Consider the following 55746-nt stretch of genomic DNA (forward strand, 5'->3'; position numbering starts at 1 on the left):
CCCCCCCCCCCCCCCCCCCCCCCCCCCCCCCCCCCCCCCCCCCCCCCCCCCCCCCCCCCCCCGCCCCTCCGCCCTCAGTCCCCGGAGCTGCTGAAGGCGGAGTCGAAGGCGGCGTCGGGCCGCTCGAAGGCCAGCCGCCGCACGAACCCGACGGCCTCCGCGGCGCCGACGAGCCGGTCCATCCCGGCGTCCTCCCACTCGACCGAGATGGGGCCGTCGTAGCCGATCGCGCCGAGGGTGCGGAAGCAGTCCTCCCACGGCACGTCGCCGTGCCCCGTCGAGACGAAGTCCCAGCCGCGCCGGGGGTCGGCCCACGGCAGGTGCGACGAGAGACGACCGTTGCGCCCGTTGCCGACCCGCATCCGGACGTCCTTGCAGTCGACGTGGTAGATCCGGTCCTGGAAGTCCCAGATGAAGGCCGCGGGGTCGAGGTCCTGCCACACCATGTGCGACGGGTCCCAGTTGAGGCCGAACGCCGGCCGGTGGCCGATCGCCTCCAGGGTGCGCACGGTCGACCAGTGGTCGTAGGCGATCTCGCTCGGGTGCACCTCGTGGGCGAAGCGCACCCCGACCTCGTCGAAGACGTCGAGCACCGGGTTCCAGCGGTCGGCGAAGTCCCGGTACCCCGCCTCGATGGTCTCGGCGGAGACGGGCGGGAACATCGCGAGGTACTTCCAGATGGCCGAGCCGGTGAAGCCGATGACGACGTCCACCCCCAGCAGCGCCGCCGCCCGTGCCGTGTCCTTCATCCGCTCGGCGGCGCGCTGCCGCACGCCCTCCGGGTCACCGTCGCCCCACACGGCCGCCGGGAGGATGTCGCGGTGGCGCTGGTCGATGGGGTCGTCGCAGACGGCCTGCCCGACGAGGTGGTTCGAGACCGCCCAGACGCCGAGGCCGTGGCGCTCGAGGACCTCGCGGCGCCCGGCGACGTAGTCGGGTTCGGCCAGGGCCCGGTCGACCTCGAAGTGGTCACCCCAGCAAGCGATCTCGAGGCCGTCGTACCCCCATGAGGCCGCGAGCCGGCAGACCTCCTCGAACGGCAGGTCGGCCCACTGGCCCGTGAAGAGGGTGATCGGACGGGTCATCGCTTCGTCTCCTGGGGTCGTCGTCCTGAACATGGTCCCCGCCCACCGGGGGCGGCCCTACACTCCGTGCACGTCCTTCGTGAGTGTGGGGCGAGCCGGGCCCGGTGGCCCGCCGTCGCTGCAACGGCGGTGGGACCCACCGGACCCGGCGTCCGGCTCACCGGCGCAGCGAGGACATGGCGTCGTAGCTGAGCTCGGCGAGGGCCAGGGACTGACCCGGGTCGGTCGTGCTCGGTGCGGTGTCCTGCTCCCACATCGGGTGCGCGTACCCGCGGGGCGCACCGGTCCTGCTGAGGAAGGTCCGGAAGTCGATGTCCCCCAGCCCGAACGGCGTCATCTCGTAGCCGTTGGCGAGGTCGGGACGCTCGTCACCGTCCTTGGCGTGGAAGAGCGGGAAGCGGCGCGGCTGCTTCTGGACGACCTTCAGCGGGTTGAAGATCTTCTCGACCGTGCTGCCGTCGGCGGCGGTGTAGCTCGTGTGCTTGAACTTCGCGACGTGCGCCCAGTAGATGTCCATCTCCAGGAACACGTACTTGGCGTCCGTGCGCTCGAGGAAGTACTCGAGCCGGCGCTTGCCGGAGGAGCGGGTGAACAGGCCCGCCGCGTCCTTGGGCCCGCGGTCGAGCAGGAAGCTGTACGCGACGTCGTGGTTGTGCGTGTACAGCTTGAGCCCGTGCCGGGCGGCCCTGCGGCCGAGGAAGTTCCACCGGTCGGCGGCGAGGTCCCAGTCGGCGCGCTGCGCACTGTTCGTCGGGTCGCCACCGGTCCCGATGTGGCCGAGCCCGAGGACGTTGGCGTACTCGCAGGCCGCGTCGAACGCCGTGAGCGTCTCGGTGGTGATCGTCGAGGGGACGCTGCCGTGGTTGCCCTGGGCGCGCAGCCCGTTGTCGTCGAGCCAGCGCCGCAGGAGGCGCGCACCGGCCGGGGAGGCGGACACGTCGCCGCCCGGGGCGTTCGCGTGCTGGCGGTAGCCGGCGAACTCGACCTGCGCGTAGCCGATCCGGCCGAGCTCCTCGAGGACCGCCCGGAACCCGGAGGCGTACGGGGAGGTCGCGGGGTCCCGGGAGACGGCGTCGCGGACCGTGTAGAGGATGATGCCGCGCCGGTTGGCCGGGATGACGACCTGGCCGCGCGGGATGGCCTTCGCGGACGCCGCCGTGGGCGCTGCGAGGGTGGCCGCGGCAGCCAGCCCGGTGGTCGCCGCGAAGAGCTGGCGGCGGTTGAGGCCGAGCCCACGCACCAGCCCGCGGGCGGTGTCGTCGGCCTCGAGGAGGTCCTGCTGAGGGGTCATGGTTGCTCCTTCGTCACTGCAATGACAGGGGGTGAGCGGCGACCGGGGCGTCCTCTCCGGGTGTCGTCGTGGTGGTCGGCCACGGGGTGGGTGGGTGTGGGGCAGGGGGTTTCAGCCGTCGGAGGACGGCCCGGTCGGCGTCCAGCACGACCCGGAGGCCGCGCTCGTCTCGACGGCGGCCAGGACCTCCTGGACGGCCAGGCCGTCGGCGAAGGACGGCTCGGGGTCCACGCCGCGCGCGATCGCATCGAGCAGCTCGGCGGCCTGGTGGGTGAAGGCGTGCTCGTACCCGAGCCCGTGGCCGGCCGGCCACCAGTGCTCCACGTACGGGTGCGTCGGCTCGGTGACCACGACGCGGGTGAACCCCGACTCGCGGGCGTCGACCGACGCGTCGTGCACGTGGAGGACGTTCATGTCCTCGAAGTCGAAGGCCAGGCTGCCGGCGGACCCGTTGACCTCCAGCCGGATCGCGTTCTTGCGTCCGGTCGCGAAGCGGGTCGCCTCGAACGTGCCGAGCCCTCCCCCGGACAGCCGGGCGACGAAGACCGCGGCGTCGTCGACCGTCACCCGCCCGCGCCCTCCCCCGGCCTCGGCGCTCAGCCCCCGGGCCGCACCCGGCAGCGGGCGCTCCCGCACGAACGTCTCGGTCACCGCACTGACCCCGGTGATGGACTCCCCCGTCACGAAGTGCGCCAGGTCGATGACGTGCGCACCGATGTCGCCGAGCGCGCCCGAGCCGGCGCGCTCCTTCTCGAGCCGCCAGGTGAGCGGCGCCTCGGGGTCCACGAGCCAGTCCTGGAGGTACTGGGCGCGCACGTGCCGCACCTGGCCGATGCGACCCTGCTGCACCAGCTGGCGCGCGAGGGCGATCGCCGGAACGCGGCGGTAGGTGAAGCCCACCATCGAGCGCACCCCGTGGGCGGCGGCCCGGCGCGCGGCCTCGGCCATCGCCCGGGCCTCGGCGACCGTGTTGGCCAGCGGCTTCTCGCAGAGCACGTGCTTGCCGGCCTCGAGGGCCGCGATGGCGATCTCGGCGTGCGTGTCGCCCGGCGTGCAGATGTCGACGAGGTCGACGTCCGGGCGGGCGACGAGCGCCCGCCAGTCGGTCTCGACGTGCCCCCAGCCGAAGCGGCGGCCCATGTCGGCGGCGGCCCGGGCGTCACGCCCGCCGATCGCGACGAGGTCGGGGACGAGGGCGGGCTCGAAGAAGCTGCGGGCGTTGCGCCAGCCCTGTGAGTGGGCCAGGCCCATGAAGGCGTAGCCGACCATCCCGATGCCGAGGTGGCCGGGGACCGAGGAGGTGGGCGCCGCGACGGCGGTCTGCGCCGAGGGGGTGTCGATGGACATGGGGCACCTTCCGGCGGGCCGCGCGGGCCCGGGTGGTGGGTGGGGCGGTGGCCACCGGCCGGCCGGGCCGGCCGGTGGACACCGCGGGGGCCGGTGGCTCAGGACTCGAAGCCGAGCTCCATGTAGTCGTCGACGTTGTCCTTGGTGACGACCGGTGCGTCGAGGACGACACGCTTCGGCACGGCCGGCTGGACGAGGTCGGACATGCCCTTGTTCTGCGCGAGGAGGCGGGCCAGGCGGATGCCGTCGGCGGCCTGGGTCGGCGGGTAGAGGACCGTGGCGGCCATCTTGCCCTCCTTGATCCAGCGCATCGCGTTCGCGGAGCCGGCGCCGCCGATGAAGGCCATCTCGTTGCGCTTGGCGTTGTCGAGCGCGGCCATCACCCCGACCCCCTGGTCGTCGTCGTGGTTCCAGAGGATGTCGATCTTCGGGGCGGCCTGGAGGAGGTTGGAGGCCTCCTTCTCGCCGGACTCGACGGTGAACTGCGCCGCGACCCGGTTGTCGACGGTCTGGCCGCAGCCCTTGAGCGCGTCGGCGAAGCCCTTGCTGCGGTCCTGCGTCAGCGGGAGCGCGTCGATGCCGGCGATCTCGGCGATCACCGGGTTGCTGAGGTTCTTCTCCTTGACGAGCGAGCAGGCGTACGTGCCTGCGCTGACGCCCATCCCGTAGTTGTCGCCGAGGACCGTGGTGCGGGCGGCGAACGGGGTGGAGAACTCGCGGTCGACGTTGACGACGATGATGCCGGCGTTGGTCGCCTTGGTCGCGACCTCGGTGAGCGCGGCGCCGTCCGTCGGCAGCAGCACGATCGCGTCGACCTTGTCGTTGATGAAGGTCTCGATCTGGCTGATCTGGAGGCTGGCGTCGTTCGTGCCCTCGGCGGACCGGAACTCGACGTCGGAGTACTTCTTCGCCTCGGCCTGGGCCGAGCTGTTGATGGCGGCGAGCCAGCCGTGGTCGGCGGCCGGACCGGAGAAGCCGATGGTGACCTTCTCGCCGGGGGCGTCGTTGTCGCTCGACGCCCCGGCGGCGGCCTGGCCGGAGCCGGTGTCCTCCGGGGTGTTGCTCGTGCACCCCGTGGCCACGAGGCCGAGGATGCCGACGGCGGCGACGGCGGCGAGCCGGGCCGGACGGGCGGTGCGGGTGGTGCGGGACATCGGTTCTCCTCGGGATGGCGGTGCTGCGTGGGTGTGGGCGGTGGTGTGCGAGAGCGTCGTGCGACGGGTGCGGGTGGCTACGGTGACCGGCGGCGCGCCGCCACGCGCTGCTGCAGGAGCACGGCGGCGACGATGATGAGCCCCTTGGCGACGGCCTGGGTCGAGGTGTCGAGGTCGTTGAGGGTGAAGACGTTGGTCAGCGTCATGAAGATGAGGACGCCGAAGACGGTGCCGACGATGGTGGCCCGCCCGCCGCTCAGCAGCGTGCCGCCGATGACGACCGCGGCGATGGCGTCGAGCTCGAGCAGCTGGCCGTGGGTGGAGGTGCCCGTGGTCGTGCGGGCCATGAGGAGCACGGCGGCCAGGCCGCACGCGACACCGAGCAGCACGTAGAGCGCGGCGGTGTGGCGCTGCACCTTGATGCCGGCCAGCCGCGCCGCCTCGGGGTTGCCACCGACGGCGAGGGTGCGCCGGCCGAAGGTGGTGCGGTTCAGCAGGACCCATCCGGCGACGGCGACGAGCGCGAAGACGATGACGAGCACCGGGACGCCGAGGACGCTGGCCTGGAAGAAGTCGATGAAGTCGCGGTCCTGGACGATCTGGGTGCGGCGCTGGGCGATGATCTCCGCCAGCCCCCGGGCGCCGGCGAGCATCGCGAGGGTCGCGATGAACGGCGCGACCCTGCCGTACGCGACGAGCACCCCGTTGACCAGCCCGCACCCGGCGCCGACGGCGAGCGCGACGAGCACCATGACGATCCAGTGCACGTCGGCCGCCATCGCCTGGGTGGCGAGGGTGGTGGCCCAGACGCTGGCCAGGGCGACGATGGCGCCGACCGAGAGGTCGATGCCCCCGCCGCCGATGACGAAGGTCATCCCGACGCTGACGATGCCGGTGACCGCCGCCAGGCGGAGGATCGTCATCGCGTTGTCGATGCTCGTGAAGCGGTCGCCGGCGGTGAAAGCACCGACGAGACAGATGAGCAGCAGGGCGATGACCAGGCCGAGGTTGCGGCCGGCCGACCCGGCGAGCAGCGCTCCGGCGCCGGAGCGCCGGGGCGGCCCGTCCGGGGTGGTGCTCTGCTGATGGCCGGCCGCGGGATCGGCTGCGGCGGAGCCCGGCACGGACGGCGTGCCCTCCGGGTCGGGGGCCCTCGTGGTCGCGTCGACGCTCACGCCGCGTCTCCTCTCATGATGATGTCGAGCACGCGGTGCTCGTCGAGCTGGTCGGCCGGGGACTCGTGGAGCACGGCGCCGTCCGCGACGACGAGGACGCGGTCGGAGAGACCGAGCACCTCCTCGATCTCGCTGGAGACGACCACGACGGCCACCCCGTCCTCCGCGAGCCGGCGGACGAGGGCGTAGATCTCGGAGCGGGCGCCGACGTCGACGCCGCGGGTGGGCTCGTCGAGCAGCAACACGCGGCAGCCGCGCAGCAGCCACCGCGCGAGGACGACCTTCTGCTGGTTGCCCCCGGACAGGGTGCGCATCTCGCGGTCGACGCCGGCGGGCCGCACGTCGAGGCCGGTGGTCTGCTCGAGCGCGGCCGCGCGCTCGGCGCGGTGGTCGACGAACCCGCCGCGGGCGAAGCGGGCGAGGCTGGCCATCGAGACGTTCGTCGCGACGCTCTCGCCGAGGAGCAGCGCCTGGCTCTTGCGCTCCTCGGGGCACAGCCCGATGCCGGCGGCCACCGCGGCGGCGACCGAGCCGCCGCGGACCGGGCGGCCGTCGACGCTCACGGTGCCGGAGTCGGCGCGCCGCGCCCCGAAGACCGTCTCGACGACCTCGGAGCGGCCGGCGCCGACGAGCCCGGCCACGCCGAGCACCTCGCCGGGCCGCACGTCGAAGCTGATGTCGGTGAACTCCCCACGGCGGGTGAGGTTCTCGACCCGGAGCAGCGGCTCGCCGGTCGGCGGCTTCCGGCGCGGCGGGAAGACGTACTCGATGGCCCGGCCGGTCATCAGCCGGATCACCTCGGAGGTCGGCGTCTCCTTCGCGGACAGGCCGGTGGCCACGGTGCGCCCGTCCTTGAGCACGGTGACGCGGTCGCCGACGGCGCGGATCTCCTCGAGGCGGTGGGAGATGTAGACGACGGCCACGCCCTGCGCCGTGAGCTCGCGGATGACGTGGAACAGGCGCTGCACCTCACCGGCGTCGAGTACCGCGGACGGCTCGTCCATGACGATGAGCCGCGCGTCGTGCGAGAGGGCCCGGGCCATGGAGACGATCTGCTGGCCCGCGGCGGAGAGGTCGCCGACCTCGGTGCCGGGGTCGATCTCGCCGTGGCCGAGGCGCTCGAGCAGCGCGGACGCGGCGCGGGCGGTGCTGCGGCGCTGGGAGAACCCGAGGCGCGAGCGCTCGTGCCCGAGGAAGACGTTCTCGGCGACGGTCAGCCCCTCGACGAGGTCGAGCTCCTGGTAGATCGTCGCGATGCCGAGGTCCATCGCCGCCTGCGGGTGGGCGAAGGAGACCTCACGTCCCTCCCAGGTGATGCTGCCCTCGTCGGGCTGGTGCACCCCGGCGAGGACCTTGATGAGCGTCGACTTGCCGGCGCCGTTCTGGCCCAGGAGGCAGTGCACCTCACCCGCGCGGACGTCGAGGTCGACCCCGCCGAGCGCGACCACGCCGGGGAAGCGCTTGACGATGTCCGTCATGCCGAGGAGGGCCGTGGCGTCGTTGCCGTGCATGGTGGCGACCGTAGACGGTCTTTTGTCGGATGGTCAAGCAAAAGTTTTCCGAGCCGGTCGCCGTTCCGTCCGATGCGGGGCGACAAGCCTGTGGTTCACTACCCCCGTGGTGACCACGACACGGCCCGGACCGGGGGTCGCCGCACCCTCCGGGGCCGGCGAGCTCCTCCAGCTGATGCTCGACGGCACCCCGCGCACCCGCGCCGAGCTGATCCGCCTCACCGGCCTGGCCCGCTCGACCGTCGGCGCCCGTGTCGACGCGCTGCTCGCCGTCGGCCTGCTCGTCCCGTCGGGCGAGGCCGTGAGCACCGGCGGCCGCCCACCCGCCCAGCTGGCCTTCAACCCCGACGCCGGTGTCGTCGTGGGGGTGGACCTCGGCGCCACCCACGCCCTCGTCGCGCTGACCGACCTGCGCTGTCGCGTCCTCGCCGAGGAGGCGGTGGCCATCGACGTCGACGACGGTCCGGCGCCGGTGCTGGACCGCGTCGTCGAGGTCGCCCAGCGGCTCCTGGCCGCCGACGGCCGCTCCCCCGCGGTGCTCGGCGTCGGTGTCGGGCTGCCCGGCCCCGTCGAGCACTCCACCGGCCGGCCGGTGCTCCCGCCGATCATGCGCGGCTGGGACGGGTACGACGTGCCCGCGCACCTGTCCGCCTCGCTCGGCGGCCCGGTGCTCGTCGACAACGACGTCAACCTCATGGCCCTCGGCGAGCACGCCACCGTCTATCCCGACGTCGACCAGCTGCTCTTCGTCAAGGTCGCGACCGGCATCGGAGCCGGCATCATCAGCGGCGGGCGCCTCCACCGCGGAGCCCAGGGCGCCGCCGGCGACCTCGGGCACGTCGCCGCGCAGAACGGCGGCGACACCCCGTGCACCTGCGGCAACGTCGGGTGCCTCGAGGCGGTGGCCAGCGGCCCGGCCGTCACCCGTCGCCTGCGCGCCGCCGGGCTCGACGTCCGCGACAGCGCTGCGCTCGTGCGGCTCGCGAAGACCGGTGACCTGGAGGCGGTCTCGGCCCTACGCGAGGCCGGCCGCGAGATCGGGCGCGTCCTCGCGACCTGCGTCTCGCTCCTCAACCCGTCGATCATCTGCGTGGGTGGGAGCCTCGCGCAGGCGTCCGAGCAGCTGCTCGCCGGCATCCGCGAGGTCGTCTACGGGCGCTCGCTGCCGCTGGCCACCGGCGACCTGCAGATCGTCGCCTCCCGCACCGCGGGGCACGCCGGAGTCATCGGCGCCGCGAGCATGGTCATCCAGCAGGTCCTCTCGGCCGACCAGGTCGAGAGCCAGGTCGCCGCCCTCGCCGGCTGACGAGGACGGCGACCGGCCGGGCGGGTCGCGTCAGCCGAGAGGCGCGGTCCGCGGGGTGAGGCGGCTGCCGGCGGGCAGGGGGAACGGGATGCCGAGCACGGCGAGCCGTCCCTTCACCTGGTTCTGCGCCTGGCAGTCGCTCGTGCAGGTGGTCGGCGGGTTCGCGACCTCGGTGGAGTCCTCGCCGGTGACGAAGCCCATCCGGCCACCGCTCGCGACGTCCCAGACGGACATCCCGCCACAGTGCCGCACACTCGGGGTCACGGGAGTGGCTGTGTTGCAGGCGGACTGGGGAACACGAGTGGCGACCTGCGCGCTGTCACGCGCGACGAAGCGCGCGGAGAGGCCGTTGACGATGTTGACGCGCGGCGCGACCTGCACGCAGAACTGCCCGGGAGGGCCGGTGACGACGCTCGTGCAGCCGGAGCCGAGGAACTGGCCGGCGCGCTGCCGGAAGGTGGGGTTGTCGACGTAGGACGGGGTCAGGCCCGGGGTGCTCGACTGCGCGAGGGTGTGGGTGACGCGGGTGGCGGTGCCGTCGGTGCGCTGGGGCTCCATCTGGAAGATGCCGCCCTGGGCGCAGTCCTTGGCCTGGAGCTTCATCGAGAGCCCGGTCCCCGTGCGCTGCAGCGAGAGTCCCTCGTCGTCGAGCTCGACCGAGACGCCGCTCGTGAGGGTCAGACCGCGGTGGTCCGGGACCTTGCTCGCGAACACCGGCGTGAAGCGTCCACCGGTGATGTCGAGCTCGTTCGCCGCGCCGGTGAAGGCCTGGTCGAGCACGGCGAAGTCGGCGGCGCGGACGTCGAACTGGGTGTACTTGCCGCGCACGGCGAACCGGGCGCCGAGGGCGGCCGCCGGGACGGTGGTCCGGACGCGGTCGGCACCGGCCCGGGCCACGGTGGCCCCCGTCGTGAGGTTGACGAGGCGGTAGCCGCCGCCGTCGCACCCCTTCGAGGAGGCGGCCTGCGCCGCCGGGAGCACCGTGGCACCGGCCGCGAGGGTGGCGGTGACGACCGCGAGGGTGAGGGCGTTCGATCTGCGTGACATGGGGAGTGCTCCGTCCTGAGGGTGATCGTTCCGGGGCGTGCGGACCCACCGTCGGTGCCGAGGACGGACGGCGACAACTGACCGATGGTCGTAGGACCCCACTCGCGTCACCGCGGGTCAGCGCGGGTCCCGCGGGCTGCCGTGCGACCCGGCGCACGGCTCCGACCGGCGACGGCCGGGCGCCCACGGTGCCGCTCGGGCGACTTCGTCCGTAGGGTCCTGCCATGGAGCACCGGCCCGGCCACCGCGACACCGCGCGCCGCCCCGCGCCCGGCGACGGCCCGCGGGTCGCGCTGTTCGCCACCTGCTTCAACGACACGATGTGGCCCGACACGCTCAGGGCCACCGTCCGGCTCCTCGAGCGGCTCGGCTGCACGGTGGAGTTCCCCGAGGCCCAGACCTGCTGCGGCCAGATGCTCACCAACACCGGGTACGGGGCGAAGGCGCTCCCGCTGGTCCGCCGCTTCGTCGACGTCTTCGAGGGCTACGACGCCGTCGTCGCGCCGTCCGGCTCGTGCGTCGGGTCGGTCCGGCACCAGCACCGGGGCATCGTCGAGCTCGCCGGCGACGACCGGCTCGCGAGCCGGGTCGAGCACATCGTGCCGAAGGTGCTCGAGCTCTCGGAGCTGCTCGTCGACGTCCTCGGCGTCACCGACGTCGGGGCGTTCTTCCCGCACCGCGTCACCTACCACCCCACCTGCCACTCGCTGCGGATGCTGCGGGTCGGCGACCGGCCGCTGCAGCTGCTGCGGGCCGTCCGCGGCATCGACCTCGTCGAGCTGCCCGGCGCCGAGGAGTGCTGCGGCTTCGGCGGCACGTTCGCGATGAAGAACGCCGACGTCTCGGTCGCGATGGGCTCCGACAAGGCCCGGGCCGTCGTCGGCACCGGCGCCGAGGTGCTCGTCGCCGGCGACAACTCCTGCCTCGCCCACATCGGGGGCATCCTCGGCCGGCAGCGCGCCGGCGTCCGCCACCTGCACCTGGCCGAGGTCCTGGCCTCGACCGAGGAGGACCCGGCATGACCACCACGAACCCCGGCCCCGTGCAGGAGACCTCCCCGGTCTTCGTCGGGATGCCGACGTTCCCGACGGCCGCCCGCGAGGCGCTCGCGAACACCCAGCAGCGCCGCAACCTCAGGCACGCGACGCACACGATCCGCGACAAGCGGGCCCGCGTCGTCGCCGAGGTGCCGGAGTGGGAGGCGTTGCGGGTCGCCGGCGCCGAGGCCAAGGACGAGGCGCTCGCCCACCTCGGCGACCACCTCGAGCGGCTCGAGGCGAGCCTCCTCGCGAACGGCGCGACCGTGCACTGGGCGCGCGACGCCGCCGAGGCCAACGCGATCGTCCTGGGCATCGTGCGGGACAAGCAGGTCGACGAGGTCGTCAAGGTCAAGTCGATGGTCACCCAGGAGATCGAGCTCAACGAGGCCCTCGAGGCAGCGGGGGTGAACGCCTGGGAGACCGACCTCGCCGAGCTCATCGTGCAGCTCGGGCACGACCGGCCGAGCCACATCCTCGTGCCGGCCATCCACCGCAACCGCAGCGAGGTCCGCGACATCTTCCGGCGCGAGATGGCCGCCGTCGGCCGCCCCGCGCCGGAGGACCTCACCGACGACCCCGCCCGCCTCGCCGAGGCCGCCCGGCTGCACCTGCGTGAGAAATTCCTCCGCGCGAAGGTCGCTGTGTCCGGGGCCAACTTCGCGGTCGCCGAGACCGGCACGCTCGTCGTCGTCGAGTCCGAGGGCAACGGCCGGATGTGCCTGACGCTGCCCGAGACGCTCGTCTCCGTCGTCGGCATCGAGAAGGTCCTGCCTCGCTGGGACGACCTCGCGCCGATGCTCCAGCTGCTCCCCCGCTCGAGCACCGGCGAGCGCATGAACCCCTACACGACGATGTGGAGCGGGGCCCACGACGGCGACGGGCCGCAGGACGTGCACGTCGTGCTCCTCGACAACGGACGCAGCCACGTCCTCGCCGACCGCGTCGGCCGCCAGGCCTTGCGCTGCATCCGCTGCTCGGCCTGCCTCAACGTCTGCCCGGTCTACGAGCGCACCGGCGGGCACGCCTACGGCTCGGTCTACCCCGGCCCGATCGGCGCCGTGCTCAACCCGATGCTCCGCGGCACGAGCAGCGACGTCGACAAGTCGCTCCCCTACGCCTCCAGCCTCTGCGGCGCCTGCTTCGACGCGTGCCCGGTGCGCATCGACATCCCCGAGCTGCTCGTCGAGCTGCGCGGCCGGGTCGTCGAGCAGGAGGGCCGCACGGCCGAGTCGGCCGCGATGGCCGCCGCCGCGTGGGTGCTCTCGGACCCGAAGCGGCTCGCCGCGGCGCAGAGGGCCGCCACGACGGCCGGCCGGCTCCTCGGCGACCGGACCGTCCGCGCCGTGCCCGGGCTCGGCGCGTGGAGCGACGCCCGCGACGTGCCCACCCCACCGACCGAGACCTTCCGGCAGTGGTGGGCCCGCGAGCGCGGGGAGGGCACGCGATGAGCGCCCGCGACGAGATCCTCGCCCGGGTGCGTGCGGCAACCGCCGACGTGACGACGACCCCCGCCGACCGCGCGCCCACCACCGTCGTCGAGGAGCTCTCCCCCGGGCGGGCGCAGACGCTCGACCTCTTCGCCGAGAACGTCGCCGACTACCGGGCGCAGGTCGTCCGGATCGACGCCTCGGGCGTCGCGCACGCGGTGGCCGGCGCGCTGCGCGAGCACGGCTGCGCCAGTGTCGTGCTGCCCACCGGCCTCGACACCGCGTGGGCGGAGGCCGCCGCCGCGGTGGCCGAGGTGCACCGGGAGGCCGAGGTCACGGTCGACGCCGCGCTCGACGCCGTCGACGCCGTGGTCACCGCCTCGGCCGTCGGCATCGCCACCACCGGCACCGTCGTCCTCGACCACGGCCCCGACCAGGGGCGCCGGGCGCTGACCCTCGTCCCCGACCTCCACGTCTGCGTGGTCCGCGCCGACCAGGTCGTCCACGACGTCCCCGAGGCGGTCGGGCGGCTGCGCCCCGGGCCGGGCCACGCGCGCCCCCTCACCTGGGTCAGCGGGCCGAGCGCCACGAGCGACATCGAGCTCGAGCGGGTCGAGGGCGTCCACGGACCCCGTACCCTCGTCGTCGTGCTCGTCGACGAGGAGGTCTGACCGGATGGCTGCAGCCGACGACGACCAGGCCTCCCCCACACCGGTGTTCTTCCTCGCCGGCGGTACCGGTATCTCCGCGGAGACGCTCGGCAACCTCATCATCAACCAGTTCCCCACGGTCGACTTCGTGCGCCGGAAGATCCCGTTCATCACGACCGTCGAGCAGGCCCGGCGGGTCGTGGAGGAGCTCGACGCCGCGGTCACCGAGTCGACGACGCCGATCGTCTTCTCCAGCGTCGCCGACGAGGAGCTGCGCGACGTCCTGCGCGGCACGCAGTGCGCGTTCATCGACCTGTTCGGCAGCCACCTCGACATCGTCGAGCGGGTGCTCCACGTCAACGCGAGCCCCAAGGTGCCGGCGCTGCACGGGCTCGGGGACATCCACCGGTACGAGCGGCGGATGAAGGCCATCGACTTCTCGCTCGAGCACGACGACGGCGCGAGCCTGCGCAACCTCCAGCACGCCGAGCTGATCCTCCTCGCGCCGTCGCGCTGCGGGAAGACGCCCACCTCGCTCTACCTCGCGCTCCAGCACGGCGTGAAGGTCGCCAACTACCCGCTCGTCGACGAGGACCTGCGCGCCAGCGAGCTCCCCGAGCCGGTGCGCCCCTTCCTCGACCGCTGCGTGGCGCTGACCTCGACGCCCGCCCGGCTCAGCCAGGTCCGCAGCGAGCGCCGGCCGGACTCGCCGTACGCCTCGCTCCAGCAGTGCGGATGGGAGCTCAAGCGCGCCGAGGAGCTCTACCGCGCCCACCGGCTGCCGGTCATCAACTCCGCCGGGATGTCGGTGGAGGAGATGGCCGCCGTGATCATGCACACGCGGCAGCTGAAGGGCTCCGGCTGACACGGGCTGCCATCCTGTCCCACGCCGACACCCCGGCCGCCCGCACCACCGCCGCTCCACCCGCAGCGCGCCCCTCCCCCGGAAGGACCCCCGCCATGACCACCACCGTCCGCTGGTTCCGCGACCTCGGGCTCGACGACGTCGAGTCCGTGGGCGGCAAGAACGCCTCGCTCGGCGAGATGGTGCAGCACCTCTCGGCCGCCGGCGTCGCGGTGCCCGACGGGTTCGCCACGACCGCCGACGCCTACCGGGCCTTCCTCGGCGAGACCGGCCTCGCCGAGCGCATCTCCGGGCTGCTGCGCGACCTCGACGTCGACGACACCCGCCGCCTCGCCGAGGTCGGCCGCGAGATCCGCGAGGCGGTGGAGGCCCAGCCCTTCCCCGAGGACCTCGACCGCGACATCCGCGCCGCCTACGAGCGCCTGGCCGGCGAGGCCGGGGACGAGGCGAGCTTCGCCGTCCGCTCCAGCGCCACCGCCGAGGACCTCCCGGACGCCTCGTTCGCCGGGCAGCAGGAGACCTTCCTCAACGTCCGCGGCATCGACAACGTCCTGCACGCCATCCGCCTGGTCTTCGCCTCGCTCTACAACGACCGCGCGATCGCCTACCGGGTGCACAGCGACTTCGACCACGACGTCGTCGCGCTCTCCGCGGGTGTGCAGCGGATGGTCCGCTCCGACATCGGCGCCTCGGGCGTCATGTTCACGATCGACACCGAGTCGGGCTTCGAGGACGCCGTGTTCATCACCAGCGCGTACGGCCTCGGCGAGGGCGTCGTCCAGGGCGCGGTCAACCCCGACGAGTTCTACGTCCACAAGCCCGCGCTGCGCGCCGACCGACCGGCGATCCTCAAGCGCGGCGTCGGCGCCAAGGCCACGAAGATGGTCTACACGCAGGACGCGACCGTCGGGCGCACCACCGAGTTCGTGCCCGTCGACGATGCCGAGCAGCGCCGCCTCAGCCTCACCGACGACGAGGTCACCGAGCTCGCCCGCACGGCGGTCCGCATCGAGGAGCACTACGGCCGCCCGATGGACATCGAGTGGGGCCGCGACGGCGTCGACGGGAAGCTGTACGTCCTCCAGGCCCGACCCGAGACCGTCAAGTCCCGCGCGGCCGGCGGTGTCCAGCAGCGTTTCCGGATGGAGGAGCGCGGCCCGGTCGTCGTCGAGGGTCGGGCCATCGGCCAGAAGATCGGCGCCGGCTCGGTGCGCGTCCTCACCGACGTCGGGGCGATGCACGACTTCCAGCCGGGCGAGGTGCTCGTCGCCGACATGACCGACCCCGACTGGGAGCCGATCATGAAGCGCGCCAGCGCGATCGTCACCAACCGCGGCGGCCGCACCTGCCACGCGGCGATCATCGCCCGCGAGCTGGGCATCCCGGCCGTCGTCGGTACCGGCACCGCCACCCATGAGCTCGCCGACGGCCGCGAGGTCACCGTCTCGTGCGCCGAGGGCGACACCGGCTTCGTCTACGACGGCCTGCGCGAGTTCACCGTCTCCGAGACCAGCCTCGAGGAGATGCCCGAGATCCCGACGAAGATCATGATGAACGTCGGCACGCCCGAGCAGGCCTTCGAGTTCTCCCGCCTGCCGCACCGCGGGATCGGGCTGGCGCGCACCGAGTTCATCGTCAACCGGCAGATCGGCATCCACCCCCGCGCGCTGCTCGAGCTCGACGACCAGGAGTCGGCGGTCAAGCAGGAGATCGAGGAGCGCATCGCGGCCTACGCCGGCCCGCGCGAGTACTTCGTCCAGCGCCTCGCCGAGGGCGTCGCGATGCTCGCGGCCGCCTTCGCGCCCGAGCCCGTCATCGTGCGCCTCTCGGACTTCAAGTCCAACGAGTACGCCGGCCTGCTCGGCGGCGAGCGCTACGAGCCGCACGAGGAGAACCCGATGCTCGGGTACCGCGGTGCCGCGCGCTACCTCTCGGACGACTTCGCCGAGTGCTTCGCGATGGAGTGCGAGGCGCTGCGGCACGTCCGCGACGAGATGGGCCTGACCAACGTCAAGATCATGATCCCGTTCGTGCGCACCGTCGCCGAGGCCGAGGGAGTCATCGCGCTGCTGGCGAGCCACGGCCTCGAGCGCGGGAAGAACGACCTCCAGGTCGTCATGATGTGCGAGCTGCCCTCGAACGCGGTCAACGCGAACGCCTTCCTCGACCACGTCGACGGCTTCTCGATCGGCTCGAACGACCTCACCCAGCTGACTCTCGGCGTCGACCGCGACTCGGCCCTGGTGGCCGGCTCCTTCGACGAGCGCGACCCCGCGGTCAAGGCGATGCTCTCGATGGCCATCCGTGCCTGCCGCGAGCGCGGTAAGTACGTCGGCATCTGCGGGCAGGGCCCCTCGGACCACCCGGACCTCGCCGAGTGGCTCGTCGACGAGGGCATCGAGTCGATGTCCCTCAACCCCGACACGGTCGTCGACACCTGGCTGCGGCTGGCCAAGCGGGGCTGACGCGGCAGAGCACGCCGGCGGCGCGGGGCATGCACCCCCGCGCCGCCGACGCGTTCAGCGGTCCGGGTGGACGACCGCCTTGATCGAGTCCGTCACCGTCTTCCCGAGCATCAGCGCGTCGGCCGTCTCGGCGAGGCCGAAGTGGTGCGTGACGAGCGATGACACGTCGACCCGGCCGGACGCGACGAGCGCGATGGCCAACGGCCAGGTGTCGTTGTACCGGTGGACGAGGCTGACCGAGATCTCCTGGACGGTGAGCTGGGACATGGGAAGCCCCACGAGCTCCTCCTTCGGCATCCCGATCATCGCCGCCCGCCCGCCCGGCCGCAGCCGACGCAGCCCCTCGGCGAGGACACCGCTGGCCCCTGAGCACTCGAGCAGCACGTCGAAGTCGAGCCCGGAGCCGCCGGGGGCCTCCGTCCGCAGCCCCATCCGCTCGGCGACCCCGAGCCGGAACTCGCTGACGTCGGTCACCGTCGCCGAGGCCGCCCCGAGCGCGAGCGCTGCGGCCCCGGCGAGCAGCCCGACCGGCCCGGCACCCGACACGAGGACGTCGTCACCGGGTTGGAGGCCGGCCCGACGGCATCCCCAGATCCCCACCGACAGCGGCTCCAGCAGCGCGGCCTCCTCGAAGGTCATCCCGTCGGGGATCGGGAACAGGTTGCGTGCGTCGATGGCCATCGCCTCGACGAGCGCTCCGTCGTACGGCGGCGTCGCGAGGAAGACGAGGTCCGGGCAGAGGTGGTAGCGCCCGGCCCGGCACTCGCGGCAGTTCCGGCACGGGGTGCCGGGCTCGACCGCGACCCGGTCCCCCACCGCGACACGGGTGACGTCGGACCCGACGGCCACGACCTCGCCGGAGACCTCGTGGCCGAGCACGATCGGCCCGTCGACGACCCAGTCGCCGATCCGGCCCACCGTGTAGTACGCCGTGTCCGAGCCGCAGACCCCGACCGCCCGGATGCGGACGACCGCCTCGTGGGGCGCCGGCTCGGGCTCCGGACGGTCCTGGACCTCGATGTGGCCGAGCTCGGTCATCACGGCCGCGCGGACGGTCATGGTTCCTCCTGGTGGTCGGGGCGGACGGGGGCGGGACGGCCGCGGTCAGGCACGGCCGTGCGAGGCCCGCGAGCGGCGGGCGAGGGAGTCGATGGCGACCGCGACCGCCAGGACGAGCCCGGTGATGACGAAACGGTAGGACGAGTCGAGGTTGAGCAGCGTCAGGCCGTTCGCGATGGCCGCGATGACCAGGGTGCCGAGCAGCGCCGACCACGCGCTGCCGCGTCCGCCGAAGAGGCTCGTGCCACCGATGACGGCCGCCGCGATGGCGTTGAGGTTGACGTCCCCGGTGCCGCTGCTGAGGTTCGCCGAGGCGAGCCGGCCCGCGGCGAGGATCCCGCCGAGCGCCGCGAGGAAGGAGCAGACGGCGAACGCCGTGAGGTAGACCTTCCGGACGTCGATGCCCGAGCGCCGAGCCGCCTCGACGTTGCCGCCGACGGCGAGGAGCGAACGGCCCCAGCCGGTGCGCGTGATCGCGTAGTTCAGCAGGACGACGAGCAGGACGAAGAAGACGACCATCCAGCCGACCCCGCGCTCGCGGTTGAGGTACCAGGTGGCGAACTCGAGCCCGACGAGCAGCGCCCCGGCCTTCGCGGCGAGCACGGGCACCGAGGTCGCCGAGAGGTTCGCCTTCCGTCGACGCGTCATCGTCTCGTAGCCGGTGGCGAACATCGCGACCGCGCCGACGAGGACGAGGACGTAGGACAGCCACGGAGGCACGAACTGGATCTGGGCGAAGGTCACGAGGAAGGAGTCGAACGGCAGGTTGATCGAGCCCTGGTCGCCGAGGATCGCGAGCTGGAGACCGAGGAAGGCGAGCAGCCCGGACAGCGAGGCGACGAAGCTCGGCATCCCGAACCGGGTGAGCGCGACGCCGTAGAGCAGCCCGACGAGGATCGCGACCCCGAGGGCGAGGGCGACGGCGAGCACCCAGTTCCACCCCTCGCGGACGAAGAGTGTCGCGACGATGGCCGCCGTGAAGCCGCTCACCGACCCGACGGACAGGTCGATCTCGCCGACGAGCAGGACGCAGACGATGCCGAGCGAGATGACGCCGACGGCGGCCGAGTCGAGCATGAGGTTGACGAGGTTGCCGCTGGAGAGGAAGACCGGGTTCAGGCTCTGGAAGATCGCGGCGATGATCACGAGACCGACGACGACCGGCAGGGCACCGAGGTCGCCGGAGCGGACGTTGCGCAGCGCGGCCCGGGCCCGGCCGGCCGGGGTGAGGTCGTGGCTGAGGCGCTCGTCGGAGCGGTCGAGCTGGACGGTGCTCATCGGGGGTCCCCCTCGTCGGTGGTGGGTGCCGGCTCCGAACCGGCCTGTGGCACAGCGGCCGCGGCGCCCGCCGACGCGCCCTCGCGGCGCTCCCGGCGCCGGGTGACGACGTTGTCGGTGGCCCCGGTGATGGCGGCGATGATGGCCTCCGAGGAGACCCCGGCGACCTCGAAGTCGCCGTTGTTGCGGCCGAGGCGGAGGACGACGACGCGGTCCGCGACCGCCCGCACGTCCTCCATGTTGTGGCTGATCATCACGACGCCGAGCCCGCGCTCGCGCAGCCGCTCGATGAGGTCGAGCACCTCCGCGGTCTGGGCGACGCCGAGCGCGGCCGTCGGCTCGTCGAGGACGATGACCTTGGGGTCGCCGAGCAGCGAGCGCGCGATGGCCACGGTCTGGCGCTGGCCGCCGGAGAGCGACGCGATGGGGATGCGGACGGTGGGGATCTTCGCCGACAGCTGCTGGAGCAGCTCCCAGGACGTCACCTCCATCGAGACCTCGTCGAGGCGCTTGCGGTTGCGCTCCTGGCCGAGGAAGAGGTTGCCGACGACGTCGAGGTTCTCGCAGAGCGCGAGGTCCTGGAACACCGTGGCGATGCCGAGGTCGATCGCGGCCGACGGGTCGCCGATCTGCACCTCGCGGCCGTCGAACTCGATGGTCCCCGAGTCCGGCGCGTGCACGCCGGAGAGGACCTTGACGAGCGTCGACTTGCCGGCGCCGTTGTCGCCGACGAGCGCGACGACCTCGCCGGCCCCGACGTCGAGGTCGATGTCGGTGAGCGCGTTGACGGCGCCGAAGGTCTTGGTGACGCCGCGCAGCCGGAGCAGCGGCGTGCCGCCGGTCGTGGCGCGGGTGGGGGTCTGGGTGGTGGTGGTCATCGTGGCCCTCCTCGGGTCCACCGCGGGCCGCCGGGCGCGAGTCGCCCGGCGGCCGTGCGGACTCAGGAGATCCCGAGCTTCTGGCAGGCGGCGGCGTACTCGGACGTGCACAGCTCGGCAGGCGTCTGGATCTTCTTGTCGATGATCTCGGCCTTCAGGTCGTCCTGCGTGACGAGCGTGGGGTCGTAGAGCTTGCTCGGCGACCCGAAGAGGTCACCCGTCGTCTCGGGCTTCTCGCCCTTGAGCAGGGCCACGGCCACCTCGGCCGCGGCGCCGCCGACGATCTCGCTCGGCTTGCTGATGGTGTTGTACTGGTCGCCGGCGATGATCAGCTGGAGACCGGCCACCGTCGCGTCGTTGCCGCTCACCGGCGGGGTGGGGTTGACGCCCGCGGCCTTGAAGGCGGCGATCGTGCCGCCGGCGGTGCCGTCGTTGGCCGCGATGACGCCGACGATCTTGCCGGGGAAGCGCGAGAGCTGGCCGCTGACGAACTTCTGCGCGTTCTCGGGCTTCCACTCGATGGTGTCGTACTCGGCGAGGACGGTCAGGCCGCTGGAGTCGGCCGCCGAGTGCACGCCCTTCTTGATGAGGCCGGCGGCCGCGTCGGTCGGGGAGCCGTTGACGATGAGGATGCCGGAGCCGGCCGGCACGGCGCCGTCGGCCTTGATCTTCTCGATGAGCGAGGTCGCGATCTCCTTCCCGATCTTCTCGTTGTCGAAGGAGACGTAGAAGTCGACGGGGATGTCGGGGATCGGACGGTCGTAGGCGATGACCTTGACGCCCTTGGACTTGGCCGCGTTGACGAGCGAGGCGGCCGCCTTGGAGTCGACCGGGTCGAGGACGATGACCTTCGCGCCCTGGGCCAGCGCGGAGTTGAACTGCTGCTGCTGCTTGTCCGCGCTGCCGTCCGCGTTGTTGTAGAGCGGCTGGCAGCCCGGGCACAGCTCCTTGAGCCGCTTCTCGAAGCCCGGCCGGTCCTTCAGCTCGTACCGGGTCGAGCCGGTGTCGGGCATGAGGAAGGCGACCTTGGCGTTCGCCGCGTCCCCGCCCGACCCCCCGGACCCGCCGGCCGTGTCGTTCGCCCCGCAGGCCGTGGCCAGCAGGGCCGCCGTCCCGATCCCGATCCATGCCAGCTGTCGCTGACCGCGCCGACGCGCCATGAGGTGCTCCTCTTCGTTGAGTGCTTCCCGGCTCTGAATCGTTTCAGAGGCGTTGACGGATGATGGTAGGGTCCAATTCTGAAACGTGTCAAGGGTCACGTTCGGGCGCTGTCGAAGGAGACGGTCATGGCGGAGCGGCGCGTGGGGCTCAAGGACGTCGCGGCCGCCGCGGGGGTCTCGGTGGGCACCGTCTCGCACGTCCTCAACCACCCCGAGCGGGTCAGCGAGGGCCGCCGGGCGGCCGTCGAACGGGCCATCGCCGACCTCGGCTTCGTCCGCGACGAGTCCGCCCGCCAGCTGCGGGCGGGGTACTCGACGACCATCGGGCTGCTGCTCCTCGACGCGTGGAACCCCGCGTTCGCGGAGATGGGCCGGGGCGTCGAGGACGCCGCGGCCAAGGCCGGCATGACCCTCCTGATGTCCAACAGCGCCCGAGACCTCGGCCGCGAGGACACCTACCTGCGGGTCTTCAGCGAGCACCGGGTGGCCGGCGCCGTCGTCGTGCCGCACGACCCGATGTCGCAGGGCCTGCACCAGGTGCGCGCCGGTGGCGTCCCCGTCGTCGTCCTCGATCGCACCGACCGGCGCGAGGGCGTGGTCTCGGTCGGCGTCGACGACCGGCTCGGCGGGAGGCTCGCGGCCGAGCACCTCCTCACCCTCGGGCACCGCCGGATCGCCTTCGCCGGCGACACGACCGTCGCGGCCCCCGTGGCCGACCGCCGCGACGGCTTCCTCGAGGCGACGGCGGGCCTCGCCTCGGTCGAGGAGCTGCCCTGCGGGCTGACCATCGACGGCGGGCGTGAGGTCGCCCTGCGGCTCCTCGACCGGCCGCCCGCGGAGCGACCCACGGCCGTCCAGTGCGCCGTCGACGTCGCCGCCGTCGGGCTCGTCCACGAGCTGCACCGCCACGGCGTGCGGGTGCCCGAGGACCTCTCCGTCGTCGGCTACGACGACATCCCGCTCGCGGCCGAGCTCACCGTGGCGCTCACGACCATCGCCCGCCCGCACCACGCGATGGGCGTGGCCGCCTTCGACCTCCTCTCCACGATGATCGGCGGCCTGGAACCCGCCGAGCCGCATCCGGTCTTCGCGCCGTCGCTCGTCGTCCGCGGGTCGAGCGCCCCGGTCGCCACCGGGCAGGGGGCGCGGTCGTGAGCGGCGAGCTCGTCCTCGGCATCGACATCGGGACCGGGAGCACCAAGGGGGTGCTGGCCCGCCCGGACGGCACCGTCGTGGCGACCGCCGTGCGCGAGCACCCCGACGCGATGGTGATGCCGCGCCCCGACCACGCCGAGATGGACGCCGAGGCGGTCTGGTGGGGCGATGTCGTCGCGGTCTGTCGCGAGCTCGTCACCCCGGACCGTGCGGTGGCGGCCGTGTGCGTCAGCGGCCTCGGCCCCTGCCTCCTGCTCACCGACGCGGACGGCGCGCCGGTGCGGCCGGCCATCCTCTACGGCATCGACGGCCGGGCGACCGCCGAGATCGCCGAGCAGACCGAGCGCTTCGGCGCCGACGCCGTGCTCGAGCGCTGCGGGACCGCCCTGACCACCCAGGCCGTCGGGCCCAAGGCCGCGTGGGTGCGCCGGCACGAGCCGGACGTGTGGTCGCGTGCGGAGCGGTGGTTCAGCGCCGGCTCGTTCGCGGCCTTCCGGCTCTGCGGCGAGTACGTGCTCGACCACCACACCGCCAGCCAGTCGGTGCCGCTGTACGACCTGGGGGAGAGCGGCTGGGCGCAGGACTGGTACGCCGAGGTGATGGGGCACCTGCCGGCACCGCGGCTCGCCTGGGCCGGCGAGGTGGTCGGGGGCGTGACCCCGTCCGCGAGCGCCGAGACCGGTCTGGCCGCCGGCACGCCGGTGTGCGCCGGCACGGTCGACGCCTGGGCCGAGGCGTACGGGGCGGGTGTGCGGGCCACCGGCGACCTGATGCTCATGTACGGCTCGACGATGTTCTTCGTCCAGGAGCTGGCCGGTCCCGCGCCGCACCCGCAGCTCTGGAACACCCGCGGGGTGCGGCCGGGCACGACCTCGCTCGCCGCGGGCATGTCCACGTCGGGCAGCCTCACGGCGTGGGTGCGCGACCTCACCGGCGGCACCCCCTTCGAGACCCTGGTCGCCGAGGCCGCCGCCGTGCCGCCGGGCAGCGACGGCCTGCTCCTCCTGCCGTACTTCGCCGGTGAGCGGACGCCGATCTTCGACACCGACGCCCGCGGGGTGGTCGCCGGGCTCACGCTGCGGCACCGGCGCGGCCACCTCTACCGCGCCGCCTACGAGGGCATCGCGTTCGGCATCCGCCAGATCCTCGAGCTGCTGGACACCGAGGCCGACCCGGTGCGGCGGCTGGTCGCCGTCGGCGGGGGGACACGCGGCGGCCTGTGGACGCAGGTGGTCAGCGACGTGACGGGCCGGCACCAGGACGTCCCGGCGCAGACCGTGGGCGCCTCGTACGGGGATGCCCTGCTCGCCGCGCAGGCCGTGGGACTCGTTGCCGCAGAGGCGGACTGGGCGTCCGTCGCCACCACCGTCGAGCCGCAGGCCGCCCACGCCGAGGTCTACGACGAGCTGTACGCGGCCTACCTCGCGCTCTACCCCGCGACGCGTGACGTCGCGCACCTGCTCGCGGGTCTCCAGCAGCGCGGGGCCGGCGCCGCTGTCGGTGGGCGGCCCTAGGGTCCGGGGCACCGGTCCCGCCGGGGCCCAGCCAGGAGGTCCGTCATGCGCAGGTCGCTCAACCCGTCGTCCGTCCCCCGTTCTCCGTTCTACTCCCAGGGCGTCGAGGTGGCGCCCGGCCGCACCGTCCACGTCTCCGGGCAGGTCGGCATCGGCCCCGACGGCACGCCCGAGGAGGGCATCGCCGCGCAGACCCGCCGGGCCGTCGCCAACGTCCACGCCGTGCTCGCCGAGGCCGGGCTCGGCCCCGAGCACGTCGTGTCGCAGCGCGTCTACCTCACCGCCGCCGAGTCCGTCCCGGGCTTCGTCGAGGCCGCCTCGGCCTTCGTCGGCGAGGAGCCGCCGGCCACCACGCTGCTGCTCGTCGCCGGCCTGGCCGATCCGGCCCTGCTCGTCGAGGTCGAGGCGGTGGCGGTCGCCCCCGCCTGACCCTCCCGTCGGTTTGCCGTCCACGACCCGCGGGTAGTCCGGGTTCGGCTGCAGACCTCGCGGCCGTCGTGTCCCGGAGCCGGTCGTGAGGAGTGTGATGGTGGACGTCGTCGTGCCCGCTGCTCGCCCGTCCTCGCCCACCGGGCGGCGCTCCGAGCCGCTCCACGTCGTGCTCGTCGCCTCGTCCCGGTTCCCCCTCGCCGAACCGTTCGCCGGCGGCCTGGAGTCGCTGACCTGGAACCTCTGCCGCGGTCTGCGCGGGCGGGGGGTCGACGTCACCGTCTTCGCCGGGCCCGGCAGCGACCCGACCCTCGGGGCGCGCGAGCTCGCCACTCGCCCGCTCGTCCTCAGCGACACCGCACGCCGCGACGTCGCGATGCCCGCGGCCTCCTGGCTCACCGAGCACCACGCCTACCTCCAGCTGATGCTCGAGCTCCAGCGTCGGGAGGACGTGGACGTCGTCCACAACAACAGCCTCCACCACCTGCCCGTCGCGATGGCCGCCGCCGCCTCGGCCCCGATGGTCACCACGCTGCACACGCCCCCGACCCCCTGGCTGGAGCCGGCCATCGCCATCGCCCGCGACAGCCGGTCCCGGTTCGTCGCGGTCAGCGAGCACACCCGTGACTCCTGGCGGCACGTCACCGCCGCCGACGTCGTCGCCAACGGCGTCGACGTCGAGCGCTGGGTGCCGGGCCCCGGTGGAGACGCCCTCGCGTGGGTGGGGCGCCTCGTCCCCGAGAAGGCTCCGCACCTGGCGGTCGACGCGGCCCGCCGGGCCGGGCGGACGCTGCGCCTCGCCGGCCCCGTCGGGGACCCCGAGTACGTCCGGGCGATGCTGCTCCCCCGCCTCGGCGACGGCATCGAGCTCCTCGGCCACCTCGACACCGACGAGCTCGTCGAGCTCTTCGGCAGCAGCGCCGCCACCCTCGTGACGCCCGTGTGGGACGAGCCCTACGGGTTGGTCGCGGCCGAGTCCCTCGCCTGTGGCACACCGGTGGTCGCCTTCGACCGCGGTGGGCTGCGTGAGTTCGTCACCGACGCCGTCGGCCGGCTCGTCCCGGGTGGGGACGTCGTGGCGGCGGCCGCGGCCGTCGACGAGGCGGTGGGTCTCGACCGCGCGACCTGCCGCTCGCACGCGGTCCGGACCTGCTCGGTGGAGCGGATGGTCACCGACTACCTGGCGGTGTACGACGCGATGGTCCCGCTGCGCGGCGCGGCGTGATCGGCTACTACGTCCACCACCAGGGACGCGGCCACCTCGCCCGGCTGCAGGCCGTGGCCACCCACCTCCGCTCCCCCGTCACGGGGCTCAGCACGCTGCCCGCCCCCTCGGGCTGGGAGGACCGCTGGCTGCGGCTGCCCGCGGACGACGAGCCGGCGCCGGGGCCAGCGGACGACATCGACGCCCACGGCCTCCTGCACTGGGCTCCGCTGCGGCACAACGGTGTCGGCGAACGAGCCGCGGCCATCACGGCGTGGGTCGCATCGGCGCGTCCTCGTCTCGTCGTCACCGACGTGTCGGTCGAGGCCGCCGTCCTCGGCAGGCTCTGCGGCGTCCCCGTCGTGCCCGTGGTCCTCCCCGGGGACCGGACCGACCGCGCGCACACCCTGGCGCACGACCTCGCCGCCGGGCTGCTCGCCCCGTGGCCGGAGGGGACGCACGACACCGCGTGGCCGGAGCGGTGGCGGGCCAAGGCGCGCTTCGTCGGCGGCCTCTCCCGCTTCGACGCCTCCCCCCGCCCCGTCGCGGCGCCGGCCACCGCCCGACCCCGGGTGCTCGTCGTGTGGGGCGGTGGCGGCCGCGACGTTCTCGCCGAGGACGTCGCCGCGGCCCGGGCGGCCACCCCCGGCTGGGACTGGGTCGAGCGCAGCCCCGCGCACCCCTCCCCCGACCTCTGGCACGAGCTGTGCACCGCGACGGTCGTCGTCACCCACGCCGGGCAGAACGCGGTCGCCGACGTCGCCGCCGCCCGGGCGCCGGCCGTCGTCGTCGCGCAGCACCGTCCGTTCGGCGAGCAGGAGGCCACCGCGCGGGCCGTGCGCCGGCTCGGGGTCGCGGAGGGCGTGACCCGGTGGCCCGCACCGCAGGAGTGGCCGGCCCTGCTCGAGCGCAGCGTCCGTCGGGGCGGGCACGGCTGGGCCCGATGGAGCACCGGCCGCGGGGCCGCGGACGCCGCGGCGTGGCTCGACGCCCTGGCCCGCGACCTTTCACCGAGCCCCGCGGCGTCGGCGGCCCGATGAGCGCGCCGCCCCTCGCCCTCGTCACCGTGGTCCACGGGCGGCACGACCACCTGCGTGGCCTGCTGCGCGGGGTGCGCCGGCAGACCCGTGCGCCCGACGTCCTCGTCGTCGTCGCGATGGACGACGACGAGGTGCCCGCGATCGTCGACGCCGAGCTGACGAGAACCGACGAATGTGTCACTCCTCGTCGCCCGGCCCCGGGGGCGGACGCCCCTGACGTCCGCCACGTCGCGCTGCCGCGCCGCGACGGGCGGCTGCCGCTCGCCGCGGCGCGCAACCTCGGTGCCGCGACGGCCGTCGCCGCCGGGGCCGAGCACCTCGTCCACCTCGACGTCGACTGCGTGCCCTCCGACGACCTCGTCCGTCGGTACGGGTCGGTGCTCCGGGACGTCGCGGTCGGGCCCGGTCCGGTCGTCCTCTGCGGGGACGTCGCCTACGAGTGCGACCCGGCGGAGGGACCGCAGGCCCCGCGCCACCACCCCGCCCGCCCGGCCCTGCCGCCCGATGCGGTCCGCGTCGTCGAGGACGTCACGCTCTTCTGGTCCCTCTCCTTCGCGGTCACGGCCGCCGACCTCGCGACCGTCGGCGGCTTCGACGAGCAGTACGTCGGCTACGGCGCCGAGGACACCGACGTCGGGCAGCGCCTCGCCCGGGCCGGCGGCCGGCTGCTCTTCGTCGGCGGCGCGGGGGCGGTGCACCAGTGGCACCCGAGCCCCGACCCGCCCGTCCAGCACCTCGCCGACGTCGTCGCCAACGCGAACCGGTTCGCGCGGACCTGGGGGTGGTGGCCGATGGAGGGCTGGCTGGAGGCGTTCCGCGAGCGCGGCCTGGCACGGCGCGAGCCCGACGGCGACTGGGTCGTCCTGCCGTGAGGGCGCGCCGCGGTCGGTCCGCTCAGGCCTCGCCGGTCTGGATGGCCCAGAGCCCGGCGTAGGTCCCGCCGGCCGCGACGAGCTCGTCGTGCGTGCCGGACTCCGCGACCCGCCCGGCGTCGATGACCCAGATGCGGTCGGCGTGCCGCACGGTCGAGAGCCGGTGCGCCACGACGAGCGCCGTCCGCCCGGCCGCTGCCTCGCGGACCGAGCGCTGGATGGCGGCCTCGGTCTCGGTGTCGACGGCGCTCGTCGCCTCGTCGAGCAGCAGCACCGCGGGTCGGCGCAGGAGCGCCCGCGCGAGGGCCAGCCGCTGGCGCTGCCCGCCGGAGAGGGTGAGCCCGCGCTCACCGACCGGGGCGTCGAGACCACCGGGCAGCCGGTCGAGGACGTCGTCGGCCGCGGCGTGCCGGACCGCCTCGGCCAGCTCTGCGCGCGAGGCACCGGGGCGGGCGTACTCGAGGTTCTCGGCGATGCTCCCCGCGAAGAGGTGCACGTCCTGGGCGACGTACCCCATCGACCCGCGCAGCGAGTCCCACGTGAGCGAGCGGACGTCGACGTCGTCGACGAGCACCGCCCCGGACCGCGGGTCGTCGAAGCGCAGGAGCAGCCGGAGGAGGGTCGACTTCCCGGCCCCGGTCGTCCCGACGAGCGCGTGCGTCTCGCCGGCCGGCACGACGAGGTCGACGTCGTGCAGGACGTCCGGACCGTCGCCGTACCCCGCTCGCACGGAACGGAACTCGAGGCGTCCCCGCACCGGTAGCTCCAGCTCTCGGTCCCCCTCGTCCACCTCCACGGGCACGGCCAGCAGGGCCAGGATGCGGGCCGTCGACGCCCGGCCCCGCTGGTACAGGTCGAGCACGGTGGCGACGTCGGTGAGCGGCCACAGGAGGCGCTGGGTCATGAAGACGAGCACCGAGTAGAGCCCCACCTCGAGGCCACCGTCCAGCACCGAGAGCCCGCCGACGAGCAGGGTCGCCGTGAAGCCGGCGAGGATCGCCATCCGCACGAGCGGAACGAAGGCCGCGGACCACCGGATGGTCTCGACGTTCGCGTGCCGGTACGCCTCGGAGGCCTCGCGCACCCGGTCGCGCTCGCGGTCCTCGGCCGTGAAGGCCTTGATGGTCGCCAGCCCGCCGAGGTTGGCCGACAGCACCCCCGAGAGCCGCGCCACCCCCTCGCGCACCGCGAGGTAGTACGGCTCGAGCCGGTGCTGGTAGCGCAGGGAGGCGACCACGATGACCGGGATCGGCAGGAAGGCCAGGACGAGCAGCTGCCAGGACGCCACGGCGAAGACCACCCCGACGATGACGACGTTGAGGGCCGTCTGCCAGATGGCCGGGAAGCCGACGTCGAGCAGGCGCTCGAGCTGGTTGACGTCGTCGTTGACCGTGGCGAGCGTCGCGCCGGTGGCCCGGCCCTCGTGCCAGCGCAGGTCGAGCCGCTGCGCGTGGTCGTACGCCTCGACGCGCAGGTCGTGCTCGACGGCCTGGGACAGCCCGCGGAAGAGCCGGGCGGCGACGTACTCGCTCGCCGACTCCACGACCCAGACCACCGCGTTGACCACGGCCAGCCAGACGAGCTGGGCCTCGCGCGACTCGACCCCGAAGACGCCGGCGACGAACGAGCCGTCACCCCGGACGACGACGTCGACCGCCGCGCCGATGAGGAGCTCGGGGACGACGTCGGCGACCTTGTTGAGGGTCGAGACGGCCACCGCGAGCAGGAACCGGGTGCGGTGGCGGCGGTAGCGCGCCCAGAGGGCGGCGAGCGGTCGGGTCGGGGGTGCGGGCAGCTCGGGCACGGAGGTCCTCGGACGGGGTGGGGTCGACGGGCGGCGCCGGGCGCCGGCACCGTCATCCTGCCGCATCGGGTAAGGTCCACCTAACTTAGGCATGCCTTACCCCAGGAGGAGCGATGGCGGACCACCCCACCGCGGACGAGCTGGCCCGCTGGGCCCGCACCGCGGTCCGGACGCCCGGGGACGCGACGTTGGCCGTCGACGGCGCCCGCCCGGAGTCCGCCGACGACGGCCGGGTCGGCCTCTCCGAGGTCGAGGGCTTCCCGGCCTTCCGCTGCCGCGCCGGCTCGGGCCTGGCCGCGGCGGCCCGGGCAGGTGCCGGCGCCGTCCTCGTCGTGCGGGCCTCGGCGGCGCTCCCCTCGGGCATGCTCGTGCGGGTCTCGGGCAGCCTCGTCGTCGCCGCGGTCGAGCCCGGGGTCCCGGCGGCGGCGCTCGAGGTGCGGCTCGTGCCGCTGCGGGTCAGCGTGCACGCCGGCGAGGCCGACGCGGTGGGGACGGAGGTGCCACTCAGCGCCTATGACCGCGCCGAGCCGGTGGCCGCCGACGTCCGCACCGTCGCCGCCGAGGTCCTCGCGCACTCACGGGCCTGCCACGGCCCGGACCTGCTCGCCTGGGTCGTGCGGCGGCACGGCCTGGCCCCCGAGGACGTGGCGGCCGCGGAGCTCTCCTCGCTCGACGAGCGCGGGGCCGTCGTCTCCTGGGTCGACGTCCGCGGCGCGCACCGCACGGAGGTCCCGTTCCGCGAGCCCGTCGGGTGCCCGCACGCGCTCGCCGACGCGCTCCGGACGGCCCTCGACGCCTGACGCCGGACCGCATCTCTCGACAAAGATTCGACGAAGCGCATCCGGGGCGGGGGTCCCGGCGGAAGAGGAGGTGTCAGCACCTCACCGAGAAGGGTTCCGTCATGCGCCGATTCCTCGCAGTCTGCACGGCCACCGCGGTCGTCGCGCTCCCGCTCGCCCTGTCCACACCCGCCGCGGCCGCCGACGACGCGAGCGTCGTCGTCGTGCACGGCGTCCCCGACCTGACCGTCGACGTCTACGGCAGCGCCGACGCCACGTACACCGCCGAGGAGGCCCTCCTGCAGGACTTCGCGCCCGGCACGGTCACCGACCCGGTCGCCCTGCCCGGCGGGACCTACAACCTCGCGGTCTTCCCCGCGGGTGCCGACCCCTCCGGCGACCCGGCCATCGAGGCCACCGGCGTCGAGGTGCCGGCCGGCGCGAACATCAGCGTCGTCGCCCACCTGAACGCCGAGGGCACCCCGGTCCTCACCCCGTTCGTCAACGACGTCGACCCCGTGGCCGCCGGGCAGGGCCGACTCGTGGTGCGCCACAACGCCGCCGCCCCCGCGGTCGACGTGCTCGCCGGCGGGGAGGCCGTCTTCAGCGGCCTGACCAACCCGAACGAGGACAGCGCGGACCTGCCGGCCGGCACGGTGTCCGCGGCCGTCGCCCTCGCGGGGACGACCGACCCGGTCATCGGCCCGGCCGACGTCGACGTGAAGGAGGGTGTCTCGACGATCGTCTACGCCTGGGGCTCGGCCGAGGACGACAACCTCGCGCTCGCCGTCCAGACCATCGACGGACTGCACTCCTCGCCGTCCGGCGTCCCGTCGGGCACGGCGGACCTCCCGCTGGACCGCACCCCGTGGGCGCTCGCCGGCGTGGCCCTGCTCGCCGCCCTCGCAGCTGCGGGAATGGGCCTGCAGGCCAAGCGCACCCGCGCCTGACACCGATGGCGGGTGGGCCGGCCCCGGGCCGGCCCACCCGCTGCCCCGTCCGAGGAGGACGATGAGCACCACCCCGGAGAGCCGCCGCTGGTCGGTGGCCGCAGCCTGCGCCGCCCTCGTCGCCCTGGTCGCGGGGGCCGCCCTCACCGGCTGGGTCCTCACCCGTCCCGACGACACCGCGGGCGACGGCCTCGCGGCGCTGCGCACGCCCGCGGCCACCACCTCCGCCCCGCCCCCCACCCCCGAGGCCACCCCGTCGGTCCGGGCGACACCGCGGGCCACCGAGGCCACGGCCGCCGCCCCACGGCCGGTCCGGCTGCGCATCCCCGACCTCGGGGTCGACGCGAGCGTCCGGCCGGTCGGTGTCCAGCGGGACGGCGGGATGGTCATCCCGGCCGAGCCCACGAGCGTCGGCTGGTACCGGTACGGCCGGGCGCCCGCGGACCCCTTGGGGCACACCGTCATCGCCGGGCACGTCGCCACGAGGGAGGACGGCCCCGGCGCCCTCGCGCCGCTGGCGGGCGCCGAAGAGGGCATGCGCGTCGAGGTGCTCGACGCCGACGGCGTCCGTCACCGGTACGTGGTGCGCGGCCGCGAGAACATCCGGAAGAAGGCGCTGCCGGTGGACGAGATCTTCGCGCGCGAGGGTCGGCCCCTGCTCGTGCTCGTCACCTGCGGCGGGGAGTACCTGCCCGAGCTCCGCTCGCACCGGGACAACGTCGTCGTGACGGCCGAGCCGGCCGGCTGACCGCGCTCACGACAGGACGGCGTCCACCGTCTTCTTGAGGGCGCTGGGCTGCGAGGGGTGACGCGGGGCCCGCTCGCGCGCCTCCTCGAGCTCCTGACCGATCTCCCGGAGCACCGTCCGGGACAGGCCCGCCCGCACCTTGGGGAACCAGTCCTGCTCCTCCTCCTCGACGTGGTGCTCGACGTTCTCGATGAGCACCGTGGCCTTGGCGACGAACCGCTCGTCGGAGCGGTCCATCGCGGCGAGCTCGACGACGAGCAGGTCGGCGACGTGGTGCTCCTCGAAGGACTCGAGCACGTCGTCCTCGAGCTCGGGCAGCAGCGCACGCACCCGGGGGTACATCACCTCGTTCTCCACGTAGGTGTGCACGGTGAGCAGCTCGATCATCCGGCCGACGAGGGTCTCCTGCCGCCGGGAGGTCGTCGAGGACCTCCGGAACTCGCGGAAGAGGGACCGCAGCTCCTTGTGGTCCTCCTTGAGCAGGACGATCGCGTCGCGTGACATGGCATCTCCCGGGGTCGGTCCACCCACCGCGTCGGCGGGTGCTCGGTCGCCCGGTACCCCGTCCATCGAGCCGGAAACCGCAGGTGGACAGCGCGCCCCTCCGGTGCCGTCTCACGATGCGGGACGGCGGGGTCCGTCGAGCACCCCTCCGTCGATGACCACCGCAGACAGGGACCCCACCATCCCCTCGACGAAGGACACCCCATGACGAAGACCACCGTGCGCAAGCTCGTCGCCACCGGCATCGCCGCCGCCGCCACCGTGGCGGGCGGCCTGGCCGCCGCCGCGGCCGGCGGCTCGGACCACGTCGCACCGCTGCGGCACCACCAGTCCGCGAGCACGCCGAGCCCCGAGGCCGGCGAGACGGCCGAGCCCTCGGAGTCCCCCGAGCCCACCGAGTCGCCCGAGCCCACCCCGATGCCGAGCCCCACCGAGTCCGACGACGACGGCACCGAGGTCGAGGACGGCGACGACGACTCCGCCGAGGACCAGGGCCAGGAGCAGGGCGAGGACGCCGGTGACGACGACTCCGCCGAGGACCAGGGCGAGCACCACGGCCAGGACGAGGCCGAGGACGAGGGCCAGGAGGACGGTGACCACCAGGGCGAGGACCAGGGTGAGGACCAGTCCGACGACCACGGTGACGACCAGGGCCAGGACGACTCCACCGAGGACGGCGGCCACCACGGCGGTGACCACGGCGGGGACTCCGGCGACGACGGCGGCCAGGACGACTGAAGCCCTGCGGGGGGTGGTGCGGCGTCGCTACGCTCGCCGCACCACCCATCCCGGGAGCTCTCGCCCTTGACCGACCTGGACGCCGTGACCGCCGCGGCCGCCTCCGGTGACACCGGGGCCCTGGAGACGATCTACCGGGCCCTGGCCCCGGTCGTGCGCGGCTACCTCGGCGTGCGCGGGTCGCGGGACCCGGACGGTCTGACCAACGAGGTGTTCGTCCAGGTCGTGCCGCGGCTGCGGGACGTGCGGGGCGGATGGGACGGGCTGCGGACGCTGACCTTCTCGGTGGCCCACGCGCGCCTCGTCGACGAGCACCGGCAGCGGGCGCGGCGGCCCGACCCGGCGCCGTACGAGCAGCGGGTGGACGGGCGGAGGGCTCCCTCGGCGGAGCAGACGGCGTTGGACCGGGTCGCCACCGACGAGCTGGCCGCCGTGCTCGACCTCCTCCCGGAGCAGCAGCGCGAGGTCGTCGTGCTGCGGGTCCTGGCGGACCTCTCGGTGCGGCAGACGGCCGAGGCGTTGGGGCTCTCGGAGCCGGCGGTGAAGAAGATGCAGGCCAGGGGCCTGGCGGCGCTGCGTGCGCTGCTCTCCCCCAAGGCACTGGTGAACGACGGGCAGCAGGGACGGTGACGGACATGGACGACACGACAGCGGGCGGGAGCCCCGGCGGCGCGCCGGGCGGCGACCTGCTCGTCGACGACCCCGCGGTCCTCGACTTCCTGCACCTGCTCCAGGACGCGGGTCGCGGGCCGGCCCCCGAGATCGGCGCCGAGCTGGCGGCCGTCCTCGCCGCGGCCGCCGTGCCGAGCCTGGAGGCTCGCCGTCGGCGGGGACCGGGGCGCAAGGGGGTCGCCGGGGTGGCGGTCCTGGGCTTCATGGCGACGGGGGTCGGGGTCGCCGCGGCCGACGGGCTGCCCCGCCCGGTGCAGCGGGTCGTCTCCGAGGTGGTGTCGCGGTGGACGCCCTTCGACCTGCCCCACCCCGATGCCTCGACGCCGGCACGGGCGACCCCCACGCCCACGGAGGTCCCGACGACCACCGACCCGGGCGAGGACGTCACGCCTCCCGTCCAGGTCCCGGCCCCTCCCGCCGCCACGGCCCCGACCCGTCCGGCCCGCACGCGCGGCACCGACGACGACGAGGGCGCCGACGACACCGGCGTCTCCGGCGGGGACGAAGGCCGCGAGGACTCCGGCCGTGACGCAGGCGGCGAGAGCGGCGAGGACGGTTCCGCGCCCGCCGGTGGGACGACCACGGACGGGGACGGCGGCTCGACGCGCACCGGAGGGGACGAGTCCGACGGTGGCCACGGTGGCGACACCTCCGAGGACGGTGGCGGGCGCGGAGGCGGCTCGGACGGCTCCGGGGACGAGCGGTCCTCGGGCGGGGACGAGGACGAGGTCGCGTCGGGTTCGGCGCAGCACGACTGACGCCCCTCCGGACCCAGCGTCCCAGCGTCCCAGCGTCCAACAATCGACACATTCGTCGAATCCTGTACACCCGACGCGCCGTCGGGGCGGCCCCGCTCAGGCGGCGGTCGGCGTCAGCGGGACGGTGAGACGGAACCGGCACCCGGCGCCGTGCTCGGGCGTCAGGTCGACGTCGCCCCCGTGCGCCCGGGCGATCCCCCGGGCCACCGCGAGACCGAGACCCGCGCCCACGCCGGAGCTGGGGGTCCGCCCGCCGGCCGCCCGCCAGCCGGGCTCGAAGACCCGCTCGGCGTGGTCCGGCGCGATGCCGCCGCACTCGTCCTCGACGGTCAGGACGGCGGACCCTCCGGCTCGGTCGAGCCGCACGTGCACCGTCCCGCGGGGCGAGGTGTGGGTCACCGCGTTGGCCACGAGGTTGCCCAGCGCCCGGCCCAGCTCCGTGGCGTCGACCCGGGCCACGACCGAGCCGGTCGCCGCTGCGGCGATCGTGACCTCCCGCCGTGCGGCCACCGGGGCGGCCGAGGCGACCGTGTCCGACACGAGGTCCGCCAGGTCGACCGGCTCCCGGTCGAGGACGAGCGACCCGGACTGGAGGCGGGACAGGGCGAGCAGGCCGCCGACCATGTCGGACATCCGGTCGGCCTCCGCGAGGATGCGCGCCGGGTAGCCCGACCCCTCCGGTGCCACCCCGTCCTCGAGCGACTCGGCCATCGCGCGGATGCCCGCGAGCGGGGTGCGCAGGTCGTGCGAGACCCAGGAGACGAGCTCGCGCCGTCGCTCCTCCACCGCGCGGTCCCGCTCGCGCTCCGCGGCCTCCTGCACCGAGCGACGCACCACCTGCTGGACCCGTCCGGCGATCAGCCAGCCGAAGAGGGCCGCGATGGGCAGGCAGGTCGCGAGCACGCCGAGCACGACGCGGTGGTCGTGCTCGCTGATGAACATGCCCTGTGCGGCGGCGGCGACGCCCGCGGTGACGATGACGACGACGACCACCGGGGCGAGGGCCGCGGCCCGCGCGAGCGAGCGCCGGGCCTGCCACGCCACGACTCCCGCGCCGAGCAGGCCGACCACGACCGACGTGACGGCGGAGAGCAGGACGACCTCGAGCATCAGGCCTCCTGCCGGTCCCAGCGGTAGCCGACGCCCCACACGGTGCACAGGCGTCGAGGGGCGGAGGGGTCGTCCTCGACCTTCTCGCGCAGCCGGCGCACGTGCACGGTGACGGTCGACTCGTCCCCGTGCTCCCAGCCCCAGACCGTGCGCATGAGCTCGGTGCGCGAAAACGCGGTCCCGGGCCGGGAGACGAAGTGCTCGAGGAGGTCGAACTCGCGCACCGTGAGCGCCAGGGGGCGGTCCCCCCGGCGCACCTCGTGCCGCCGGCGGTCGATGACGAGGTCGCCGTCGACGAGCGCCTCGCCGGTCGCCGCCCGCGGTGCCGACCGGAGGTTCTCGGTGCGGCGGAGGATCGAGTGCACCCGCAGGACCAGCTCGCGGGCGCTGAACGGCTTCGCGAGGTAGTCGTCGGCCCCGAGCTCGAGGCCGAGCACCCGGTCGGACTCCTCGCCGCGGGCGGTGAGCATCATCACCGGGAGGTCACCGCGGTCCGAGCGCAGGCGCCGGAACACCTCGAGGCCGTCCAGCCCCGGCAGCGTGAGGTCGAGGAGCACGAGGTCCGGCGAGGCGGAGCGGGCCAGGGCGACCGCGTCGATGCCGTCGTCCGCCTCGACCACCTCGAGCCCGGCGCGCCGCAGGTACCCGACGAGCACCTCACGCAGGACGGCGTCGTCGTCGACGACGAGGACGGTGGGCACCCCACCAGCGTAGGCAGCCACGCCCGCCGGGGCCACGGCCTCGGGGTGGGTGCTCACGCGCGCCGTCCGAGCACGACGAAGGTGCGGTGCGCGCGGTGCACCTCGCCGACCCGCCGCCACCCCGCAGCCCGGGCCGGTGCGGCCAGGGCGTCCGCTCCCACCTCGGCCCACGGGAACGCATCGCTGCCCCGGCCGCAGGGAGCGCTGACCCGGGCCGTGTACCGACGGTCGTGCCACCGATCCTCCGCGGTCTCGACCACCAGCAGCCCTGTCCCGGTGGCGAGCTCGCGGCACCGCCCGAAGAGGGCCACGGGGTCGCCGCCGATGCCGACGTTCCCGTCGAGGAGCAGGACGACGTCCCAGCCCCCGGCTCCCGGGACGGGGGCGAACACGGACCCGTGGTGGACGGGCAGCCCGCGGCTCGTGGCGAGGTGCACCGAGGCCGGGGAGACGTCGACGCCCAGGGCTCGTCGGCCACGGGCGAGCGCCTCGGCGACCATCCGTCCCGGCCCGCACCCGACGTCGAGCACAGAACCCCGCGTGGATGCGAGCAGTCGTCGCTCGGCCCGGTCGGCCCGGGCGAGGAACCGCCCGACCTCGACCGGCCTGGCTGCCACCGATCCCCCTGCGGCGCAGCCGTCCTCATGGAGGAACAGGTCGGCGCCCGTCCGGATGGCGTGGTCGTAGGGGTCTCCGCCGCCGCGGCCGAAGGAGGCATCCGGAGTGACCGAGACGCTCATCGCCGAGGCTCCGGGGTGGGTAGGCCGCTGCGGGCGCGCCGGGAGCGGACCGCCGAGACGACCGCGAGGGCGACCACGCCCCCGACGAGCGCCAGGTACCCCGCCAGGTAGGGGCGGTCGAGCAGGGTGGTGTTGTCGGCGCGGGCGCCGAACCGCCCGAGGACGGGGACGGCGACGAGCGTGAGCGGGCCGAGGACGACGACCGCCGCGAGCAGCGGACCACGGACCCACCGGGCCGACGCCGCCGCCGCGACGCCGAGCCCGACGACGAGCGGTGCGAGCAGCCCGTCGTGCGCGACGATCCCGCCGACGACCCAGACGAGCACCGACGGCAGCTGCTCGGACGGCAGTCGGACCAGCCGGAGGAGGCCGTACGCCGCCACACCGACGCCGACGGTCCCGAGCACGAACCGGAGCGCCCTCATGCCCTCACCACCTCGATCTCCCGAACCCACTTGGTCTGCAGCACACCGGGTCTCGCCGGGGCGATGAGGCGGCACGGGAACCCGTGGTCCGGGTGGAGCGGCTCACCGCCGAGGGTCAGGGCGAGGAGGCTGTCGGGGTCCTGGACGAAGTTCGCCGGGAGACGGCTCTCGCGGTACGCACCGCGGGTCTGCATCGACCGGACGACCACGTCGTCCTCCGGCCCGCCACCGACGAGGGCGACGAGGTCGCGGACGGGCACGCCGGCCCAGCGCCCCGACGCGCTCCAGCCCTCGACGCACGCGATGGGCAGGACGGCCGCGCGCTGGGCCATCGCCCGCAGCTCCTCGAGCGAGTGCTCCACGACGCCCGAGGGCCCGACGACGCGCAGCCGCCAGCCGGGGTCGCCGAGGAGGTCGACGACCCCGGCCCCGACCGCGCTCCGGTTGACGGGGACCCCCTGCGGTCCCTGCCCCGACCGGACCGCGAGGACGGCCACCCGGCGCAGGCCGGGCAGCTCCGCGGCGCTCGTCGCGAGGACCGCGACGGCCGCCGAGACCCACGTCGCCCGCAGCAGGGTGCGACGGCTGGGAGCGCCGTCGTCCGCGCCCTGCCCCGCGACCGGGGCGGGGTCGTCGACCGGTTCGGCGAGCGCCCGCCGGACGACGGGGAGCTTGACGGCGACGTGCAGCACGAGCGACCCGAAGGCCACCCAGCCGAGGGCGTAGTGCGTCCGGACGAAGTCGAAGGACCACGGGTACCACTGGGCCGAGTTCGCGAGCCCGGTGACGAGCTGGAAGAGCGCGGCACCGACGAGCAGGGCGATCGAGCCCCGCTCGAGCAGGTGGAGCACGAGGGCGCGCGGCGCCCGGGGCGGGCGGGCCACGAGCCGCGGGAAGACCGACCACAGCTTGACGAGCAGGAGCGGCACCGCGGCGGTGCCGCTGGCGACGTGCAGCGCCTGGGTCACCTGGTAGAGACGGCTCGGCCCGGTCGGGAGGGCGAGGGCCGGGGTGGCCAGCTGGGAGGCGTGGCTGTACAGCCCGGTGGCGAACGCCACCGCGAAGGCCACCCCGAGCCACACTCCCACCCGGGCGGCCGTCCGCGGGCCGCGCAGGTCGCTCGTGAAGGACTCGGGCCGCGGGATCCGGGCCTCGATCCGGGCGGCCACGCCGGCCAGTCGGCGCTCGTCCATCACGCCCTCCCCGACGGCGCAGCGGAACGAGCGTCGACGACGGCCCGCCAGGCGGCGGCGAACCGGCTCCCCGGGGCCAGGGCCGCGACCGCCTCGGCGTCCTCGGGGAGGTCGACGTCGCGGACCGTGGCGGCCGTCACCGCCGGGTGGCCGGCGGCCGCGAGTGCGGCGGCCGTCAGCCGACCGGTGTCGGGGCGGCTCATCGGGACCCCGGTGAGTACGGCGGCCTGCCGCGGGTCGGTCGTGACGAGCACCCACCACCCCCCGTCGAGCGCCGGCCCGAGCACCGGACCACCGTGGCGGACGGCGACGTCGACCAGGAGGCGGAGCTCGGCGCCCCGCACCTGCGGGGTGTCCATGCCCACCTGGACGACCGGGCCGCCGACGAGGCGGTGCGCCGCGCGGTGGGCCTGCGCCAGCCGCTCGCCGAAGGAGCCGCCCGCCTGCGGGACGACGGCCCAGCCACGGATCGCCGCGACGATCTCCTCCGACCGGCACGCCTCGCCCAGGTCGCCGTCGAGCGCCAGCACCCGGCGGCCCTCCGGGAAGGCCGTGCCCGCCGCCTCGAGGGTGTCGAGGAGAGCGGCGGCCGCGAGCCCGGCCGCACCGTCGGGTCCGGCCACCCCGGCCAACCGGGTCTTGGCGCGGCCGGCCACCGGCGCCTTGGCCGTGACGAGGACCCCGCCCCTCACGGCAGCACCCTGGCGAAGTCCCGGGCGGTCCGCAGGGTCCCGCGGACCGAGCCGGACACCTTCGAGCGGGTGCCCTCCGCCCGCGGGTGGTAGGGCACCGGGTGCTCGGAGAGGTCCCACCCGGCCTGCTGGGCCCGGACGAGGAGCTCGACGGGGTAGCCGAACCGGCGGTCCTGCACGCCGAGGGCGAGGAGGTCGACGCGACGACAGACCCGGACGGGAGCGATGTCGTGCAGCGGCAGACCGGTGCGGCGGCGCAGCCAGGCGAGGACGACGGCGTTGCCCGCCCGCGCGTGCCACGGCCAGACCCCCCGAGCGGCCGGTCGCCGTCGGCCGCACGCCATCGTCGCGCGCCCGGCCCGCACCTCCTCGAGCATCGGCAGGAGGTCGGCGGGGTCCATCGAGCCGTCGCCGTCGAGCACCGCGACCCAGGTGGCGCTCGATGCCTCCACCCCCGCGTGCACGGCCGCTCCGTACCCGGGCCGGGACTCGTGGACGACGCGCACGCCCAGGCCTCGGGCCACCTCGGGGGTCCCGTCGGTCGACCCGTTGTCGACGACGAGCACGCCCATCCCGGCGGGCACGGCGGCCACGACGCCGGGCAGGGCCGCCGCCTCGTCGCGGCACGGGATGACGAGATCGCAGTCGAGGTCCACGTCCTCGACGCTAGGAGCCGAGCACGGCTCGGCGGCAGGGCGATCGCCTTACCGACCTCTTACGGCTCCCTGTCGGTGACACCTCGCGGGGCCCTCCCCGGACCGTCCGGGGGCATCCTTGGCCGGTGCCCACGACCGCGACCCCGACCCGCCCCCCGGGCACCCCCACCGGGGAGGCGCGCGCCGGGCGCCGGGCGCGGTGGGCCGCACTCGGTGCCGGTGCGCTCGTCGTCGTCGCGATGCTCCTCCCCCGGCTGCTCGACGTCGACGTGCGGGCCGGCTCGGCCCCACCGTTGCTCGGCGACTGGGCGCCGCGAATGGGCTGGAGCAGCGTCGTCGCGGTGCTCGTCGCGGCGGGCACCGCGTGGCCCGGCCTCCCGGCGGCCCTGGACCGGCTGTCGTGGCGCCGCCTGCTCGCCCTCTCGTGGGCGGTCTCGCTCGTCTGGATGGTCGCGCTGGCGCTCGTCGACGGCCCGGCCGGGCTCGGACGGGTCCTCGACCACCCCAGCGAGTACCTCCAGAGCGCCCGGGCGACCGACGACGTCGGGGCGCTGCTGCGTGAGTACGTCTCCCGCATCCCCGATCGTGGACCCGGCGCGCTGCCGACCCACCTCGCCGGCCACCCACCCGGCGCGGTGCTGATGTTCGTCGCCCTCGACCGCATCGGGCTCGGGTCGTGGCAGGCCGCGGGGCTCGTCGTCGTGCTCGTCGCCGCGACCCTGCCGGCCGCGGTCGCCACCACCCTGGACCGGCTCGGGGCGGCCGATGCCGGCCGGCGGGCGCTGCCGTTCCTCGTCGTCGGGCCGGCCGCTGTGCTGATGGCCGTCTCGGCGGACGCGGTGTTCGCCACCACCGCGGCGTGGGCGGCCGCGGCGCTCGCCGCCGCGACGGCGGCGCGGACGGCGCGGGCCCGCACCGGGTTCGCCGTGCTCGGTGGCCTGCTGTTCGGCTGGTGCGTCATGGAGTCCTACGGCCTGACGCTGATCGGCCTGCTCGCCGTCGCGGTGCTGCTCGCCGGGAAGGGGTCCGGCCGCGGGCGACTGACCGTGGCGGCCGTCGGCGGGGTGTCCGCCCTCGCCGTCGTGCTCGCCTTCGTCCCCCTCGGGTTCGCGTGGTGGGATGCGTACCCGGCTCTCCACGAACGCTACTGGGCCGGCATCGCCAGCACCCGGCCCTGGTGGTACTGGGTGTTCGGCAACATCGCCGCCCTCCTCCTCGTCGCCGGTCCGGTGCTGCCCGCGGCGCTCGGCGCGGGGTCGGACCGGCTGCGGGCGCTGGTCGCCCGGCGGCGCCCCGACCCGGTCGCCGCGCTCGTGGCCGCGGGCATCGTCATGGTCTCGGTCGCCGACCTGTCGCTCATGAGCAAGGCCGAGGTGGAGCGGATCTGGCTGCCCTTCCTGCCCTGGCTCCTGCTCTCGGCCACGTGGCTGCCGGCGAGGTGGCTGCGGTGGGCGCTGCCGGCCCAGGCGCTGGCCGCCCTGCTCCTCCAGCACCTCGTCCGTACCGTCTGGTGACGTCCGCCCCGGCGCGCCGCGTCGTCAGGCCCGCAGCGGAGCCGTCGCGAACGCGGCCAGCCCCTCACCGGGGCCTACCTGCGCGCTGAACCCGAGCTCGGCCCGGGCCCGCTCGGGCGAGGCGACGACGTGCCGCACGTCGCCGACCCGGAACCGTCCCGTGACCCGCGGCTCCAGCCCCGACCCCGTCCCCGCGGCCACCGCCCGGGCCACGTCGGCGATGGTGACCGGCTGCCCCGAGCAGACGTTGTACGCGGCGTGCGAGCCCTCCGCGCGGTCGGCCACGGCTCGGACGGCCGCCACGTTGGCGCGCGCGACGTCCTCGACGTGCACGAAGTCACGCACCTGGCGACCGTCCTCGAAGACCACGGGGGGCTCGCCGCGCTCCAGGGAGGAACGGAACATCGCGGCCACCCCGGAGTAGGGGGTGTCCCGCGGCATGCCCGGCCCGTAGACGTTGTGGTACCTCAGCGACACGGCGGCGCCGGGCGACTGGCGGGCCCACGCTGCCGCGTAGTGCTCCTGGGCGACCTTGCTCGCCGCGTAGGAGCTGCGCGGGTCCAGCGCCGCCGACTCGTCGACGAGCGCCCAGTCCAGCGGCCCACCGCACTCCGGGCAGGGCGTGTCGAAGTCCCCGGCCTCCAGGCGGTCCGCCGCGCGCGGCCCCGGCGCCTGCCGACCGTGCTCCGGGCAGGTGTACCGGCCCTCGCCGTAGACCACCATCGAGGACGCCTGGACGAACCCGCGCACGCCGCCGGCGTGCATCGCGGCGAGCACCGCCGCCGTCCCGAGGTCGTTGTGCCCGGCGTAGAGCGGGAGGTCGGCGGCCGTGGCGCCGGCACCGACCATCGCCGCGAGGTGGACCACGACGTCGACGCCGTCGAACAGGTCGACCCAGTCGAGGGCGGACCGGGTGTCGAGCACGTGCACCCCCTCGGGCGGGTCCTCGCGGGTGGCGGCGCCGTGGGCCTGCGGGAGGAGGAGGTCGACCGCGACGACGTCGTGGCCACCGCGGCGCAGCTCGGCCCGGGTCGCCGTGCCGATGAAGCCGGCCGCACCGGTGAGGAGGACTCGCATGCCGCGAGTCTGGCCCGGTACAGCCTCGCCGGCGTCCCCGCCGTCCCGGCCGTCAGACTTCCGTAAGGCGTGCGTCAGAGGGCCAGGGTGCCCCGCACCAGGCTGTCACCGGAGTGCTCCGGCTTGTCGTCGAACCCCTCGCGCGAGACGTCGACGATGACGTAGCCCTCGTCGATGAGCGCCTGGTCGATCGCGAAGCGCTGGGTGCCCTCCTCGGGGCGCAGCACGCCGACGGAGACCATCCGCTTGAGGTCGGTGTTGATGAGCCACACCTCGAGGTAGCCGCTGCCGGGGTCGAGGCGGCCGGTGTCGACGTCGAGGTCGACCTGCCCGCCGAGGCGGACGGCGCTGGCCGCACCGCGGGCCTGCTGGGTGTCGAGGGTGTCGAGGGTGGTGCGGCCGAGGACGACCGGGCTCGGGGCGGGCTCCGGCCGGTCGAGGGCGCCGACGCCCAGGCCGCCGACGACCAGTCCGGCGGCGGCCGCGGCCCCGAGCCACCACGGGCTGATCCGTCGTCGCGGGGGTGCCCCGACCGGGACGGCCGCCGGCGCCGCCTCGCGAGCCGGGCGGGAGCGCAGCGGGGTCACCGGGGCCGGCGCCTCGACCGGCGGCCCGTCGATCTCGCGGGTGACGGCGTCCCACACGTCGTCGGAGGGCGCGGTGAGCGGCACGGCGGGCGCGCGGACGAGGTCGACGACCTCGCGCAGCGCGGCGAGCTCGGCGGTGCACCGGGCGCAGACCGCCACGTGCCGGGCGACGTCGACGTCGGCGGCCTCCCCCGCGGCGATGAGCGCGAGCTCGTCGTCCGGGTGCAGGGTGTCGTCCTGCCTCATGCCTCGCCCACCTCCTCCACGTAGGTCCTCAGGGTGGCCAGTCCTCGACGGATGTGGCTCTTGACGGTGCCGAGGGGCAGGCCCAGGCGCTGGGCCACCTCCTCATGGGTGAGTTCGTCGACGAGCGCCAGCCGGATGGCACTGGCCCGCGGCTCGCCGAGCCGGTCCAGGGCGTCGGCCAGGAGCAGGCGGGCGGCGAGGGTCTCCTCGGGCGGTGGCGCGTGCCGGTCGGGCAGCACCTCCGCCGCGGCCGCGGCGGCGTCCCGGGCCTGCCGCGAGCGCTGCGCGTGCAGGTCGGCGACCTTGTGCCGGGTGATGCCGACGAGCCAGCCCGGGACGGTCCCCCGCTCCGGGCGCAGCGTGTGCCGGCCGCGCCAGGCGGCGACGAACACCTGCTGCGTGACGTCCTCGGCGTCGTGGTGGTCACCGACCGCCCGCAGCGCGAGCGTGTGGACGAGCGGCGCCCACCGCGCCCACGCCTCCTCGAGCGCCTCGCGCGACCCGGCGCGCAGCCGGACGGCCAGGTCGTGCAGCTCGTCGAGGTCCTGCTCCACCTCGGCATCCACGCTCACGGCCCCCACGATAGGGGGCAGGGCAAGAGGCCCACGCGCGCGCGACCGACGGGGGGCGGCCAGGGCCACCCCCCGTGCGGTCGACGCGGCGAGGGACACACTCAGAGGTCGAGCGGCCGCAGGACGAAGACGATGCCGTGGGCGACCTGCTTGTTGCCCTTGTTGATGTCGAACCGGCGCGGGTTGACGAACGGGTTGACGTCGGTGCGGTCCTGGTCCTTGAGCTCGATGAGCGGGATCCAGCGGTTGAGCACCTTGACCGTGAGGGTGGCGCCCTGCGCCGTCGTGAGGACCGCTCCGTTGGCCTTGACGGCCGCCGACTTCGTGATCGTCGCGCCCGGCACGACGTGGTAGAGCAGCACCTGCTCGATGGCGTCGACCCCGACGGCGTTCACGAGCGCGGTGAAGGTGGCCTCCTCCGAGCGCGGCCACTTCCTCGTCAGGTCGTACGCGAGGACCTGGAAGGACCGGTCGTCGGGCAGGAACGCCGTGAGCGGGACGGACCCGTCGGCGAGGACGCCGACCTTGCTGTCCGGCTTGGCCGCCAGCACGGCGAGGACGGCCTCGGTGACGATGTCGTAGTCGTACCAGTTGCGGTCGAAGCGGTCGCCGTCGGCGGTGAGCACCGCGGCGAGGCTCTTGGTGCCGGTCGGGGCGCCGGTGGTGGCGCTCGCCGGCACGGCGGTGAGCGAGAGACCGAGCGCGGCGGCGGCGACGGCGGTGACGAGACGGCGGGTACGCATGGCAGACCTCCTGGTCGACGGGTGGGCCACCCACGTGACCCATCCCTTCTTCCGGCCGGGGACGGCCCGCGGATGCACCCTCGCGTCACGAGTTCCGCGGGATGCCCTCCGCCGGCGCCGGACCGCGCCCGCGCAGCACACGGCCGAGCCGCCGGCCGACCTCCTCGAGCAGGCGCCGGCTGAGCGCGGGGTCGGTGGCCGGGTCCCCCTCCCCGAGGTCGACGAGCGCGTGGACGGCGGCGAACCCGTGCCGGCGGGCGACATCCGGCGCGAGCTCGCTGCGGCCGACGACCAGCTCGACCCGGGTACCGGCGCGGCGGGCCACGACGGCCGGCAGCTTGCCCCGCAGGGACTGCTCGTCGAGGCGACCCTCCCCGGAGACGACGAGGTCGCGCCCGGCCACCGCGGTGTCGAAGCCGAGGAGGTCGAGGAAGAGGTCGGCGCCGGAGACGACCCGCCCCCCCAGCAGGAGCGCCGCGAAGCCGAGACCACCGGCCGCCCCGGCACCGGCCGCACCCGCGAGCCCGGCGGCATCCGGACGGGCCCGGGCGGCCACGGCGACGAGGTGCCGCAGCCCGCGCTCGAGGCGCTCGACGGTGGGCGGGTCGGCGCCCTTCTGGGGCCCGAAGACGGCGGCCGCCCCCGAGGGACCGAGGAGCGGGTTCGTGACGTCCGTCGCGACCACCAGCTCGACCCCGTCCGGCACCACGCCGTCGAGCCTCAGTGCCTCAACGGCGGGCAGGTCGCGGCCCCCGGGGTGCTCGGGCTGCTCGAGGCCGGGGCCGGGGCCGGGCGAAGCTCCGACGGCGCCGAGCGCGGTGAGCATCCCCAGCCCACCGTCGGTGCTCGCACTGCCGCCGAGGGCGAGGACCACCCGCTGCGGGCGCCCCGCCAGGGCGGCGCGCAGGGCCACGCCCACTCCCGCGCTCGACGCCTCGAGCGGCCGCAGCCGCCCTCCGGGCAGGAGGGCCATCCCGCAGGTGTTGGCGACCTCGACGACCACCGTGCCGCCGCGCCGGGCGAGCACGGCACGCCCCGGGACCCCCGTCGGCCCGGGGACGGTCACCTCGACGGGTGCGAACCCCGCACGCAGGGCGGCCTCGACGCTCCCGTCCCCGCCGTCGGCGAGCGGCAGCACGTCGACGGCCAGGTCCGGGCCCCCGCCCGCGCACAGCCCGCCCGCGAGCGCGTCGGCGACCTCTGCGGCGCTCAGGCAGCCCTTGAAGCCGTCGGGAGCCACGAGCACCGAGCGCCCCGGCATCGTCTCCACGTGCGGGCACCTCCCGGGATCGGCTCCGCCGAGCCTATCCGCGGCCGCCGCGGCACCGGCCGGGTCCGGACACGACGACGCCCCGGACTGCAGGGGGGTGTCCGGGGCGTCGCCTGCTCAGGGGTGGGTCAGAAGCGTCCGTACCCGCTCACGCCGCCGAAGACCGGGCGCTCGGAGGTCGACTCGCCCGGCTTCGGCGAGTCGATCATCATCCCGTTGCCGGTGTAGATGCCGACGTGCCAGGCCGGGGAGCCGAAGAACACGAGGTCACCGGGCTGCGGGTCGCTGACCGGGGTGGCGGCGGCCTGCTGGTCCGCGGCGGTGCGCGGCAGCGAGATGCCGGCCTTGCCGAAGACGTAGCTGGTGAAGCCGGAGCAGTCGAACCCGGTGGAGGGGCTCGTGCCGCCGTAGGAGTACGCGATGCCGAGCAGGGTGCGCGCGATGTTGACGATCTCGCTCGAGGACTGCGCGACGTTCGCGGTGGGGCGCTGGGCCGAGCGGCTCGCGGACTGGCTGCTGCGCTCGGCGACGGCCTGCACGACCGGCGCGGGCTTGGGCTTGGGCTCGGGCTTCGGCTTCGCGACGGCCTTGACGCCGACGACGCCCAGGGCGGGGGTGGCCGAGGGAGCCGGGAGCGCGGGGGCGGTGACGGCCGGGGTGGCGGTCAGCGCACGCAGCGACGGCGAGGTGCTCGTCGTGCTCTGGGTGGCCGGGGCCGCAGCCGGCTGCGCGGCGGCCTGGGCGGGGAGGGCGAAGGTGGCGACCAGACCACCGGAGGCGGCGAGGACGGCGGAGACGCGGGCTCCGGTCTCGCCGGCGCTGCGGGCGATCTGGGTCAGCTCGGCGACGGGGCTGTAGCGGACGGCATGGCGGTGCCGACCGGCACGGGTGTGCTCGGACACGGTGAACCTCTCAGATGCCTACGAGGTGAGCTGTCGGGTTCGGGCTGAGGTTGCCCGGCCGGTGCGGACCGAGGTCCGTGCCGGCTTCACCCCGAGGAACGTCGGGCGAGACCAATGTTCCGAAGTGGTTCCCCCGCTCCTGCCAAGCGGACTCTGAGAGAGACCCTGCGTCGGGGGCAGGACTCGGCGTCCCAGCGCAGGTGCCCACCGTCCGGGTCGGCGGGTACATCGACCGTAACAGTGGTCACGGAACGATCACAAAGCCGCGGAAGGAGCACCTCTCAGGGAGCTCTTGGGTGGGCGATCCGCAGCTTGACAACGATGTCGGCCACCGACGACGACGCCGCCGACCTCGGGGCCGGCGGCGGTGTCGTGGGGGCCCGTGGACGCGGGCCGGGCGGTCAGTAGTTGATCGTGACGTGCACGTGGTCGTAGTGGTTCGCGGTCGGTGAGCCGCGGTCCTCCATCGTGCTCCAGCCCTCGCCCGGCGCCCAGTAGCGCTGCTGCCAGATGAGGTACTTGACGTTGAACTTCCCGACGTTCTGCTGCACCCAGGCCGCGATGGCGTCGCCCTGCGAGGCGTTCGCGATCATGAAGTCGATGGCCTGGCCGGTGCCGTGCTCGTCGGCGGTGGCGCGCCGGCCGCCGATGGTGGGCGGGCCGAAGAGCGAGTCGACGGCCGAGCAGATGCCGACGGCGTTGGGGATGAGGCCGATGTTCGTGCAGCGGGCGGTGGTCTTGCCCGACCAGGAGCCGCTCGGGGCCGACGGGGACGACGAGCTCGAGGAGCCGGTGCTCTCCGGGGAGGGCTCGGGCTTCGGGGTCGGCTTCGCGACGGCCTTCACGCCGGCCACACCGACGGGGTCGGGCTTGACCGGCGCGCTGCCCACGGGGGCGGACACCGCAGGAGCGGGAGCGGCGTCACGCTCGGCGCGCGAGCGCGAGGCGGCCTCGAAGCCCTGGCGCTGGGCGAGGGCGGCGCTGGCGAGGGCGGGGGCCGCGACGGCGGTGGGGGTCTCGGCCTCGGCGTCGGCCTGCTCGGCGGGGACGGTCAGTGCGACGGCGGCGCCGCCGACGACGCAGAGGCCGGCGACGGACTTGACGGCGAGGGAGGTCCCGATGCTCGAGAGACCATCGGGGAGGCGGCGGACGCGGCCGGGGGCACGACGCCGGCCGGGGGCACGGTGGGATGAGGGCACGAGGGAGTCAACTTCCGGGGCGGGTACGGCTCGCCGACCACCGTACGGCACCCGCCGGGCGAAGTCACGTTTCGGTAACGCGACATCGGCCACTCGGCCGAGGCGGAGCGGGGGTCGGCCGGCTCAGGTCCGGGCGACGAACACGTGCCCCGCGACGTCGTCCGGGAGCGAGACGCCGGTGGCCTCGTCGGCACCGTCGCGGAACACGACGACCCGCGCGCCGTCGCGCCGGACCCGGGCCGGCTGGCCGGGCAGCAGGCCGGCGCTGGTGAGCAGCGCGAGCGCCTCGTGGTCGACCTGGACCGGCTCGCCGATGCGCCGCACCACGACCGAGCGCGGCTCCTGGTCGGCGACCTCGACGAGGGTGGCGAGCCCGGAGCGGAAGTCGACGACGTCCCCGCTCTCCCCGAGCTCGTCGAGCCCGGGGATCGGGTTGCCGTAGGGCGACTCGAGGTGGTCGGGGAGCATCGCGAGGATCTTGCGCTCCACGCGGTCGGACATCACGTGCTCCCACCGGCAGGCCTCCTCGTGGACGTACTCCCACTCGAGGCCGATGACGTCGACGAGCAGCCGCTCGGCGATGCGGTGCTTGCGCATGACGCGGGTGGCGAGCAGGCGGCCGTGCTCGCTCAGCTCGAGGTGGCGGTCGCCGGCGACGGCGAGCAGGCCGTCGCGCTCCATCCGGGCCACGGTCTGGGAGACGGTGGGGCCGGAGTGGCCGAGCCGCTCGGCGATGCGGGCGCGCAGGGGCGTGATGCCCTCCTCCTCGAGCTCGAAGATGGTGCGGAGGTACATCTCCGTGGTGTCGATGAGGTCGGTCACGCAGGCAAGCCTAATCTGACCCGCCGACGCCGGAGGTCCGGCGGCGGGGGTCGTACACCGGGAGCCAGCGCAGCAGCCACGCCCCGCCGGCCAGCGTGAGCACCCCGACGGCGACGCTAGCCGCCCCGATCGAGGCCACCGCGGCCAGCGCCCCGACGACGAGCGAGGCCCCGTTGTGCCCCACCAGCGAGAGCAGCCGCCAGACCCCGAGGAACGGCGCCCGACCCTCGACGGGTGCGGCGTCGGCGCCGAGCGTCATGACGATGCCCGACCCCAGCCCGTTGCCGACGCCCATGACGACCGCCACCGCACCGACCGCGACGAGCGAGGTGGTCAGCGGGAGGACGAGCAGCCCGAGCCCGAGGAGGACGGTGACGGGCAGTGCCACCCAGACCCGGCCGCGGCGGTCCATCAGCGACCCCGCCGGGTAGAACAGCAGCACCTCGACGAGCCCGGCCGCCCCGAAGACGAGCGAGGTCTGGGCCGCCGAGAGCCCGACGTGCTCGGCCCACAGCGGGACCACGACGACCCGCGAGGAGCGCGCGAGCCCGATGGCCAGCACCCCCACCCCCACCGTCAGCAGGACGGCGCGATGACGGCGCACCACCTCCAGGACGCCGACCCGCGCGGCCGGCCCGCCCTCGGGGGTGGGCGCGGCGAGGTGCGCCCCGAGGTCGGGCGAGGCCGCGGCCACGGCAGCGGCGAGCAGCCCGCCCACGACGGCGATACCGAACGCCGCCTGCGGTCCCCAGTGCCCGACGACGGGCGCGCCGAGGAGCGGACCGACGAAGAGCCCCACCCGGCCGATGCCCCCGAGGGTGGACATCGCCCGGGCCCGCATCGACTGGGGTGCGGCGGCGGTCAGGTAGGACTGCCGCGCGAGGAGGAAGACCGCGCCGGTGGGCCCGGAGAGGGCGACCGCCAGCGCGAAGACCCACAGCGAGGGCGCGAGCATCGCGAGGAGCGCGGCCGCGGCGTCCGCGACGCCGGCGAGGACGAGGGCGCGCCGCTCCCCCAGCCGGTCGACGAGCACCCCGGCGGGGACGGCGGAGACGAGCTCGGAGACGGTCGTGATGCCGACGAAGAGGGCCGCGACGGGGACGGTGGCGCCGAGGTCGCGGGCGCTGAGGGCGATGACCGGCAGGGTGGCCCCCATCCCGACCGACCAGGCCGCCGTCGGCCCGAAGGCCGGCACGGCGACCCGCCGCAGCGAGAACTCCTCGGTCACACCCCACCCCTTTCTCTTGACGTCAAGATACTTCGCCGACGCCGCCGGCGGGGCGTGTGACGCACGCGACGTGCCCGGGGGTCGCGGCGTGGGTACGTTGGCCGCGTGGAGCTGACCGTCCCCCGCCGCTACTGCGGGCCCCCCGAGTCCGGCAACGGCGGATGGGTGAGCGGCGCGCTCGCCGAGCACGTCCGCACCTCCGGCGACCTGCCCGCCGTGAGCGTCCGGCTCTCGGCCCCGCCGCCGCTGGACCGGCCGATGGCCGTCGTCGGCGACGACCCCGACCCGTTGACCGGCACCACGGTGCTGCGCCTGCTCGACGGCGACGTGCTGGTCGCCACGGGGACCGCGGTCGCCGAGCTCGACGAGCCCGTCCCGGCTCCGGCGGGCGCCGAGGAGGCCCGGCTCGCCGAGGAGCGGTACGAGGGGCTGGCCGAGCATCCGTTCCCGACGTGCTTCTCGTGCGGCACCGGCCGCGAGCCCGGCGACGGTCTGACCCTGCGGCCCGGTCCGCTCGACGACGGCTCCGGCCGCTACGGGACGACGTGGACCGTCCCCGACGACGTCGCCGTGCCGACGGTCTGGGCGGCTCTCGACTGCCCCGGCGGCTGGTCCGCCGGCATCGCCGGACGGCCGATGGTCCTCGGCACGATGACCGCACGCGTCCTGCGCGTCCCCCGGCCCGGCGAGCTGCTCGTCGTCACGGCGTGGCAGCGGGGCGCCGAGGGCCGGCGGCACTGGTCCGCCAGCACCCTCCACGCCTCCGACGGCGAGCTGCTCGGCCGGGCCGAGGCCACCTGGGTCGCCGTCGACCCCGCGAGCATCCGACCGAGGGAGCAGCCGTGAGCGAGAACACCGCCGGGGACACCCGGCCCACCGCCGTCGTCACCGGGGCCAGCAGCGGCATCGGCCACGCCACCGCGCGGCTGCTCGCCGACGCGGGGTTCCGCGTGGTCTGCGCCGCCCGCCGGGCCGACCGTGTCGAGGAGCTGGCCGGCTCGATCGGCGGTGTGGCGGTGGCCTGCGACGTCACCGTGCCCGCGGACGTCGCCCGGCTCGCGGACGTGGCCGGCGACGCCGTGCACGTGCTCGTGAACAACGCCGGCGGTGCGCTCGGGCTCGAGCCGGTGGCCGGGGCCGACGTCGAGCTCTGGCGGCAGATGTACGAGACCAACGTGCTCGGCACGCTCCGGGTCACCAAGGCGCTGCTGCCGGCCCTCGTCGCCGCCGGGGGCGAGGGCATCGTCGTCAACGTCGGCTCGATCGCCGGCCTGCTCGCCTACGAGGGCGGCGGCGGGTACACGGTCGCCAAGCACGGCGTGCACGTGATGACCGAGACCCTGCGCCTCGAGCTCTTCGACCAACCGGTGCGTGTCACCGAGATCGCGCCGGGGATGGTGCGGACCGAGGAGTTCTCGCTGACGCGCTTCGACGGCGACCGCGAGCGCGCCGACAAGGTCTACGAGGGGGTGCCGGGCCCGCTCATCGCCGAGGACGTCGCCGAGGCGGTCGTCTGGATGGCCACCCGGCCGGCCCACGTCAACGTCGACCTGATGGTCCTCAAGCCGCGGGCCCAGGCGGCGCCGCACAAGGTCCACCGCCTCCCCTCCTGACCCCGTGGAGGCGTTCGCGGAGGTGCTGGCGGCCGGCGGGCACACGAACTCGCTCGGCCGGTCCGGCGAGGTGCTCGAGCTGCTGCGTTCCGATGCGTCACGCCTCGACGAGCTGTTCGCCTGCATCGCCCACGACGACGCCTGGGTGAGGATGCGGGCCGTCGACACCTTCGAGAAGCTCGTGCGCGAAAAGCCCACCCTCGGGCAGCCCTACCTGCCCCGCGTCCTCGGCGAGCTGACCCGCAGCGACCAGCCGTCGGTGCAGTGGCACACGGCCCAGCTGCTCGGGCTGCTCGACCTCGACGAGGAGGAGCGCGCGGCCGCCGTGCGCTGGCTCACCGACCGGGTGCGGACGACCGACGTCGACTGGATCGTCGCGGCGCAGTCGATGGCGGCCCTCGTCGCCTTCGTGCGCGCTGGTCACCTCGGCGCCGACGAGGTCGTGCCCCTGCTCGAGGTGCAGACACGGCATCGCTCGGCGTCGGTGCGGCGCAAGGCATCCGGCTTCCTGGAGGGCCTGCGCGACCTCGGCTGACCGTCGCGGTCAGGGCTGGCGGCGGCCGAGCTCCCAGGAGGCGGCGTCGCCGAGGTCGCCCTCGCCGGTGCGCGTGAAGACGAGCCGGTCGTGCAGCCGGTTGCGGCGCCCGCCCCAGAGCTCGACCTCGTCGCAGAGGATGCGGAAGCCGCCCCACGACTCGGGCACCGGGACGTCGTCGTCGGACCCGGTGTCGGGGAACTGTTCCGCCCGGCGCTCGTAGGCCGCCTCAAGGTCGGCGCGCGAGCCGACGGGCTGTGACTGCCGCGACGCCCACGCCGAGATGCGCGACGCCCACGGGCGCGACACCCAGTAGTCACGCACCTCATCCTCGTCGAGCGGGATCGCCCTGCCGCGGAAGCGGATCGCGCGGTACATGGCGGGCCAGGTGAGGGCGGCGGCGACGTGCTCGTTGCCGGTCAGCTCGTGGCCCTTGGTGGAGGTGAGGTCGGTGACGAAGCCCGGCCCGCGCTCGTCGAGGAAGCGCATGAGGACGGTGCGGACGTTCGGGCGACCCTCGGCATCGGCGGAGGCCACCGAGAGCGCCAGCGGCTCGAAGACGTCGGCCTCGCTCTCGGAGCGGCGCACGGCGTCGTCGACCCAGAGCCGCACCTGCGCGTACGGGGTCTCGAGGAGGTCGGCCTCGGCGATGCCGTCCCCGGTGTAGTCGACGCGTCGCGGGTCCATGCCGCCAGCCTAGGCCCGCGCGGTGACGCCGGACCGGGTCTCCCTGTCTCGCCGGCGTCTCCCCGCTCCGCCGGGGTGCCATCGCGCCCCCGGTGTCTCCCCGCTCCGCCGGGGTCACCCTGCTCCGCCGGGGTGCCATCGCACCCCGGCAGGGCACGGAGGCGCCGGCCACGCACGATCACCCCGGCGACGCATATGGCCCCGGCGTTGCGGTCGCTCCGACCGGGATACCGGTCGCCGCGACCACGATCCCTCCCCCGGCGACCACGATCCCGGTCGCCACGACCACGATCCCGGACCCCGCGACCGGGATCCCGGACCTCGCGACCGGGATTCCGGTCGCGGTGACCACTGGTCCGGAGGGCACCTGGTGATGAGCCCGGCCCCGGGCGTCGCCCCCCGCACCACCGCCACGGTCGCGCGCCGCCCTCAGGGCGTGGGGTGCCGCGCGTCGTAGCGCACGAACCCGGGCTGGCGCACCGCCAGGAGCACCACCGCCAGCACGCACACCAGCCCGCCACCGACCGCCGTCCACCCCTCGCCGACCCGCTCGGCCACCCCGCCGCCGGCCAGCTCCCCGAGCCGCGGTCCTCCGGCCACCACGACGATGAACACCCCCTGCAGCCTCCCCCGCATCCGGTCCGGCGCGGCCGACTGCAGGATCGTGGTCCGGAACACGGCGCTCACCGCGTCCGCCCCACCGGCGAACGCCATCGCCGCCAGGGCCCCCACCAGCGCCACCTCGCGCGACACCACCCCGTCGGCCGCGAGCAGCGCCACCCCGAGCCCGCTGACGCCCACGCCCCACCCCGCCACGCTCACGAGGATCGCCAGCCCCTGCCGCCGCACCCCGCCGAGCCGCCCGGACAGCGTCATCGCGAGGATGCCACCGACCGCCGTCGCCGCGTACAGGGCACCGACCGTGCTCGCCCCACCGCCGAGGATGACCGCCCCGGCCGCCGGGAACAGCACTCGCGGCTGCGCCAGGAGCATCGCCGCGATGTCCGCCACGAAGGTCATCCGCACGTTCGGGGCGGTGCGCAGGAAGGCGAACCCGTCGAGCACCGAGCGCAGCCCGACCCGCCGCGGGCCCTCCTCGCCGGCCACCACCTCCGGCGGCACGGGGTGCAGCCGCCACAGGCTCGTCACGGCGGCGAAGGTCAGCAGGGCGTCCGCGGTGTAGGCCAGCCGGTAGCCCCCGCCGTCGACGAGCAGGCCGGCCAGCAGCGGCCCCGCGGTCATCGCCGTGTTCATCGCGAAGACCGACAGCGCGTTGGCGGCCGGCAGCTGCTCCGGCGGCAGGATCCGGGGGTAGATGCTCGTGCGCGCCGGCGAGGACACCGCGAAGGCCCCGCTCCACACGGCGACGACGCCGTAGAGCACCCACACGTTCGTGTTGCCGAGCCAGGCCTGGGCGGCGGCGACGATGCTCGTGGCGCACGCGACGAGCGTGGCCACCAGCCCGACGAGCCGCCGGTCGTGGTGGTCGGCGAGCGCCCCGCCGTAGAGCCCGAGGACCACCAGCGGCACGAGCGCGAAGAGCCCCACGAGGCCGACCGCGGCCGTCGAGCGTGTCACCTCGTAGACCTGAAGGCCGACCGCCACGACCGCCATCTGCGAGCCGACGTTGGAGAGGGTGAACCCGGTCCACAGCCGCCGGTAGTCCCGGTTCTCCCGGAACGGGGTGAGGTCCGGGAGCAGGGAGCGCAGCACCGGCGCATCATCTCCCGCCGCGCCGGTCCGAGGACGGGCGGGATGCGCGCCGGGTCGCGCGGACGGCACGGCACCGGGTGAGGGCTAGCCTCGGGCCATGACGGAGACCCCGCGCATCGCGCTGCTCATCGACGCCGACAACGCGCGGGCCCGGCGGCTCGACGTCGTGCTCAACGAGCTGTCCTCCCTCGGGGAGACCACCATCCGCCGCGCCTACGGCAACTGGACGAAGTCCGAGCTCAAGGGCTGGCAGGAGATCCTGCACGACAACGCGATCCGGCCGATGCAGCAGTTCGACCCGTCCAAGGGCAAGAACGCCAGCGACATGGCGCTCGTCGTGGACGCGGTCGACATCCTGCACACCCAGCGCCCCGACGCCGTCGCCATCGTCTCCTCCGACTCCGACTTCACCCCGCTCGTCATGCACCTGCGCGAGCACGGGGTGGCGGTGTACGGGTTCGGCGACGCCAAGACGCCGGCCGCGTTCCAGAGCGCCTGCACCCGCTTCCTCGTCCTCGACCGGCTCTCCCGGCCCAGCGGCGAGACCGCCGCCGACGACGACGAGCCCGAGCCGCCGCGCCGGGCCACCCGCAAGGCCACGGCGAAGGCGACCGCCAAGGCCACGACGAAGAGCGCCCCGGCCGCCAAGGCGAGCAAGAAGGCCCCTGCCCCCGCCGCCGACGCCGGCACCGCAGCCGGCGCCACCACCACCAACCCCGGCACCCCCGAGCGCGCCACCCGCGCCCAGCTGCGCCAGGACGCCCGCCTCGTCACGCTGCTCCGGGGCGCCGTCGAGTCCGCCTCCGACGAGACCGGCTGGGCCCGGATCGGCACGGTCGGCCAGCGCATCGCCCGGCAGTCCTCGTTCGACTCCCGCAACTACGGGTACGCCAAGCTGAGCAAGCTCATCGAGGCCTCCGACCTGTTCGAGGTGCGGGACGCCGGCACGCCGGACATGGCGATGCGGGACCCACGCGCGGGCTGAGCGCCCCGGCGTGCACAATGGGCCAGCCCGACAAGGACGACGAGCGAACGGGGAATCGATGCCCAGCACCACGGACGACCCGCACTTCTACCCCGGACTCGAAGGGGTCATCGCGTTCGAGAGCGAGATCGCCGAGCCCGACAAGGAGGGTGGCGCGCTGCGCTACCGCGGGGTCGACATCAAGGACCTCGTCGGCACGGTGTCCTACGGCCAGGTGTGGGGCCTGCTCGTCGACGGCGAGCTCGACCCGGGCCTGCCGCCCGCCGAGCCGTTCCCGCTGCCGGTGCACACGGGCGACATCCGCGTCGACGTCCAGTCGGCCCTCGCCCAGCTCGCGCCCGTGTGGGGCTTCAAGCCGCTGCTCGACATCGACGACGCCGAGGCCCGCGACAACCTCGCCCGCGCCTCGGTCATGGCGATCTCGTTCATCGGCCAGTCCGCCCACGGCCAGAACAGCCCGATGGTGCCGCAGTCCGAGGTCGACAAGGGCCGCACCATCCCCGAGCGGTTCATGATCCGCTGGCGCGGCGAGCCCGACCCCAAGCACGTCGAGGCCATCGACGCCTACTTCATCTCCGCCGCCGAGCACGGCGTGAACGCCTCCACGTTCACGGCCCGGGTCATCGCCTCC

The 55746-nt window shown here is 74.8% G+C and carries 55 protein-coding genes and 1 riboswitch (1 of these 56 only partly in view); of the genes, 24 read left to right on the forward strand and 31 right to left on the reverse strand.

The window, feature by feature from the left end; genetic code table 11:
* Positions 1–74 precede the first annotated feature (74 nt).
* From ACQZ2A_RS05475 to ACQZ2A_RS05500, 6 genes are all read right to left on the reverse strand, one after another.
* On the reverse strand, positions 75–1085 hold the full coding sequence (locus tag ACQZ2A_RS05475) for a sugar phosphate isomerase/epimerase family protein (RefSeq protein ID WP_430208099.1): 1011 nt from the start codon (positions 1083–1085) through the stop codon (positions 75–77).
* Positions 1086–1242: 157 nt separating this feature from the next.
* Positions 1243–2376 (reverse strand): sugar phosphate isomerase/epimerase family protein, encoded by a 1134-nt coding sequence (locus ACQZ2A_RS05480; RefSeq protein WP_430208102.1) that lies wholly within the window; start codon positions 2374–2376, stop codon positions 1243–1245.
* Between the two features lie 111 nt (positions 2377–2487).
* A complete protein-coding gene (locus ACQZ2A_RS05485; RefSeq protein WP_430208640.1) occupies positions 2488–3645 on the reverse strand; it encodes a Gfo/Idh/MocA family protein in 1158 nt (385 codons plus the stop codon).
* Positions 3646–3821: 176 nt separating this feature from the next.
* Complete coding sequence (locus ACQZ2A_RS05490; RefSeq protein ID WP_430208104.1) at positions 3822–4877, reverse strand: substrate-binding domain-containing protein; 1056 nt, start codon at positions 4875–4877, stop codon at positions 3822–3824.
* A gap of 77 nt (positions 4878–4954) precedes the next feature.
* Positions 4955–6052 carry an ABC transporter permease gene (locus tag ACQZ2A_RS05495; protein ID WP_430208107.1) on the reverse strand — a complete coding sequence of 366 codons (1098 nt, stop codon included), beginning with the start codon at positions 6050–6052 and terminating at the stop codon, positions 4955–4957.
* Positions 6049–7563: a sugar ABC transporter ATP-binding protein gene (locus ACQZ2A_RS05500; protein ID WP_430208110.1), complete on the reverse strand. Its 1515-nt coding sequence runs from the start codon at positions 7561–7563 to the stop codon at positions 6049–6051. The genes ACQZ2A_RS05495 and ACQZ2A_RS05500 overlap by 4 nt, the downstream gene beginning before the upstream one ends.
* 109 nt (positions 7564–7672) lie before the next feature.
* Here ACQZ2A_RS05500 and ACQZ2A_RS05505 point away from each other — a divergent pair, with 109 nt between their 5' ends.
* Positions 7673–8869 carry an ROK family protein gene (locus ACQZ2A_RS05505; RefSeq protein WP_430208643.1) on the forward strand — a complete coding sequence of 399 codons (1197 nt, stop codon included), beginning with the start codon at positions 7673–7675 and terminating at the stop codon, positions 8867–8869.
* Between the two features lie 30 nt (positions 8870–8899).
* Here ACQZ2A_RS05505 and ACQZ2A_RS05510 read toward each other — a convergent pair whose 3' ends face one another.
* Positions 8900–9916: a hypothetical protein gene (locus ACQZ2A_RS05510; RefSeq protein WP_430208113.1), complete on the reverse strand. Its 1017-nt coding sequence runs from the start codon at positions 9914–9916 to the stop codon at positions 8900–8902.
* A gap of 224 nt (positions 9917–10140) precedes the next feature.
* On the opposite strand from ACQZ2A_RS05510, the gene ACQZ2A_RS05515 reads away from it, so the two are divergent.
* From ACQZ2A_RS05515 to ppsA, 5 genes are all read left to right on the forward strand, one after another.
* On the forward strand, positions 10141–10938 hold the full coding sequence (locus tag ACQZ2A_RS05515) for a (Fe-S)-binding protein (protein ID WP_430208115.1): 798 nt from the start codon (positions 10141–10143) through the stop codon (positions 10936–10938).
* Positions 10935–12404 (forward strand): lactate utilization protein B, encoded by a 1470-nt coding sequence (locus ACQZ2A_RS05520; RefSeq protein ID WP_430208118.1) that lies wholly within the window; start codon positions 10935–10937, stop codon positions 12402–12404. Before ACQZ2A_RS05515 ends, ACQZ2A_RS05520 begins: the two co-directional genes overlap by 4 nt.
* Complete coding sequence (locus ACQZ2A_RS05525) at positions 12401–13054, forward strand: LutC/YkgG family protein (RefSeq protein ID WP_430208121.1); 654 nt, start codon at positions 12401–12403, stop codon at positions 13052–13054. The genes ACQZ2A_RS05520 and ACQZ2A_RS05525 overlap by 4 nt, the downstream gene beginning before the upstream one ends.
* Positions 13055–13058: 4 nt before the next feature.
* A complete protein-coding gene (locus ACQZ2A_RS05530) occupies positions 13059–13898 on the forward strand; it encodes a pyruvate, water dikinase regulatory protein (RefSeq protein ID WP_430208123.1) in 840 nt (279 codons plus the stop codon).
* Positions 13899–13993: 95 nt separating this feature from the next.
* Positions 13994–16363, forward strand: a complete 2370-nt coding sequence (gene ppsA, locus ACQZ2A_RS05535; RefSeq protein WP_430208125.1) for a phosphoenolpyruvate synthase — start codon at positions 13994–13996, stop codon at positions 16361–16363.
* A 54-nt stretch (positions 16364–16417) separates the two neighbouring features.
* Here the strand turns inward: ppsA and ACQZ2A_RS05540 are convergent, their stop codons facing one another.
* The 4 genes from ACQZ2A_RS05540 to ACQZ2A_RS05555 all read right to left on the reverse strand — a co-directional run bounded on the left by ACQZ2A_RS05540 (position 16418) and on the right by ACQZ2A_RS05555 (position 20738).
* Positions 16418–17422 carry an NAD(P)-dependent alcohol dehydrogenase gene (locus ACQZ2A_RS05540; protein WP_430208127.1) on the reverse strand — a complete coding sequence of 335 codons (1005 nt, stop codon included), beginning with the start codon at positions 17420–17422 and terminating at the stop codon, positions 16418–16420.
* Positions 17423–17467: 45 nt separating this feature from the next.
* Positions 17468–18700, reverse strand: coding sequence for a sugar ABC transporter permease (locus ACQZ2A_RS05545; RefSeq protein WP_430208129.1), 1233 nt, complete (start codon positions 18698–18700; stop codon positions 17468–17470).
* Positions 18697–19578: an ATP-binding cassette domain-containing protein gene (locus tag ACQZ2A_RS05550; protein ID WP_430208132.1), complete on the reverse strand. Its 882-nt coding sequence runs from the start codon at positions 19576–19578 to the stop codon at positions 18697–18699. Before ACQZ2A_RS05550 ends, ACQZ2A_RS05545 begins: the two co-directional genes overlap by 4 nt.
* 62 nt (positions 19579–19640) lie before the next feature.
* The gene (locus tag ACQZ2A_RS05555; protein ID WP_430208135.1) at positions 19641–20738 is read right to left on the reverse strand and encodes an ABC transporter substrate-binding protein; all 1098 of its coding nucleotides are present in this window, start codon (positions 20736–20738) and stop codon (positions 19641–19643) included.
* A gap of 126 nt (positions 20739–20864) precedes the next feature.
* Here ACQZ2A_RS05555 and ACQZ2A_RS05560 point away from each other — a divergent pair, with 126 nt between their 5' ends.
* From ACQZ2A_RS05560 to ACQZ2A_RS05585, 6 genes are all read left to right on the forward strand, one after another.
* The gene (locus tag ACQZ2A_RS05560) at positions 20865–21893 is read left to right on the forward strand and encodes a LacI family DNA-binding transcriptional regulator (RefSeq protein ID WP_430208137.1); all 1029 of its coding nucleotides are present in this window, start codon (positions 20865–20867) and stop codon (positions 21891–21893) included.
* Positions 21890–23407 carry an FGGY-family carbohydrate kinase gene (locus ACQZ2A_RS05565; RefSeq protein ID WP_430208140.1) on the forward strand — a complete coding sequence of 506 codons (1518 nt, stop codon included), beginning with the start codon at positions 21890–21892 and terminating at the stop codon, positions 23405–23407. Before ACQZ2A_RS05560 ends, ACQZ2A_RS05565 begins: the two co-directional genes overlap by 4 nt.
* Before the next feature lie 45 nt (positions 23408–23452).
* Complete coding sequence (locus ACQZ2A_RS05570) at positions 23453–23836, forward strand: RidA family protein (protein WP_430208143.1); 384 nt, start codon at positions 23453–23455, stop codon at positions 23834–23836.
* 100 nt (positions 23837–23936) lie between these two features.
* Positions 23937–25061, forward strand: a complete 1125-nt coding sequence (locus ACQZ2A_RS05575; protein ID WP_430208146.1) for a glycosyltransferase — start codon at positions 23937–23939, stop codon at positions 25059–25061.
* Positions 25058–26080, forward strand: a complete 1023-nt coding sequence (locus ACQZ2A_RS05580; protein WP_430208148.1) for a glycosyltransferase — start codon at positions 25058–25060, stop codon at positions 26078–26080. The genes ACQZ2A_RS05575 and ACQZ2A_RS05580 overlap by 4 nt, the downstream gene beginning before the upstream one ends.
* Positions 26077–26952, forward strand: a complete 876-nt coding sequence (locus ACQZ2A_RS05585) for a glycosyltransferase family 2 protein (protein ID WP_430208150.1) — start codon at positions 26077–26079, stop codon at positions 26950–26952. Before ACQZ2A_RS05580 ends, ACQZ2A_RS05585 begins: the two co-directional genes overlap by 4 nt.
* Positions 26953–26974: 22 nt before the next feature.
* On the opposite strand, the gene ACQZ2A_RS05590 is transcribed toward ACQZ2A_RS05585, so the two are convergent.
* Positions 26975–28756 carry an ABC transporter ATP-binding protein gene (locus tag ACQZ2A_RS05590; RefSeq protein ID WP_430208151.1) on the reverse strand — a complete coding sequence of 594 codons (1782 nt, stop codon included), beginning with the start codon at positions 28754–28756 and terminating at the stop codon, positions 26975–26977.
* A gap of 113 nt (positions 28757–28869) precedes the next feature.
* On the opposite strand from ACQZ2A_RS05590, the gene ACQZ2A_RS05595 reads away from it, so the two are divergent.
* From ACQZ2A_RS05595 to ACQZ2A_RS05605, 3 genes are all read left to right on the forward strand, one after another.
* Positions 28870–29556: a hypothetical protein gene (locus tag ACQZ2A_RS05595; protein ID WP_430208153.1), complete on the forward strand. Its 687-nt coding sequence runs from the start codon at positions 28870–28872 to the stop codon at positions 29554–29556.
* 101 nt (positions 29557–29657) lie between these two features.
* A complete protein-coding gene (locus tag ACQZ2A_RS05600; protein WP_430208155.1) occupies positions 29658–30485 on the forward strand; it encodes a DUF4397 domain-containing protein in 828 nt (275 codons plus the stop codon).
* A gap of 61 nt (positions 30486–30546) precedes the next feature.
* Complete coding sequence (locus ACQZ2A_RS05605; RefSeq protein WP_430208156.1) at positions 30547–31233, forward strand: class F sortase; 687 nt, start codon at positions 30547–30549, stop codon at positions 31231–31233.
* Positions 31234–31239: 6 nt separating this feature from the next.
* On the opposite strand, the gene ACQZ2A_RS05610 is transcribed toward ACQZ2A_RS05605, so the two are convergent.
* A complete protein-coding gene (locus ACQZ2A_RS05610) occupies positions 31240–31737 on the reverse strand; it encodes a hemerythrin domain-containing protein (protein WP_430208158.1) in 498 nt (165 codons plus the stop codon).
* A gap of 204 nt (positions 31738–31941) precedes the next feature.
* Here ACQZ2A_RS05610 and ACQZ2A_RS05615 point away from each other — a divergent pair, with 204 nt between their 5' ends.
* The 3 genes from ACQZ2A_RS05615 (at position 31942) to ACQZ2A_RS05625 (ending at position 33905) form a co-directional block, all read left to right on the forward strand.
* Positions 31942–32475, forward strand: a complete 534-nt coding sequence (locus tag ACQZ2A_RS05615; protein WP_430208160.1) for a hypothetical protein — start codon at positions 31942–31944, stop codon at positions 32473–32475.
* 66 nt (positions 32476–32541) lie between these two features.
* Positions 32542–33105 carry an RNA polymerase sigma factor gene (locus ACQZ2A_RS05620; protein WP_430208163.1) on the forward strand — a complete coding sequence of 188 codons (564 nt, stop codon included), beginning with the start codon at positions 32542–32544 and terminating at the stop codon, positions 33103–33105.
* Between the two features lie 5 nt (positions 33106–33110).
* Positions 33111–33905, forward strand: a complete 795-nt coding sequence (locus ACQZ2A_RS05625; protein ID WP_430208165.1) for a hypothetical protein — start codon at positions 33111–33113, stop codon at positions 33903–33905.
* A gap of 96 nt (positions 33906–34001) precedes the next feature.
* Here ACQZ2A_RS05625 and ACQZ2A_RS05630 read toward each other — a convergent pair whose 3' ends face one another.
* From ACQZ2A_RS05630 to ACQZ2A_RS05660, 7 genes are read right to left on the reverse strand one after another with little or no spacing between them, the layout of a single operon-like run.
* Positions 34002–35015 (reverse strand): sensor histidine kinase, encoded by a 1014-nt coding sequence (locus ACQZ2A_RS05630; RefSeq protein ID WP_430208168.1) that lies wholly within the window; start codon positions 35013–35015, stop codon positions 34002–34004.
* Positions 35015–35716, reverse strand: coding sequence for a response regulator transcription factor (locus tag ACQZ2A_RS05635; RefSeq protein WP_430208171.1), 702 nt, complete (start codon positions 35714–35716; stop codon positions 35015–35017). Before ACQZ2A_RS05635 ends, ACQZ2A_RS05630 begins: the two co-directional genes overlap by 1 nt.
* Before the next feature lie 53 nt (positions 35717–35769).
* The gene (locus ACQZ2A_RS05640; RefSeq protein ID WP_430208174.1) at positions 35770–36456 is read right to left on the reverse strand and encodes a methyltransferase domain-containing protein; all 687 of its coding nucleotides are present in this window, start codon (positions 36454–36456) and stop codon (positions 35770–35772) included.
* A complete protein-coding gene (locus tag ACQZ2A_RS05645; RefSeq protein WP_430208176.1) occupies positions 36453–36881 on the reverse strand; it encodes a hypothetical protein in 429 nt (142 codons plus the stop codon). Before ACQZ2A_RS05645 ends, ACQZ2A_RS05640 begins: the two co-directional genes overlap by 4 nt.
* Positions 36878–38074 (reverse strand): molybdopterin-dependent oxidoreductase, encoded by a 1197-nt coding sequence (locus tag ACQZ2A_RS05650; protein WP_430208177.1) that lies wholly within the window; start codon positions 38072–38074, stop codon positions 36878–36880. The genes ACQZ2A_RS05645 and ACQZ2A_RS05650 overlap by 4 nt, the downstream gene beginning before the upstream one ends.
* Entirely contained in the window at positions 38074–38766 is a 693-nt protein-coding gene (locus tag ACQZ2A_RS05655; RefSeq protein WP_430208178.1) for a TIGR04282 family arsenosugar biosynthesis glycosyltransferase, read from the reverse strand. Before ACQZ2A_RS05655 ends, ACQZ2A_RS05650 begins: the two co-directional genes overlap by 1 nt.
* A complete protein-coding gene (locus tag ACQZ2A_RS05660) occupies positions 38763–39422 on the reverse strand; it encodes a glycosyltransferase family 2 protein (protein WP_430208180.1) in 660 nt (219 codons plus the stop codon). The genes ACQZ2A_RS05655 and ACQZ2A_RS05660 overlap by 4 nt, the downstream gene beginning before the upstream one ends.
* 125 nt (positions 39423–39547) lie before the next feature.
* Between ACQZ2A_RS05660 and ACQZ2A_RS05665 the strand changes: the two genes are divergently transcribed.
* Positions 39548–40936 (forward strand): hypothetical protein, encoded by a 1389-nt coding sequence (locus ACQZ2A_RS05665; protein ID WP_430208183.1) that lies wholly within the window; start codon positions 39548–39550, stop codon positions 40934–40936.
* A gap of 24 nt (positions 40937–40960) precedes the next feature.
* Here ACQZ2A_RS05665 and ACQZ2A_RS05670 read toward each other — a convergent pair whose 3' ends face one another.
* From ACQZ2A_RS05670 to ACQZ2A_RS05710, 9 genes are all read right to left on the reverse strand, one after another.
* Entirely contained in the window at positions 40961–42013 is a 1053-nt protein-coding gene (locus ACQZ2A_RS05670) for an NAD-dependent epimerase/dehydratase family protein (RefSeq protein ID WP_430208185.1), read from the reverse strand.
* Positions 42014–42087: 74 nt separating this feature from the next.
* A complete protein-coding gene (locus ACQZ2A_RS05675; RefSeq protein ID WP_430208187.1) occupies positions 42088–42846 on the reverse strand; it encodes an anti-sigma factor domain-containing protein in 759 nt (252 codons plus the stop codon).
* Positions 42843–43418 (reverse strand): RNA polymerase sigma factor, encoded by a 576-nt coding sequence (locus ACQZ2A_RS05680; protein WP_430208190.1) that lies wholly within the window; start codon positions 43416–43418, stop codon positions 42843–42845. Before ACQZ2A_RS05680 ends, ACQZ2A_RS05675 begins: the two co-directional genes overlap by 4 nt.
* A gap of 101 nt (positions 43419–43519) precedes the next feature.
* Entirely contained in the window at positions 43520–44161 is a 642-nt protein-coding gene (locus tag ACQZ2A_RS05685) for a fasciclin domain-containing protein (RefSeq protein WP_430208192.1), read from the reverse strand.
* Between the two features lie 85 nt (positions 44162–44246).
* A complete protein-coding gene (locus tag ACQZ2A_RS05690) occupies positions 44247–45422 on the reverse strand; it encodes a glycerate kinase (RefSeq protein ID WP_430208645.1) in 1176 nt (391 codons plus the stop codon).
* 137 nt (positions 45423–45559) lie between these two features.
* Positions 45560–46333, reverse strand: coding sequence for a C40 family peptidase (locus ACQZ2A_RS05695; protein ID WP_430208194.1), 774 nt, complete (start codon positions 46331–46333; stop codon positions 45560–45562).
* 2 nt (positions 46334–46335) lie between these two features.
* A riboswitch (cyclic di-AMP (ydaO/yuaA leader) is annotated at positions 46336–46501 on the reverse strand.
* 233 nt (positions 46502–46734) lie between these two features.
* Positions 46735–47532, reverse strand: coding sequence for a hypothetical protein (locus ACQZ2A_RS05700; protein ID WP_430208197.1), 798 nt, complete (start codon positions 47530–47532; stop codon positions 46735–46737).
* 123 nt (positions 47533–47655) lie between these two features.
* Positions 47656–48354 (reverse strand): iron dependent repressor, metal binding and dimerization domain protein, encoded by a 699-nt coding sequence (locus ACQZ2A_RS05705; protein WP_430208199.1) that lies wholly within the window; start codon positions 48352–48354, stop codon positions 47656–47658.
* A gap of 10 nt (positions 48355–48364) precedes the next feature.
* Positions 48365–49582 (reverse strand): MFS transporter, encoded by a 1218-nt coding sequence (locus tag ACQZ2A_RS05710; protein ID WP_430208202.1) that lies wholly within the window; start codon positions 49580–49582, stop codon positions 48365–48367.
* 105 nt (positions 49583–49687) lie between these two features.
* Between ACQZ2A_RS05710 and ACQZ2A_RS05715 the strand changes: the two genes are divergently transcribed.
* Genes ACQZ2A_RS05715 through ACQZ2A_RS05725 form a run of 3 tightly spaced genes read left to right on the forward strand, consistent with a single transcriptional unit; the run spans position 49688 to position 51730 of the window.
* Complete coding sequence (locus ACQZ2A_RS05715; protein WP_430208205.1) at positions 49688–50428, forward strand: hypothetical protein; 741 nt, start codon at positions 49688–49690, stop codon at positions 50426–50428.
* The gene (locus ACQZ2A_RS05720; RefSeq protein WP_430208208.1) at positions 50425–51195 is read left to right on the forward strand and encodes an SDR family NAD(P)-dependent oxidoreductase; all 771 of its coding nucleotides are present in this window, start codon (positions 50425–50427) and stop codon (positions 51193–51195) included. The genes ACQZ2A_RS05715 and ACQZ2A_RS05720 overlap by 4 nt, the downstream gene beginning before the upstream one ends.
* A gap of 4 nt (positions 51196–51199) precedes the next feature.
* Positions 51200–51730 carry a hypothetical protein gene (locus tag ACQZ2A_RS05725; RefSeq protein ID WP_430208210.1) on the forward strand — a complete coding sequence of 177 codons (531 nt, stop codon included), beginning with the start codon at positions 51200–51202 and terminating at the stop codon, positions 51728–51730.
* A 9-nt stretch (positions 51731–51739) separates the two neighbouring features.
* Here the strand turns inward: ACQZ2A_RS05725 and ACQZ2A_RS05730 are convergent, their stop codons facing one another.
* Both ACQZ2A_RS05730 and ACQZ2A_RS05735 read right to left on the reverse strand, forming a co-directional pair.
* A complete protein-coding gene (locus ACQZ2A_RS05730; protein WP_430208212.1) occupies positions 51740–52417 on the reverse strand; it encodes a pyridoxine/pyridoxamine 5'-phosphate oxidase in 678 nt (225 codons plus the stop codon).
* Positions 52418–52846: 429 nt separating this feature from the next.
* Positions 52847–54130: an MFS transporter gene (locus ACQZ2A_RS05735; protein WP_430208214.1), complete on the reverse strand. Its 1284-nt coding sequence runs from the start codon at positions 54128–54130 to the stop codon at positions 52847–52849.
* Between the two features lie 97 nt (positions 54131–54227).
* On the opposite strand from ACQZ2A_RS05735, the gene ACQZ2A_RS05740 reads away from it, so the two are divergent.
* Together ACQZ2A_RS05740 and ACQZ2A_RS05745 are read left to right on the forward strand one after the other, a co-directional pair.
* Complete coding sequence (locus tag ACQZ2A_RS05740) at positions 54228–55115, forward strand: NYN domain-containing protein (protein WP_430208216.1); 888 nt, start codon at positions 54228–54230, stop codon at positions 55113–55115.
* Positions 55116–55173: 58 nt separating this feature from the next.
* Positions 55174–55746: the 5' portion of a citrate synthase 2 gene (locus ACQZ2A_RS05745; RefSeq protein ID WP_430208219.1), read on the forward strand. 543 nt of this gene lie beyond the right edge of the window; 573 of the gene's 1116 nt are visible here — the first part of the coding sequence; the start codon lies at positions 55174–55176; its stop codon lies beyond the right edge, outside the window.

This window comes from Phycicoccus avicenniae, from assembly GCF_050496545.1.
Taxonomy (GTDB): domain Bacteria; phylum Actinomycetota; class Actinomycetes; order Actinomycetales; family Dermatophilaceae; genus Phycicoccus; species Phycicoccus avicenniae_A.

Bases quoted from the DNA above. Each gene is read 5' to 3' on its own strand.
- ACQZ2A_RS05730 (WP_430208212.1), bottom strand. From the start codon at position 52,417: ATGGACCCGCGACGCGTCGACTACACCGGGGACGGCATCGCCGAGGCC.
- ACQZ2A_RS05555 (WP_430208135.1), bottom strand. From the start codon at position 20,738: ATGGCGCGTCGGCGCGGTCAGCGACAGCTGGCATGGATCGGGATCGGG.
- ACQZ2A_RS05475 (WP_430208099.1), bottom strand. From the start codon at position 1,085: ATGACCCGTCCGATCACCCTCTTCACGGGCCAGTGGGCCGACCTGCCG.
- ACQZ2A_RS05520 (WP_430208118.1), top strand. From the start codon at position 10,935: ATGACCACCACGAACCCCGGCCCCGTGCAGGAGACCTCCCCGGTCTTC.
- ACQZ2A_RS05545 (WP_430208129.1), bottom strand. From the start codon at position 18,700: ATGAGCACCGTCCAGCTCGACCGCTCCGACGAGCGCCTCAGCCACGAC.
- ACQZ2A_RS05490 (WP_430208104.1), bottom strand. From the start codon at position 4,877: ATGTCCCGCACCACCCGCACCGCCCGTCCGGCCCGGCTCGCCGCCGTC.
- ACQZ2A_RS05615 (WP_430208160.1), top strand. From the start codon at position 31,942: ATGACGAAGACCACCGTGCGCAAGCTCGTCGCCACCGGCATCGCCGCC.
- ACQZ2A_RS05570 (WP_430208143.1), top strand. From the start codon at position 23,453: ATGCGCAGGTCGCTCAACCCGTCGTCCGTCCCCCGTTCTCCGTTCTAC.
- ACQZ2A_RS05480 (WP_430208102.1), bottom strand. From the start codon at position 2,376: ATGACCCCTCAGCAGGACCTCCTCGAGGCCGACGACACCGCCCGCGGG.
- ACQZ2A_RS05690 (WP_430208645.1), bottom strand. From the start codon at position 45,422: ATGCCGGGGCGCTCGGTGCTCGTGGCTCCCGACGGCTTCAAGGGCTGC.
- ACQZ2A_RS05650 (WP_430208177.1), bottom strand. From the start codon at position 38,074: ATGGACGAGCGCCGACTGGCCGGCGTGGCCGCCCGGATCGAGGCCCGG.
- ACQZ2A_RS05525 (WP_430208121.1), top strand. From the start codon at position 12,401: ATGAGCGCCCGCGACGAGATCCTCGCCCGGGTGCGTGCGGCAACCGCC.
- ACQZ2A_RS05600 (WP_430208155.1), top strand. From the start codon at position 29,658: ATGCGCCGATTCCTCGCAGTCTGCACGGCCACCGCGGTCGTCGCGCTC.
- ACQZ2A_RS05645 (WP_430208176.1), bottom strand. From the start codon at position 36,881: ATGAGGGCGCTCCGGTTCGTGCTCGGGACCGTCGGCGTCGGTGTGGCG.
- ACQZ2A_RS05530 (WP_430208123.1), top strand. From the start codon at position 13,059: ATGGCTGCAGCCGACGACGACCAGGCCTCCCCCACACCGGTGTTCTTC.
- ACQZ2A_RS05685 (WP_430208192.1), bottom strand. From the start codon at position 44,161: ATGCGTACCCGCCGTCTCGTCACCGCCGTCGCCGCCGCCGCGCTCGGT.
- ACQZ2A_RS05740 (WP_430208216.1), top strand. From the start codon at position 54,228: ATGACGGAGACCCCGCGCATCGCGCTGCTCATCGACGCCGACAACGCG.
- ACQZ2A_RS05595 (WP_430208153.1), top strand. From the start codon at position 28,870: ATGGCGGACCACCCCACCGCGGACGAGCTGGCCCGCTGGGCCCGCACC.
- ACQZ2A_RS05515 (WP_430208115.1), top strand. From the start codon at position 10,141: ATGGAGCACCGGCCCGGCCACCGCGACACCGCGCGCCGCCCCGCGCCC.
- ACQZ2A_RS05550 (WP_430208132.1), bottom strand. From the start codon at position 19,578: ATGACCACCACCACCCAGACCCCCACCCGCGCCACGACCGGCGGCACG.
- ACQZ2A_RS05625 (WP_430208165.1), top strand. From the start codon at position 33,111: ATGGACGACACGACAGCGGGCGGGAGCCCCGGCGGCGCGCCGGGCGGC.
- ACQZ2A_RS05630 (WP_430208168.1), bottom strand. From the start codon at position 35,015: ATGCTCGAGGTCGTCCTGCTCTCCGCCGTCACGTCGGTCGTGGTCGGC.
- ACQZ2A_RS05540 (WP_430208127.1), bottom strand. From the start codon at position 17,422: ATGACCGTCCGCGCGGCCGTGATGACCGAGCTCGGCCACATCGAGGTC.
- ACQZ2A_RS05605 (WP_430208156.1), top strand. From the start codon at position 30,547: ATGAGCACCACCCCGGAGAGCCGCCGCTGGTCGGTGGCCGCAGCCTGC.
- ACQZ2A_RS05485 (WP_430208640.1), bottom strand. From the start codon at position 3,645: ATGGTCGGCTACGCCTTCATGGGCCTGGCCCACTCACAGGGCTGGCGC.
- ACQZ2A_RS05585 (WP_430208150.1), top strand. From the start codon at position 26,077: ATGAGCGCGCCGCCCCTCGCCCTCGTCACCGTGGTCCACGGGCGGCAC.
- ACQZ2A_RS05640 (WP_430208174.1), bottom strand. From the start codon at position 36,456: ATGAGCGTCTCGGTCACTCCGGATGCCTCCTTCGGCCGCGGCGGCGGA.
- ACQZ2A_RS05610 (WP_430208158.1), bottom strand. From the start codon at position 31,737: ATGTCACGCGACGCGATCGTCCTGCTCAAGGAGGACCACAAGGAGCTG.
- ppsA (WP_430208125.1), top strand. From the start codon at position 13,994: ATGACCACCACCGTCCGCTGGTTCCGCGACCTCGGGCTCGACGACGTC.
- ACQZ2A_RS05500 (WP_430208110.1), bottom strand. From the start codon at position 7,563: ATGCACGGCAACGACGCCACGGCCCTCCTCGGCATGACGGACATCGTC.
- ACQZ2A_RS05560 (WP_430208137.1), top strand. From the start codon at position 20,865: ATGGCGGAGCGGCGCGTGGGGCTCAAGGACGTCGCGGCCGCCGCGGGG.
- ACQZ2A_RS05675 (WP_430208187.1), bottom strand. From the start codon at position 42,846: ATGAGGCAGGACGACACCCTGCACCCGGACGACGAGCTCGCGCTCATC.
- ACQZ2A_RS05510 (WP_430208113.1), bottom strand. From the start codon at position 9,916: ATGTCACGCAGATCGAACGCCCTCACCCTCGCGGTCGTCACCGCCACC.
- ACQZ2A_RS05670 (WP_430208185.1), bottom strand. From the start codon at position 42,013: ATGCGAGTCCTCCTCACCGGTGCGGCCGGCTTCATCGGCACGGCGACC.